Annotated in this window: 48 protein-coding genes, 1 tRNA gene and 1 pseudogene; 29 read left to right on the top strand and 21 right to left on the bottom strand. The window is 62.5% G+C overall.

The genetic code is table 11. The annotated features are described in order from the left end of the window. Positions 1-800: 800 nt before the first annotated feature. The 7 genes from VGH41_RS05060 to recA all read right to left on the bottom strand — a co-directional run bounded on the left by VGH41_RS05060 (position 801) and on the right by recA (position 7,590). The gene (locus VGH41_RS05060; RefSeq protein WP_331596245.1) at positions 801-1,439 is read right to left on the bottom strand and encodes a pilin; all 639 of its coding nucleotides are present in this window, start codon (positions 1,437-1,439) and stop codon (positions 801-803) included. 144 nt (positions 1,440-1,583) lie between these two features. Next, complete coding sequence (locus tag VGH41_RS05055) at positions 1,584-2,300, bottom strand: TerC family protein (protein ID WP_331596244.1); 717 nt, start codon at positions 2,298-2,300, stop codon at positions 1,584-1,586. A gap of 272 nt (positions 2,301-2,572) precedes the next feature. Then, positions 2,573-3,454, bottom strand: coding sequence for a succinate--CoA ligase subunit alpha (sucD, locus tag VGH41_RS05050; protein WP_331596243.1), 882 nt, complete (start codon positions 3,452-3,454; stop codon positions 2,573-2,575). Between the two features lie 162 nt (positions 3,455-3,616). Beyond that, positions 3,617-4,786, bottom strand: a complete 1,170-nt coding sequence (sucC, locus tag VGH41_RS05045) for an ADP-forming succinate--CoA ligase subunit beta (protein WP_090685102.1) — start codon at positions 4,784-4,786, stop codon at positions 3,617-3,619. Then, positions 4,783-5,523, bottom strand: coding sequence for a DUF2889 domain-containing protein (locus VGH41_RS05040; protein ID WP_331596249.1), 741 nt, complete (start codon positions 5,521-5,523; stop codon positions 4,783-4,785). The genes sucC and VGH41_RS05040 overlap by 4 nt, the downstream gene beginning before the upstream one ends. A 170-nt stretch (positions 5,524-5,693) precedes the next feature. Beyond that, positions 5,694-6,506 carry a recombination regulator RecX gene (gene recX / locus VGH41_RS05035; RefSeq protein ID WP_331596242.1) on the bottom strand — a complete coding sequence of 271 codons (813 nt, stop codon included), beginning with the start codon at positions 6,504-6,506 and terminating at the stop codon, positions 5,694-5,696. A 7-nt stretch (positions 6,507-6,513) separates the two neighbouring features. Beyond that, a complete protein-coding gene (recA, locus tag VGH41_RS05030) occupies positions 6,514-7,590 on the bottom strand; it encodes a recombinase RecA (RefSeq protein WP_331596241.1) in 1,077 nt (358 codons plus the stop codon). A 231-nt stretch (positions 7,591-7,821) separates the two neighbouring features. On the opposite strand from recA, the gene VGH41_RS05025 reads away from it, so the two are divergent. From VGH41_RS05025 to VGH41_RS05005, 5 genes are all read left to right on the top strand, one after another. Next, the gene (locus VGH41_RS05025) at positions 7,822-8,595 is read left to right on the top strand and encodes a response regulator transcription factor (RefSeq protein ID WP_331596240.1); all 774 of its coding nucleotides are present in this window, start codon (positions 7,822-7,824) and stop codon (positions 8,593-8,595) included. A 9-nt stretch (positions 8,596-8,604) separates the two neighbouring features. Further along, the gene (locus VGH41_RS05020; RefSeq protein ID WP_331596239.1) at positions 8,605-10,146 is read left to right on the top strand and encodes a sensor histidine kinase; all 1,542 of its coding nucleotides are present in this window, start codon (positions 8,605-8,607) and stop codon (positions 10,144-10,146) included. Between the two features lie 229 nt (positions 10,147-10,375). Next, on the top strand, positions 10,376-12,034 hold the full coding sequence (locus tag VGH41_RS05015; RefSeq protein WP_331596238.1) for an MFS transporter: 1,659 nt from the start codon (positions 10,376-10,378) through the stop codon (positions 12,032-12,034). Positions 12,035-12,154: 120 nt separating this feature from the next. After that, positions 12,155-12,231: transfer RNA gene (locus tag VGH41_RS05010), tRNA-Met, on the top strand. A 98-nt stretch (positions 12,232-12,329) separates the two neighbouring features. Next, a complete protein-coding gene (locus VGH41_RS05005) occupies positions 12,330-13,205 on the top strand; it encodes a hypothetical protein (protein WP_331596237.1) in 876 nt (291 codons plus the stop codon). On the opposite strand, the gene VGH41_RS05000 is transcribed toward VGH41_RS05005, so the two are convergent. Together VGH41_RS05000 and VGH41_RS04995 are read right to left on the bottom strand one after the other, a co-directional pair. Beyond that, the gene (locus VGH41_RS05000; protein ID WP_331596236.1) at positions 13,144-13,791 is read right to left on the bottom strand and encodes a hypothetical protein; all 648 of its coding nucleotides are present in this window, start codon (positions 13,789-13,791) and stop codon (positions 13,144-13,146) included. The genes VGH41_RS05005 and VGH41_RS05000 overlap by 62 nt on opposite strands. Beyond that, positions 13,788-14,966 (bottom strand): HsdM family class I SAM-dependent methyltransferase, encoded by a 1,179-nt coding sequence (locus tag VGH41_RS04995; RefSeq protein WP_331596235.1) that lies wholly within the window; start codon positions 14,964-14,966, stop codon positions 13,788-13,790. Before VGH41_RS04995 ends, VGH41_RS05000 begins: the two co-directional genes overlap by 4 nt. Positions 14,967-15,419: 453 nt before the next feature. On the opposite strand from VGH41_RS04995, the gene VGH41_RS04990 reads away from it, so the two are divergent. From VGH41_RS04990 to VGH41_RS04980, 3 genes are all read left to right on the top strand, one after another. Next, positions 15,420-15,794, top strand: a complete 375-nt coding sequence (locus VGH41_RS04990) for a response regulator (protein ID WP_414696605.1) — start codon at positions 15,420-15,422, stop codon at positions 15,792-15,794. Positions 15,795-15,831: 37 nt separating this feature from the next. After that, positions 15,832-16,215: a response regulator gene (locus VGH41_RS04985; RefSeq protein WP_331596233.1), complete on the top strand. Its 384-nt coding sequence runs from the start codon at positions 15,832-15,834 to the stop codon at positions 16,213-16,215. A 175-nt stretch (positions 16,216-16,390) separates the two neighbouring features. Beyond that, positions 16,391-16,828, top strand: a complete 438-nt coding sequence (locus VGH41_RS04980) for a response regulator (RefSeq protein WP_331596232.1) — start codon at positions 16,391-16,393, stop codon at positions 16,826-16,828. A 78-nt stretch (positions 16,829-16,906) separates the two neighbouring features. Here the strand turns inward: VGH41_RS04980 and VGH41_RS04975 are convergent, their stop codons facing one another. After that, the gene (locus VGH41_RS04975) at positions 16,907-17,584 is read right to left on the bottom strand and encodes a FadR/GntR family transcriptional regulator (protein ID WP_331596248.1); all 678 of its coding nucleotides are present in this window, start codon (positions 17,582-17,584) and stop codon (positions 16,907-16,909) included. Positions 17,585-17,840: 256 nt separating this feature from the next. Between VGH41_RS04975 and dgoD the strand changes: the two genes are divergently transcribed. The 4 genes from dgoD to VGH41_RS04955 all read left to right on the top strand — a co-directional run bounded on the left by dgoD (position 17,841) and on the right by VGH41_RS04955 (position 21,182). Beyond that, positions 17,841-18,989 carry a galactonate dehydratase gene (dgoD, locus tag VGH41_RS04970; protein WP_331596231.1) on the top strand — a complete coding sequence of 383 codons (1,149 nt, stop codon included), beginning with the start codon at positions 17,841-17,843 and terminating at the stop codon, positions 18,987-18,989. Between the two features lie 157 nt (positions 18,990-19,146). Beyond that, the gene (locus VGH41_RS04965) at positions 19,147-20,379 is read left to right on the top strand and encodes an MFS transporter (protein ID WP_331596247.1); all 1,233 of its coding nucleotides are present in this window, start codon (positions 19,147-19,149) and stop codon (positions 20,377-20,379) included. Between the two features lie 233 nt (positions 20,380-20,612). Continuing rightward, complete coding sequence (locus VGH41_RS04960) at positions 20,613-20,915, top strand: hypothetical protein (protein ID WP_331596230.1); 303 nt, start codon at positions 20,613-20,615, stop codon at positions 20,913-20,915. Positions 20,916-20,960: 45 nt separating this feature from the next. Next, positions 20,961-21,182: a YodC family protein gene (locus tag VGH41_RS04955; protein WP_331596246.1), complete on the top strand. Its 222-nt coding sequence runs from the start codon at positions 20,961-20,963 to the stop codon at positions 21,180-21,182. 150 nt (positions 21,183-21,332) lie between these two features. Here VGH41_RS04955 and VGH41_RS04950 read toward each other — a convergent pair whose 3' ends face one another. Continuing rightward, a complete protein-coding gene (locus VGH41_RS04950; RefSeq protein ID WP_331596229.1) occupies positions 21,333-22,262 on the bottom strand; it encodes a CopD family protein in 930 nt (309 codons plus the stop codon). A gap of 511 nt (positions 22,263-22,773) precedes the next feature. On the opposite strand from VGH41_RS04950, the gene VGH41_RS04945 reads away from it, so the two are divergent. From VGH41_RS04945 to VGH41_RS04930, 4 genes are all read left to right on the top strand, one after another. Beyond that, positions 22,774-23,505 (top strand): c-type cytochrome, encoded by a 732-nt coding sequence (locus VGH41_RS04945; protein WP_331596228.1) that lies wholly within the window; start codon positions 22,774-22,776, stop codon positions 23,503-23,505. 20 nt (positions 23,506-23,525) lie between these two features. Continuing rightward, on the top strand, positions 23,526-24,824 hold the full coding sequence (locus VGH41_RS04940; protein WP_331596227.1) for a cytochrome c: 1,299 nt from the start codon (positions 23,526-23,528) through the stop codon (positions 24,822-24,824). Positions 24,825-24,963: 139 nt separating this feature from the next. Then, positions 24,964-25,584, top strand: a complete 621-nt coding sequence (trhA, locus tag VGH41_RS04935; RefSeq protein WP_331596226.1) for a PAQR family membrane homeostasis protein TrhA — start codon at positions 24,964-24,966, stop codon at positions 25,582-25,584. A gap of 180 nt (positions 25,585-25,764) precedes the next feature. Further along, positions 25,765-27,345: a DEAD/DEAH box helicase gene (locus tag VGH41_RS04930; RefSeq protein ID WP_331596225.1), complete on the top strand. Its 1,581-nt coding sequence runs from the start codon at positions 25,765-25,767 to the stop codon at positions 27,343-27,345. A 4-nt stretch (positions 27,346-27,349) separates the two neighbouring features. Here VGH41_RS04930 and VGH41_RS04925 read toward each other — a convergent pair whose 3' ends face one another. The 3 genes from VGH41_RS04925 to VGH41_RS04915 all read right to left on the bottom strand — a co-directional run bounded on the left by VGH41_RS04925 (position 27,350) and on the right by VGH41_RS04915 (position 31,055). Next, positions 27,350-27,880, bottom strand: coding sequence for a hypothetical protein (locus VGH41_RS04925; protein ID WP_331596224.1), 531 nt, complete (start codon positions 27,878-27,880; stop codon positions 27,350-27,352). Positions 27,881-28,038: 158 nt separating this feature from the next. After that, the gene (locus VGH41_RS04920) at positions 28,039-28,866 is read right to left on the bottom strand and encodes a ferritin-like domain-containing protein (protein WP_331596223.1); all 828 of its coding nucleotides are present in this window, start codon (positions 28,864-28,866) and stop codon (positions 28,039-28,041) included. Between the two features lie 551 nt (positions 28,867-29,417). After that, positions 29,418-31,055: a gamma-glutamyltransferase family protein gene (locus VGH41_RS04915; RefSeq protein WP_331596222.1), complete on the bottom strand. Its 1,638-nt coding sequence runs from the start codon at positions 31,053-31,055 to the stop codon at positions 29,418-29,420. A gap of 308 nt (positions 31,056-31,363) precedes the next feature. Between VGH41_RS04915 and VGH41_RS04910 the strand changes: the two genes are divergently transcribed. Together VGH41_RS04910 and VGH41_RS04905 are read left to right on the top strand one after the other, a co-directional pair. Then, positions 31,364-32,143 (top strand): DeoR/GlpR family DNA-binding transcription regulator, encoded by a 780-nt coding sequence (locus VGH41_RS04910; protein WP_331596221.1) that lies wholly within the window; start codon positions 31,364-31,366, stop codon positions 32,141-32,143. 365 nt (positions 32,144-32,508) lie between these two features. After that, complete coding sequence (locus VGH41_RS04905) at positions 32,509-32,706, top strand: hypothetical protein (protein WP_331596220.1); 198 nt, start codon at positions 32,509-32,511, stop codon at positions 32,704-32,706. 119 nt (positions 32,707-32,825) lie between these two features. Here the strand turns inward: VGH41_RS04905 and VGH41_RS04900 are convergent, their stop codons facing one another. Next, positions 32,826-33,200, bottom strand: coding sequence for a hypothetical protein (locus tag VGH41_RS04900; protein ID WP_331596219.1), 375 nt, complete (start codon positions 33,198-33,200; stop codon positions 32,826-32,828). Positions 33,201-33,421: 221 nt separating this feature from the next. Between VGH41_RS04900 and glpD the strand changes: the two genes are divergently transcribed. From glpD to VGH41_RS04880, 4 genes are all read left to right on the top strand, one after another. Next, positions 33,422-34,981, top strand: a complete 1,560-nt coding sequence (gene glpD / locus VGH41_RS04895) for a glycerol-3-phosphate dehydrogenase (protein WP_331596218.1) — start codon at positions 33,422-33,424, stop codon at positions 34,979-34,981. Positions 34,982-35,209: 228 nt separating this feature from the next. After that, positions 35,210-36,709, top strand: a complete 1,500-nt coding sequence (gene glpK, locus VGH41_RS04890) for a glycerol kinase GlpK (RefSeq protein WP_331596217.1) — start codon at positions 35,210-35,212, stop codon at positions 36,707-36,709. 101 nt (positions 36,710-36,810) lie between these two features. After that, complete coding sequence (locus tag VGH41_RS04885; protein WP_331596216.1) at positions 36,811-37,518, top strand: MIP/aquaporin family protein; 708 nt, start codon at positions 36,811-36,813, stop codon at positions 37,516-37,518. A gap of 118 nt (positions 37,519-37,636) precedes the next feature. Further along, entirely contained in the window at positions 37,637-38,323 is a 687-nt protein-coding gene (locus tag VGH41_RS04880; RefSeq protein WP_331596215.1) for an HAD family hydrolase, read from the top strand. Positions 38,324-38,398: 75 nt separating this feature from the next. Here VGH41_RS04880 and ribB read toward each other — a convergent pair whose 3' ends face one another. The 4 genes from ribB to VGH41_RS04860 all read right to left on the bottom strand — a co-directional run bounded on the left by ribB (position 38,399) and on the right by VGH41_RS04860 (position 42,108). After that, positions 38,399-39,118, bottom strand: a complete 720-nt coding sequence (gene ribB / locus VGH41_RS04875; RefSeq protein ID WP_331596214.1) for a 3,4-dihydroxy-2-butanone-4-phosphate synthase — start codon at positions 39,116-39,118, stop codon at positions 38,399-38,401. Between the two features lie 583 nt (positions 39,119-39,701). Continuing rightward, a complete protein-coding gene (locus VGH41_RS04870) occupies positions 39,702-40,385 on the bottom strand; it encodes an XRE family transcriptional regulator (protein ID WP_331596213.1) in 684 nt (227 codons plus the stop codon). Positions 40,386-40,529: 144 nt separating this feature from the next. Next, complete coding sequence (locus tag VGH41_RS04865; RefSeq protein WP_331596212.1) at positions 40,530-41,705, bottom strand: MFS transporter; 1,176 nt, start codon at positions 41,703-41,705, stop codon at positions 40,530-40,532. A 16-nt stretch (positions 41,706-41,721) separates the two neighbouring features. Next, positions 41,722-42,108 (bottom strand): VOC family protein, encoded by a 387-nt coding sequence (locus VGH41_RS04860; RefSeq protein WP_331596211.1) that lies wholly within the window; start codon positions 42,106-42,108, stop codon positions 41,722-41,724. Positions 42,109-42,255: 147 nt separating this feature from the next. Here VGH41_RS04860 and VGH41_RS04855 point away from each other — a divergent pair, with 147 nt between their 5' ends. From VGH41_RS04855 to lnt, 7 genes are all read left to right on the top strand, one after another. Continuing rightward, on the top strand, positions 42,256-43,227 hold the full coding sequence (locus VGH41_RS04855; RefSeq protein WP_331596210.1) for a LysR family transcriptional regulator: 972 nt from the start codon (positions 42,256-42,258) through the stop codon (positions 43,225-43,227). Between the two features lie 142 nt (positions 43,228-43,369). Continuing rightward, on the top strand, positions 43,370-44,743 hold the full coding sequence (gene miaB, locus VGH41_RS04850; protein WP_331596209.1) for a tRNA (N6-isopentenyl adenosine(37)-C2)-methylthiotransferase MiaB: 1,374 nt from the start codon (positions 43,370-43,372) through the stop codon (positions 44,741-44,743). 33 nt (positions 44,744-44,776) lie between these two features. Then, a complete protein-coding gene (locus VGH41_RS04845; protein ID WP_331596208.1) occupies positions 44,777-45,838 on the top strand; it encodes a PhoH family protein in 1,062 nt (353 codons plus the stop codon). 54 nt (positions 45,839-45,892) lie between these two features. Further along, positions 45,893-46,363, top strand: a complete 471-nt coding sequence (gene ybeY, locus VGH41_RS04840) for an rRNA maturation RNase YbeY (protein WP_331596207.1) — start codon at positions 45,893-45,895, stop codon at positions 46,361-46,363. Between the two features lie 6 nt (positions 46,364-46,369). Further along, a complete protein-coding gene (locus VGH41_RS04835; RefSeq protein WP_331596206.1) occupies positions 46,370-47,041 on the top strand; it encodes a gamma-glutamylcyclotransferase in 672 nt (223 codons plus the stop codon). Between the two features lie 190 nt (positions 47,042-47,231). Then, entirely contained in the window at positions 47,232-48,128 is an 897-nt protein-coding gene (locus VGH41_RS04830) for an HlyC/CorC family transporter (RefSeq protein ID WP_331596205.1), read from the top strand. A 34-nt stretch (positions 48,129-48,162) separates the two neighbouring features. Beyond that, a complete protein-coding gene (gene lnt / locus VGH41_RS04825; RefSeq protein WP_331596204.1) occupies positions 48,163-49,854 on the top strand; it encodes an apolipoprotein N-acyltransferase in 1,692 nt (563 codons plus the stop codon). 607 nt (positions 49,855-50,461) lie between these two features. On the opposite strand, the pseudogene VGH41_RS04820 reads toward lnt, so the two are convergent. Beyond that, positions 50,462-50,779 (bottom strand): annotated as a pseudogene (locus VGH41_RS04820) (RHS repeat-associated core domain-containing protein); the annotation flags it as partial. A 151-nt stretch (positions 50,780-50,930) separates the two neighbouring features. After that, on the bottom strand, positions 50,931-51,414 hold a 484-nt coding region (locus VGH41_RS04815), incomplete at its 5' end, for an Imm50 family immunity protein (RefSeq protein ID WP_331596202.1).

The raw sequence follows: 51,414 nt of genomic DNA, 5'->3' as shown, positions 1-51,414 counted from the left end.
CCAACAAAACAAGAGATAGAAATCGCGCAAATGGGGTGGGCATGAGTAACCGGGGGCGTCAGCAACCGGCGCACTATACAAAAAAATCCTCCTGCTGTGCGCCGGACTGCAATAAATATCCCGAAATCAGCGGGTTAGCTGCGGCGATGGTTGAAAGCGCTGGCTTGGCGCGCGACGGTTGTGTGGCGGGTTTGAGAGCCGGGTCTGAGAGCCGCCTCCGCAAGCTGCATCGAGCCGCGTTGGGCAGCCTCAGGTCGAACTTGGGCGCACTGTCGCCGCATTTGGCGGCCCGCGTTTGGGAACGTCATTTATGAGGCGCCATTTGTGAGCTGCACTTGTTTGCCCCCACTTGTGAGCCGCCATTTGTGAGCCGCCATTTGTGAGCTTCCATTTGTGAGCTTCCATTTGTGAGCTTCCATTTGTGAGCTTCCATTTGTGAGCTTCCATTTGTGAGCTTCCATTTGTGAGCCCGCATTTGTGAGACCGCATTTGTGAGACCGCATTTGTGAGCCTCCACTTGTGAGCCTCCACTTGTGAGCCCGCACTTGTGAGCCTCCACTTGTGAGCCTCCATTTGTCAGCCTCCGTTTGTGACCCCCCACTTGCGAGCCTCCCGCTTGTGAACCCCCACTTGCGAGCCTCCACTTGCGAGCCTCCACTTGTGAGCCCGCTTTGTGAGCCCGCATTTGAAATGCCGCGCTGAGCCCTCGCACGCGCCGCCGCTGACCACGCCCGACTGACCGGTCCGCGCAGCACGCCGGGCATGCCGGCGCGCTACCCGGTTACATCAACGGGCTTAGCTCAAGCGCGGCATTCCGGCGGCGCCAGGTTGGACGGCAGCGAAGGCGCCTCAGCCGGCGACGGCCCCGCGCCTGGCGCCGGCAGCGACGAAGCACTCTTGCCGCCAGCAAAGCATTCCCACGTCACCGTGCCGGGTTGTGCAGTGCCTTTGACCAGCGCGACGCGGGCGGTCGGCGCCTCCGCGTTGTCCGGGACGGACGGCACCAGCACCAGCGTATTGGAGCCGGCGGGCGCGACCCGCGTCGTGAAGGCGACGGTGATCTGGCCGGTGTCGTCGTCGACATGCACCGACTGCACATTGCGCGTGCCCGGCGGCGGTGCATAGCCGCCACCCAGGGCGCTGCCGCTTGCGGCATTCTCCGCGACCGCCAGCCGCGCCGATGCCGCCAGCGACAGGCCCTCGCCCACCCGGCTGCGCGCCAGATAGTCCTGATACGCGGGAATTGCGTACGCCGCGATCACGCCGACAATCGCAAGGACGATCATCAACTCGATCAGCGTGAAACCCAGGTTTCGACACGCCCGCGCAATCCTTGCGGGCCAGCGACCGCCCGGAGAGGAGATGGGTGCGTCCGGGAAAGGATCGTCGCGCCGCGAAAGCAGCAAACGGAATGAAGAGGCGGGAACAGTTACGGTCATCAGCAGGCTCCTGAAACAAAAAACGCCTGCTCCGAGAATCGGAACAGGCGTTTTGATCGTAGCCGGCAGTGAGCCGCCTAAACAGTCAGCCAGACGGCCAACGTCAGTGCAGCACGACTCATGGTTTGCAGGCGCCGCGCCGCCTCAATGCGTCCCCTGGCTGGCGGCGCGGCTTGCGTTTCGACGCTTGAGCGCATAGCCGAGAATCACCACGAACAGCGCACCTGCGATGCTCATGCCGTATTCGGCGGCGGGCGAGTCGAGAATCGGCCAACGGTCGCCGGCCGGGTCGTTGATGATCAGGCCGCCTGCAATCCAGCCGAGCAGCGCCGCGCCGAGCGTGATGACGATCGGAAAGCGGTCGAGCATCTTCAGCACCAGCTGGCTACCCCACACAATCAGCGGGATGCTCACGACCAGCCCGAAGATCACCAGCGCCAGCCGGTGCTGCGGATCCGCCGCTTCAGCCGCGCCCGCGATGGCGATCACATTGTCGAGGCTCATCACGGCGTCCGCGACGATGATGGTCTTGATCGCGCTCATCAGCTTGTCGGCCGGTTTGACGTTTTCATGGGCGTCATGCGCAGGCGCCATCAACCGCACGCCGATCCACAGCAGCAGCAAACCACCGGTGAACTTCAGCAACGGCACATCGAGCAGCACCACCGCAAACGCAATCAGCGCCACGCGCAGCAAAATGGCCCCCGCCGTGCCCCAGAGCACACCCTTCACCCGCTGCGACGGCGGCAGATTGCGGCAGGCGAGCGCAATCACCACCGCGTTGTCGCCACCCAGCAGGATGTCGATCACGATGATCTGGATGACGGCGCCCCAGTGGAGCGTGGCGAAGAACTCGAGCATGAAAGGCGACCAGATCGGGGGGAGTGGGCCAGACGCTCTGCGCGGGACCACGGTTACGCGCAGAAGCGCGAACTCTGGCCGGCAGCTGAAGCGCCAACTCCACTCAACAAAGAATACAAAGAATAGAAAGAAGCGAAACCGGCAGGCAATAAAAAAGCGAGGGAGCAATTGCTCGCTCCCTCGCTTTAGGACTACGTTCTTACGAAAGGATTTCGTAAGAGTATCAGAAAAAAGCGGCGCTGGCCGTGACGACCAGGCCGCTGTATTTCGATTTACAGCATCGCCTTCAGAAGACGCGCCATTTCCGACGGGTTCTTCGTGACCTTGATACCGCACGCATCCATGATTTCCAGCTTGGCCTCAGCCGTATCGGCACCGCCGGAGATCAGCGCGCCGGCGTGACCCATGCGCTTGCCGGCCGGAGCCGTGACACCCGCGATGAAGCCAACCACCGGCTTCTTCATGTTGCCCTTGATCCACTCCGCCGCATTGGCTTCGTCCGGACCGCCGATTTCGCCGATCATGATGACGGCGTCCGTATCCGGATCGTCGTTGAACATCTTCATGACGTCGATGTGCTTCAGACCGTTGATCGGGTCGCCGCCGATACCGACTGCCGACGATTGGCCAAGGCCGATCGCCGTCAACTGGCCGACCGCTTCATACGTCAGCGTGCCCGAACGCGACACGACGCCGATGCGGCCCTTGCGATGGATGTGACCCGGCATGATGCCGATCTTCAGTTCGTCCGGCGTGATCGTGCCCGGGCAGTTCGGCCCGAGCAGCAGCGTCTTGCTGTTCTTTGCGCGCATGCGTGCCTTGAGCTCGATCATGTCACGCACGGGAATGCCTTCCGTGATGCAGATTGCGAGATCCAGGTCGGCCTCGACGGCTTCCCAGATTGCGGCAGCAGCGCCTGCGGGCGGAACGTAAATGACCGAAACGGTTGCGCCCGTTTCAGCCTTCGCTTCCTTCACGCTTGCATAGATAGGAATGCCTTCGAAATCTTCGCCGGCTTTCTTCGGGTTCACGCCGGCGACGTAGGCTTCGCGGCCGTTTGCATATTCACGGCAAGCACGCGTGTGGAACTGACCGGTCTTGCCGGTGATGCCCTGCGTGATGACCTTCGTGTCTTTGTTGATCAGAATCGACATGTATTGACCTCTGTTCGTTTGGCATCGTGCGGTTGCGCCGACGGGCGGGATGTTCTTCGCCCGCGTCGCTCGCACGCCGCCATTCGTAATCCTGGTTAATCCCTGGCAAACCGCCTTGGCAAACCCGCCCTGGCGAATTCGCCTGGAAAACGCCCGGCAGGCTTACGCCTTGCCCGCAGCGGCCGCGACGACCTTCTGAGCCGCTTCTTCCATGCTGTCTGCCGCGATGATCGGCAGGCCGGATTCAGCCAGCATCTTCTTGCCCAGGTCTTCGTTCGTGCCCTTCATGCGGACCACGAGCGGCACCTTCAGCGACACGGCCTTCGAAGCCGCGATCACGCCTTCCGCGATCACGTCGCAGCGCATGATGCCGCCGAAAATGTTGACCAGAATGGCCGTCAGATTCGGGTTCTTCAGCATGATCTTGAACGCTTCGGTGACCTTCTCGGTCGTGGCGCCACCGCCCACGTCGAGGAAGTTCGCCGGTTCGCCGCCGAACAGCTTGATGGTGTCCATGGTTGCCATCGCGAGGCCTGCGCCGTTCACGAGACAGCCAATGTTGCCGTCGAGCGAAATGTAGGCCAGATCGAACTTCGACGCTTCGACTTCAGCCGGATCTTCCTCGTCCAGATCGCGGTAAGCCACGATTTCCGGATGACGGAACAGCGCGTTCGAATCGAAGTTGAACTTGGCGTCCAGTGCGATGACCTTGCCGTCGCCCGTCAGGATCAGCGGGTTGATTTCGGCGAGCGAAGCGTCGGTTTCCCAGAAGGCCTTGTACAGACCTTGCAGGATTGCGCGAGCTTGCGGCAGCGAAGCGGCGGGCACGCCGATCTTCGTGGCGAGTTCGTCCGCTTCGGCGTCTTTCAGACCGGTCGACGGGTCGACGGCGATCTTGTGGATCAGCTCAGGCGTCTTTTCGGCGACTTCTTCGACGTCCATACCGCCTTCGCTCGACGCCATCACGACGACTTTCTGCGAAACACGATCGATCACGAGGCCGACATACAGTTCTTTCTTGATGTCAGCGCCTTCTTCGATCAGCAGGCGATTCACCTTCTGGCCTTCCGGACCGGTCTGGTGCGTAACGAGCTGCATGCCGAGGATCTGGTTCGAGAATTCACGAACCTGTTCCAGCGACTTGGCAACCTTCACGCCGCCACCCTTGCCACGGCCACCCGCGTGAATCTGAGCCTTCACGACCCACACCGGGCCGCCAAGCTCTTCAGCGGCCTTGACCGCATCATCCACCGAGAAGACCGGCTTGCCGCGCGGTACCGCGACTCCGAATTTCCGCAGGATTTCCTTACCCTGGTACTCGTGAATCTTCATGCGTGATTCCCTTCAGTCTGAGAGTTGGGTTGAACATCTTGTCCGCTGCCGTCGTTCAAACGGGACGTGCCGCTGCCGTTGCCGGCGGTGTGGCGCGTCGAGTCGCTTGACGCGTCCGCGCGATCCGCGGAACGCGGTGCACGGCCATACCAGCGCGGATAAAACTGCCGCACCGCCTCGCCGTCGAATCGCAGCGCGTGGCAGCGACCCAGCTGGAATGGCGGTTTGTCATTGGCGTTTTCGTTGGAGCCCTGGGCCGAGCCGTCCTTTGTATCCGCCTCGTGCGGCGGCTTGCCGCCGTTCGTGTTCCACACTTCACCGGCGAACGCCTGAATGGCGGCCGTAGGAAGGAAAGCGCACAACTCGGTGAGATGCGTGCAACCTGCCGTGCCTCCCAGCAAACGGGCGGCTTCGCGACGGAAGTTATTGAACAGATTGAGCCCGATGAGGGCCCGATAGGCGGGATTGGTGGCTTCGCATTGACCGGGATAGGGCACCCAGTCGGACGACGCTTGCGCGTCGACAACGTTGAGCTTGCGATCGATCGTGATGCGGAGCCAGAGTTCATGGATCGGCTGACCGTTGGGCCGGACGCCCGACGCAAGCACCACATCGCGTGGTTTTTGGTCGGTAAGACAAGCCTCTATGTCCCACAGGCCGTCTGCGCGCTCAAATGCTTCCGCTCGTATTGCGCGGCGATGGCGCAACTGACGGGACACTGGCGGGGGAAGCGGCATGCGGAAGGAAAAGGCCGAATTGGAAAACTTCTTAATTTTAGCATACTGGTTATTTGGACCGCTCCGATTGTGCATAGCACCAATCCAGTGCGTCTGGGTGCGGCATAACTTCGCGCTTTCTTCGGAGCGGTTTGGCTTCGATCTGGCACGCTTAGGCGGCTTTTTAGCGATTACTCGTCGGCCAGGTCTTCGTCCAGGCCTTTCAGGATTTTGCCGATGGTGGCGCCCGAAAAGCCCCGTGCCGCGAGGAAACGCGCCTGTTTCGCGCGTTCAGCCGGCGTTTGCGGAAGCTGGTCGAATTTCTTGCGCCAGACGGCTAGCGCTCGCGCCAGCTCGGTTTCGCGCAGCTGGGCGCTCGCCTCTTCGATCAGGGTCTGGCCGACTGCATGGCGCTTCAGCTCACCGACGATCCGGTTCGCGCCAAGTCGCGACGCGCGCCGATGGAGCAGGCTTTCAGCGAATCGTGAATCGGACAGCCAGCCTTCTTTTTCGAGCGAATCGAGCAGCGTCTCCAGAGAGTCGGCTTCCTCGACGAAGGGCGCCAGCTTGCGCGAGAGCTCGGCGCGGCTGTATTCGCGACGAGACAGATAGCCGAGCGCGCGGCCTTTTAGCGAACGAACGGGGCGGCGGGATTTGTCAGAACCGTCTTTGGCGGGCACGGCCTCGCCCGGCTGGCGACGAGAGCGGGTGTAGGTGGTTTCTGAAGGGGGATCAGCATCAGCGCCGGCATGGGCTGTAGCTAAACCGCGCCCGGAAGACTCAGTGCGGCCGGCGGCCTGATCGTGCGCGTCGAAAGATTCGAAGGGGTCGAACGGGTCGCTTTGATCGGCGCGATCTGAATGACCCGAATGACCCGAGCGACCGAATTGACCGCGAGGCCGCGTCGGGGAGCGGGTGCGTGACGGCGCACCAGTTGGGTCACCGTCACGCGGGCCGTCCGCATCACGTCCTGCATGGGATACAGGCCGGCCCTTGCGTAGCACGCGACGATTACTCTTCTTCGTCCGCGACTTCGGCGGCTGCGCCGACGGCGACTTCCGCCATGGCGTTCACACCCAGCGATTCGCGAATGCGGTTTTCGATTTCGCGTGCGATTTCAGGATTTTCGCGCAGGAATTCACGCGCATTGTCCTTGCCCTGGCCGATTCGCTCGCCGTTGTAGCTGTACCAGGCACCCGCCTTGTCGACGATCTTCGCCTGCACGCCCAGGTCGATCACTTCACCCTGGCGCGAAATGCCTTCGCCGTACAGGATGTCGAAGATCGCTTCGCGGAACGGCGGCGACACCTTGTTCTTCACGACCTTCACGCGCGTTTCGTTGCCGATCACTTCGTCGTTCTTCTTGATCGAACCGATACGGCGAATATCCAGACGTACCGACGCGTAGAACTTCAGCGCGTTACCACCCGTGGTGGTTTCCGGGTTGCCGAACATCACACCAATCTTCATACGGATCTGGTTGATGAAGATGACGAGGCAGTTGGTACGCTTGATGGTGCCTGTGAGCTTACGCAGCGCCTGCGACATCAGACGTGCTTGCAGACCCGGCAGCGAGTCGCCCATTTCGCCTTCGATTTCAGCCTTCGGCACGAGTGCCGCGACCGAGTCGATCACGATCATGTCGATCGAGCCGGAGCGCACGAGCGCGTCGGCGATTTCGAGCGCCTGCTCACCCGTGTCCGGCTGCGAAACCAGCAGATCGTTCACGTTCACGCCGAGCTTGCCGGCGTATTGAATATCCAGCGCGTGTTCCGCGTCGATAAATGCTGCCGTGCCGCCGAGCTTTTGCATTTCGGCGATGACCTGCAGCGTCAGCGTGGTTTTACCCGACGATTCCGGCCCGTAGATTTCGACCACACGGCCACGCGGCAAACCGCCGACGCCCAATGCGATGTCGAGGCCGAGTGATCCCGTAGAGACCACCTGGATATCTTCGACTACCTCACCTGCGCCGAGCCGCATGACCGACCCTTTGCCGAACTGTTTTTCGATCTGCGCGAGTGCGGCGGCAAGCGCCTTGCTCTTTTCAGCAGTCAGTCCAGCCGAGCCTTTCTTGCTTTCTTCCATGAATCGTCCTTTGCTATGATGAACGGCGTCTGAGGCGTATGTGCAGCCCATTCATCACGGACAGCACGCTAAACGCAGACACTGTATAAAAAAACAGTAGTTTTGGCAAGCACGATTCGCATGTAAACCTGATTTACATGCAACCGCACCGCCTTAAACTACCCACAATATTCCTGGAGACCGCTGCGCGCCGGGCGTTACCACGGTGCCGGCAAGGGCAGGCGGCGCATCATGCGAATTCTCATTGCCGAAGATGACAGCATACTCGCGGACGGTCTGGTCCGATCACTCCGCCAATCGGCATACGCCGTCGACCATGTGAAGAGCGGTGTCGAAGCGGACACCGCGCTGTCGATGCAAACTTTTGATCTCCTGATTCTCGACCTTGGCCTGCCGCGCATGTCCGGGCTCGAGGTGCTGCGCCGTCTGCGGGCACGCAATTCGAACATGCCGGTGCTGATTCTGACCGCCGCGGACAGCGTCGACGAACGCGTCAAGGGACTCGACCTCGGTGCCGACGACTACATGGCCAAGCCCTTCGCCCTCAACGAACTGGAAGCGCGGGTGCGCGCGCTGACCCGGCGCGGCGCGGGCGGCGGCCCGACCGTGGTGCGGCACGGCTCGCTGTCGTTCGATCAGGTGGGACGGATTGCCTATATCAATGAGCAGGTGATCGAGCTGTCGGCGCGCGAGCTGGGCCTGCTCGAAGTGCTGCTGCAGCGCATTGGCCGGCTGGTATCGAAAGAACAACTGGTGGATCACCTGTGCGAATGGGGCGAAGAAGTCAGCAATAACGCGATCGAAGTCTACGTGCATCGGCTGCGCAAGAAGATCGAGCCGAGCGGCGTGCGGATCATCACCGTGCGCGGGCTAGGCTACTGCCTGGAGAAGGCCGCCCCTGCGGCCACTGCGACGACGGCGTCCGCAGCATCTGCTCCCCCAACGGCTCAAGAGCCGCCCTCGCCCACACCCGCCGCGATGCCCGCGAGCCACTACTTCAAATAGAGGTTGTCCATGTCCGCACGCGCAGACCGCGCCCCGGCGCAGGCGGCGGACCTCGACGACGAGGCGCGCGACGCCCGCTACGCGAACCCGTTCGCCCCGCCCGACGAAACCGAAGCCGCCGCCGAAGCCCGCCCGCGCTCGCTGTTCGGCGAAATTCTCGACTGGATGCTGGCGCCTTTGCTGCTGTTGTGGCCAATGAGCATTGCCGTCACTTATCTGGTGGCCAAATCCATCGCCAACGGGCCGTTCGACCGCGCGCTCGAAACCGATGCCTACGTGCTGGCCCGGCAGATCCATCCGGTCAACGGCGTCGCGGAACTCTCGCTGCCCGACGCGACGCGTGATTTTCTGAGCGGCGACAACGTCGACAAGGTGTTTTATCAGGTGCTCGGCACGCGCGGCGAACTGGTGGGCGGCGACCGCGACATGCCGTTGCCGCACGAGGAGGACCGCCCGCCGCCGGGCGTCGTCGAATTTCGTGACGACGTGCTGCGCGGCAACGATATCCGCGTCGCCTATACGACCGTCGAATTTCCGCATGCGCCGGGTGCGCTGCCGGTCCTGGTGCAGGTCGGCGAGACGCTGGACAAGCGTAGCCAGCTTGCCAACGACATCATCAAAGGCGTGATCCTGCCGCAGTTCGTGATCCTGCCGCTCGCGATCGTGCTGGTGTGGTTCGGCCTGTCGCGCGGACTCGCGCCGCTGCACGCGCTGCAGTCGCATATCCGCGCACGGCGGCCGGATGACCTGTCGCCGCTCGAAGCCCGCCGCGCGCCGCCGGAGATCGAACCGCTGGTAACGTCGTTCAACGACCTGCTAACCCGCCTCGAACAGAACATGGAGTTGCAAAAGCGCTTTATCGCCGATGCCGCGCATCAGATGAAAACACCGCTTGCCGGCCTGCGGACTCAGGCGGAGCTGGCGCTGCGGCAGGACGCGTCCGAGGAGGTGCACCGCTCGCTCGAACAGATCGCGACGAGTTCGGAGCACGCGGCGCGGCTGGTCACGCAGCTGCTGGCCCTGGCGCGCGCGGAAAACCGCTTGTCCGGGCAGATTTTTGCGCCGGTCGAAATCACCGAAGTCGCGCGCAGCGCCGTGCGCGACTGGGTGCAGGCGGCGCTTGCCAAGCAGATGGACCTTGGCTACGAAGGACCGGACGAAGCCGTCGAGATAGACGGCAACCCCGTCATGTTGCGCGAAATGCTGTCCAATCTGATTGATAACGCGATCCGCTACACGCCGGCCGGCGGCCGCATCACCGTACGGGTCAAGCCGGACGTGGCCACGCATCAGGTGCATCTGGAAGTGGAAGACACCGGCATGGGCATTCCGGTTGCGGAACGGGCGCGGGTGGTCGAGCGCTTCTACCGGATCCTCGGCCGCGAAGGGGACGGGAGTGGCCTCGGGCTTGCCATCGTCCGTGAGATCGCCACCATGCACGGCGGCACGCTCGCGATTGACGACAACGTGTATCAAACCGCGCCGCGGCTAGCCGGGACACTGGTGCGCGTCAGCTTGCGCACGCGCGAAGCTGCCCGGGAATTACCCTAACCGGCGCACGACACGCGCGACCTCAAAATGGGTGATGACACCTTATTTGAGTAATTTACCCACTCGATACGCGCAATTAGCCATCAATAGTAGCAATCCGGCTTCCTACCCTGCTCCCTCGATTCTGCCGTCCAACGTCAGTAGGCCGTAAGTTTCCACTCCAATAATCCGAAGCACGGGACGCCTTTCCGGCGAACCGCACGCACGTTCAAAATATTGGAGACGACATATGGCAACCGTTGGCGGGCAAATCTCGCACGTGCCGATGACGCACGAAGAGAAGCGGGTAATCTTCGCTTCGTCGCTAGGCACGGTTTTCGAGTGGTACGACTTCTATCTGGCCGGCTCACTTGCAATCTTCATCAGCAAGAGCTTCTTCTCCGGCGTCAATCCCACTGCTGCTTTCATCTTCACGCTGCTCAGCTTCGCCGCCGGCTTCGCGGTGCGGCCGTTCGGCGCGATCGTGTTCGGGCGTCTCGGCGACCTCGTCGGACGCAAGTACACCTTTCTCATCACCATTGTGATCATGGGTTTGTCGACGTTTCTGGTCGGCTTGCTGCCCGGTTACGCGGCCATGGGCATGGCCTCGCCGGTGATCTTCATCCTCATGCGGTTGTTGCAGGGACTGGCGCTGGGCGGCGAGTACGGCGGCGCAGCCACCTATGTCGCGGAACACGCGCCTGCGGGCCGCCGCGGCTTCTATACCGCGTGGATCCAGACGACGGCTACGCTCGGCCTGTTCCTGTCGCTGCTCGTGATTCTCGGCGTGCGGACCTTCATTGGCGAAGACGCGTTTGGCGTCTGGGGCTGGCGCGTGCCGTTCCTTGCGTCGATCATCCTGCTGGGCGTCTCGGTGTGGATCCGGCTGCAACTGCACGAATCGCCGGTGTTCGCGCGCATCAAGGCTGAGGGCAAGACGTCCAAGGCGCCGCTGACCGAAGCGTTCGGCCAATGGAAGAATCTGAAGATCGTGATTCTTGCGCTGATCGGCCTGACGGCCGGCCAGGCCGTGGTGTGGTACACGGGCCAGTTCTACACGCTGTTTTTCCTGACCCAGACGTTGAAGGTGTCAGGTTCGACGGCCAACATCCTGATTGCGCTGGCCTTGCTGATCGGCACGCCGTTCTTCCTGTTCTTCGGCTCGCTGTCGGACCGGATTGGCCGCAAGCCGATCATCATGGCGGGTCTGCTGATCGCGGCGCTGACCTATTTCCCGCTGTTCAAGGCGCTGACCCACTTCACCAACCCGGCGCTCGAAGCCGCGACGCAAAAGTCGCCGATTGTCGTGATCGCCAATCCGGACGAATGCTCGTTCCAGTTCAATCCGGTCGGTACGTCGAAGTTCACCAGTTCATGCGATATCGCCAAGAGCGCGCTATCGAAGGCCGGCCTGAACTACGACAACGTGGCGGCGCCGGCGGGCACGCTAGCGCAGATCAAGGTGGGCGACACCGTCGTCAACACCTTTGACGGCAAGGCCGCAGACGCCAAGGCGCAGGGCAAGGCCTTCGACGAGACGCTTGGTTCGACGCTGAAAGCAGCGGGTTATCCGCCGAAAGCCGATCCTTCGCAGATCAACTGGCCGATGAGCGTGGTGATCCTGACGATTCTCGTGATCTACGTGACGATGGTGTACGGGCCGATTGCGGCGATGCTGGTGGAGATGTTCCCGACACGGATCCGCTATACGTCGATGTCGCTGCCGTATCACATCGGCAATGGCTGGTTCGGCGGCTTCCTGCCGGCCACGGCGTTCGCGATCGTGGCGGCGAAGGGCAATATCTATTCGGGGCTCTGGTATCCGATTGTGATCGCGCTCATCACGTTCGTGATCGGCATGCTGTTCGTCAAGGAAACCAAAGACTCGGATATCTACGCGCAGGACTGACGCGGCGCGTCCCGGGGGACGGGCGGCCGGGGTCGTGTCCGGCCGGCCTGATAACTTCGAAAAAGTATGGCGGCGGGGGTTGACAGCCCCCACCGCTGTCCGCATAATCTCGCTTCTTTCGGCGAATTAGCTCAGTTGGTTAGAGCGACGGAATCATAATCCGCAGGTCCGGGGTTCGAGTCCCTGATTCGCCACCATATTTGAAACGGCTCACAGCAATGTGGGCCGTTTTTTTTGTCTGGCGCACTGTCAACCAGGTATCCACGCCGCCAGAGATAAAGCCGGGGGCGCGCGAATGGAGCTGGCGGAAGCAGTCAATCACAAACAAGACCCGCTTCAATCGGTTCAGCATCCTGATGCTCGGGCTTATCTGCTTCAGCAGCTCACGCCATTGGTCGGACAGGAAGTCCACAACCTTAGAATTCCTGTCGAGATCGCCGCGCACATCGAGCCGTCGCAGATCGGTACGATCGTCGGGACGCTCACGGATGCATTATTGCCTTCCATCGCAGAAAGGGTTCAGGTCGGTCTCTCCAAAGGTCCCGGTGTCCAAGGCGACCGCGAAGGCTATCCTGACTTCATCCACACTTCGGGTTACCGGCTGGAGCTCAAGGGTCTCTTCAAAGACAACCCCAATGTGAAGCTGAAGAAGCCGCCCACCCGGCGCGAACCGTCGGCGAGGCTAACCCGGCAAGTCACCGTAAATAATGTGGATCGTGAGCGCGACGCCCTGTTGCTGCTCGTGTATCAGCTTCAGCCAACCCGGGACGACGAAACGATGCTTTCGCCGGTTATCGTCGCTGTCGGCATTTTTCCTGTACATGAATGCATCCAGGCACGGGATGAGCGCCTGACCTCTCGCGGAGGACGCTGGTTTGGCGACTACCAGACACCGGTTGTGCTGAGCAAGGCAGGAAAGCGCAAGCTGGCGAGCGGACAGCCAGTCGACATCGCCGCCTACGGTCTCAAGGGAAGCGAAGGCAAGGACTTCAACGAAGATACCAACTTCGGAAAACTCAACCGGATCCCCTACAAGCCGCTCCAGGATTTCCTCAAGAGCCACGGCGCTGCGACCGCCAAGGCTCCGCGGTCGAAGCCGAAAAAAGCCGCTATTCGGAGTAGCGGCGAATCACAGACGCTAGATCTATTTGCGCCTGAAGATGGGCGCTAACCGCCTCAGTGACCTTTTTGTTTAGCGATCGTCTGTCGGCCACGAAGCTTTGCGATACTGCGAGGCGCATCAAGAGCCCTTCGTCGAAGCGTGGGTGATGACCGCCGGTTGTCGCCTGCTCAAAGATTTCCTGCACCGGGTCGGAGAGCAGCCACGGCACGATGAACGCAATGCTTTCGCTGTCGCTGCGCGGCGTGAGGACATAAAACTCGGTGGAGCAGTAAATGTCCTGCACGCCGATAAGCGCCTTGACGCCATGGGGGATGTAAGCAACCTGACGAAGATAAGGGCGAAGCCGGGAGATGATTACCGCCCCCTCCGGCACGTACTTCTTATGACTCACGCGTTGTTTTTCATCGCCGGTCCCGGCGCCGCGAAGAGACAGAAGGCCTCGCTCCGCATGACCGGTATCGAGGACCAGGTTTCCTGCACCGATCTGAGTGACACCGAGCCGCGTCACTTCCACCAGGTCCGTAAGCGGCGTGCCGCCAGTCAGCGACTCAGCTCGGGACTGCGACAGCCAGATCTCCGGAGACAGGCAGTACTCGCTCCCCAGCTCATGCGCTTTCACACGAATCTTGTTCACAGCACCCACTCCCGCTTAAAGTCTTGTGCGATTTCATCGAGGTCGTGGTCGATGCTCCCGTCCGCAAGCACGATCTCTCCGCTCGAGGTCTTTCCCGCCTTATCGGAACGGTAAAAATTCACCATGTGGTCGTTGCCGGCTTCCATGCCGGTTCGCTTCCTCGCGAACACGATCGAAGCCTTCTGGGATGTATAAGGGCGGAAGGTATATCCATGAAGGCTGACGACACCCACCACTTCGAATTTCCTGATCATCCATTCTCGCAAGCCGGCGAATTTTGACGCAGAGACCTTGTTATCGGGCAGCACGATTGCCATTCGCCCACCAGGCTTCAATAGCTGGTAGCAGCGCTCGATAAATAGAACATCGCGTTCCACGCGAGTCTTGCTGAGGTTGGCGACCTCGTAGTTCGATACATACTCAGATGTACTAACGTCCCCCGCAAAAGGAGGATTGGTGGCGATCACGTCGAATCCTGCCTTGGCCAGCCTGTCGTCGGCTAAAGCATGCTCGATGCTCGCGGCCTGTCCGTCGAACAGCGTTCCGCCGGCGACCCGCAGCGAATCCACCGTATGAATCTTCAGGCTATCGCCGCAACCGAGGAACGACATGAGCGACGCAATCTTCGAGGCCCTTGGCGAGATCTCGAAACCGTAGAGCCGTCGCGCCCTCGAATCTCCGATGTAGTCGTAGGCTGCTTTCAGGAACGCTCCGCTGCCGCACGCCGGATCGCAAACCGTATCGGTCTTGCCTGGACGCAGAACATCGATACAAAGCTCAATCACATGGCGTGGCGTGAAGAACTGCCCCTTGTCGGATTTGTAGTGGCGCGAGGTCATTTCCTCGAAGGCGGCATCTAACGCTTCAAACTTGATGTCATTCAGCTTCACCGGATCTAGAACACGCAAACATTCGTTGACGAGGTCCGGCGGCGCGGAAAAGGACGGGACACCTTCGACGAAGCGCATCACCTCTGCCGAGTTCTCCGTCAACAAGATATGGGCGCGCTCAAAAGTCAACGGGGCGGTTGCCCGGGAGCGCTCATGAAAAGCCTTCGCAACCAATAGCCGAATTGTCTCGTAAAATTCGTCGGCCCCCGTCCTCGCGAGCAACAACTCCTGGACTCGACGAATCTGCGATGTCAGCGAGACCCCTACGAAATGCCGTTTAGCCATACTGTTCCTTCTGTTCCTTCGAGGAAGTTTGGCGCAATTATCGTCAATCAATTGACGTGGGTCAACGTCGATTGACCCACGTCAACACCGCAAACAAAGGCGTGATTCAGCGCTCGCCGGCCGGCCGCCACTGCACTTCTGAACCCGGACTTTAAGTGACCCGGACAGTTGGGGCCGGTTGCGGATGGCGAGCCCGTCGGGCCATTGTGCAAAGTTGACCGGTAGCCGAACCAATCGTTTGAACAGTTGTCGCTGGCCCACCCCAAAGCTCGCATGACCGTTGAGCCTTGATTGACGGCCTTGCAGACCTTCTGCAGCCTGACTTTGCATGCCGTCGGGCGCCGCGTGGCACACCGATTGCTGGCCTGTAACGACTAACGTCTTACAGGCAGTCGACAATTGTCCGGTCTTCCCTCCACTTGCCAAACCTGGAGTGCTCGCAAGGTTCGCGTGTTGAACGCGATACCGCGGGTTCTGGTGGTCGACGACAACCTCAGTGCCGCTGAAGCGCTCGCCACCTATTTATCGTTCGAAGGCGTCGAAACCCGCACTGCCGGCGGCTGCACCGAAGCGCTGCGCTGCGTGCGGGATTGGGTGCCGGATGTGGTCGTGCTCGATATCATGATGCCCGAGCGCGACGGCTTCGAAACCGCGCAGGCACTGCGCAGCTACCTGCCCACGCCGAATCTGGGCATCGTCGCCTTCACGTCACTCGACGACGACCACGTCCGCGAGACCGGCAGCGCCCGGCACAACTTCGACGCCTATTGCCGCAAGGGTACGGCGCCGGTCGCGTTGCTGGCGCTGATGAAAAAGCTCTGGCGCTGACTCGGCACGCTCAACACGACACTGCACTTTCCATCACATGGCGCACGTACAACATATCCTCCTCGTGGACGATCAGGCCGACGCAATCGATGCCCTCGCCATGTTGCTCGAAATGGACGGTCATCAGGTGCGCACCGCCTATAGCGGCGCGGACGCGTTGGCGGCGGTCGAGACATTTATCCCCGATCTCGCGCTGATCGACGTCAGCATGCCCGGCATGAGCGGGATCGATCTCGCGCAACGGCTGCGTAAAAATGCGGCTCTGGCCCACACCAGACTGGTCGCTCTTACCGGTTTCGCGCAAGACGCGGACCGTCAGGCAGCCGCGGACGCGGGGTTCGATGCTCATGTAACCAAGCCGGTTTCGGCGGAGCAGCTCGCAGACATCATTGCGGGCAGCGCTCAGCGCGACGCCTCCTAGCCTCCGCCCCTCAAAGATGGCGGAGGCCCTGCCGGGCAAGTCCGGACATGCGGTTCAATGAGTCGACATTGCAACAGGTTTGCAATCAAGCGTCGCGCAAGCACGCCCGCGACAGCGTTTTCGCGTGGCACGGTCGTTGCGAAATGTAAGTGAAGAGTTTCTTACGTTTCGCACTATGTCCACCATCCTGCTGGTCGATGACGAACTGGATTCGCTCTGGCTGTTCCAGCTGGCCCTGGAAGGGCGTGGCTACCACGTCATCCTCGCGGAAGACGGCAAATCGGCCCTGGAAAAGGCGAGCCGCTGCCTGCCCGATCTGATCGTGACGGATTGGAACATGCCGGGGACGGATGGCGTCGAGCTATGCGAACACCTGAAGTTTTACCCGGCGCTCGCGCAGATTCCGGTGGTGATGTCGTCGGGTCAGACGCCGCCGCAGGAAAAATCGACGCTTTGGAACGTCTTTCTTGCCAAGCCCGTGCAACTCGAGACACTCGAATCGACCATCGATTCATTGCTGGCGAAGCGGCTTTCGGGCTCGCGACACTCCAGCCATCCGCCCGTGCCGGCGCCCTCCCGATGGGCGCCTACGCCAGCGAAACTGTGCGACTAGCCGGGCGGCCATTGCAGTTGCCGTTGACCCTGTTGCTGAGCCGTCCGGCGCACGCGACACCGGATGAGCTCCGCGCTCCTACCCTTCGATGCGCCGCCGCGTCACTCCAAGTAGCGCAGCCATGGCCTGCTGCGCGCCGGCGGCATCGCGCTCGCGAATCGCTTCGAACACGGCCGTATGTTCGGCCAACGACGCGTTGAACACGTCCGCCCGTTTTGCATTCAGCCGCAACTGCGCCTCGAGCGTCCGCTCGATCAATGTGCCCAGCGGGATCAGCAATTCGTTGCTGCACGCCGTCAGCACGCTCAGATGGAAGCGCAGATCGGCCCTCACCCACTCATCCACATTGCGCGCGGCCACCATTGCGGCATGCGCCGCGTCGAGTTCGGCAAACGTAGCCCCGATGTACGAGGACGCCGCCAGCGCGGCCGCGTACGGCTCGATCATCTCGCGCATTTCCTGCAGCTTGAGGGCGAAGGTCATAGGCTCGGCCACCCGCGAGTACCAGTCGAGCACATCCGCATCGAGCAGATTCCACGCGTTTCGCGGACGCACACGCGTGCCCACGCGCGGCCGCGACTCGATCAGCCCTTTTGACGTCAACGTACGCAGCGCCTCGCGCAACACCGTGCGGCTGACGCCGAAGGTCTCCATCAACTCGGCTTCGCGCGGCAGGATGGTTTCGGGCGCGTAGTCGCCGCGCAGGATGGCGGTTGCCAATAGATGAGCGACGCGCCCATGCAGATCGTGCTGAATAAAGATTCTCCTCACCGTCTTGCGGCGCTAATTATTGTCGGAACGTCCGCGATTATCCGGGATCCCAGCGTCAACACTCACTCGCGCCAGACTCCCGGCAACGGCAGTGCGCCCACCAAATAGTACTATTAATAGTATTTAAAGGCGATTTTGTTGTAGCATGTTGCTCCTCGAATCCTGCTCACAGCCGCAGTCCGGCTGACCCGCACAACCCGGTACACCTCAGACACACCTCAGGCACAAGGAGACACGCGCCATGAAAATCACCAAGCTCGAAACCTTCATCGTTCCGCCGCGCTGGTGCTTCCTCAAGATCGAAACGGACGAAGGCATCGTCGGTTGGGGCGAGCCGGTCGTCGAAGGCCGCGCGCACACTGTCGCCGCCGCCGTCGAAGAACTGTCCGACTACCTGATCGGCAAAGACCCGCTGCTGATCGAGGACCACTGGCAGGTGATGTACCGCGCCGGCTTCTATCGCGGCGGTCCGATCACCATGAGCGCGATCGCCGGCGTCGATCAGGCGCTGTGGGACATCAAGGGCAAGCATCATGGCGTGCCGGTGCATGCGCTGCTGGGCGGCCAGGTGCGCGACAGGATCAAGGTCTACTCGTGGATTGGCGGCGACCGCCCGAGCGATGTCGCCAACAACGCGCGCGCCGTGGTCGAACGCGGCTTCAAGGCAGTGAAGATGAACGGCTCGGAAGAGCTGCAGATCATCGACACCTTCGACAAGGTGCAAGGCGTCATCAACAACGTGGCCGCCGTGCGCGAGGCCGTGGGCCCGAACATCGGCATTGGCGTGGACTTCCATGGCCGCGTGCATAAGCCGATGGCGAAGGTGCTCGCCAAGGAACTCGATCCGTACAAGCTGCTCTTCATCGAAGAGCCGGTGCTGTCGGAAAACGCCGAAGCCTTGCGCGATATCGTCAATCAGACCAACACGCCAATCGCGCTGGGCGAGCGCCTGTATTCGCGCTGGGACTTCAAGCACATCCTGTCGGGCGGCTACGTGGACATCATCCAGCCGGACGCCTCGCATGCAGGCGGCATCACCGAATGCCGCAAGATCGCGTCGATGGCCGAAGCCTACGACGTGGCGCTCGCGCTGCACTGCCCGCTCGGACCGATTGCCCTTGCCACCTGTCTGCAGATCGACGCGGTCAGCTACAACGCGTTCATCCAGGAGCAGAGCCTGGGCATTCACTACAACCAGGGCAACGATCTGCTCGACTACATCAAGAATCCCGAAGTGTTCAAATACGAAGACGGCTTCGTGTCGATTCCGCAAGGTCCGGGCCTCGGTATCGAAGTGAACGAAGAGAAGGTGCGCGAAATGGCGAAGGTCGGCCATCGCTGGCGCAACCCGGTGTGGCGCCACACGGACGGCAGCGTCGCCGAGTGGTAAGCGCATGATCGAACGCCGCCTGCGGGCGGCGTTTTCGTATCCGGCGCATGGGTGCAGGCAGTCGCAGCAGCAATAACAAGACAAGAAGGAGCATTGAGTGGAGACAGGCACGCTTCAGGGCGTACGCGCCACCGGCAAGCGTCACCGTTTGCTGGTGATGCTGTTCATCACAGTCGTCATTACCTATCTGGATCGCAGCAATCTGTCGATCGCGGCCACCGCGATCGCAACGGATCTGCAACTCGATCCGGCGCACATGGGTCTGGTGTTCTCCGCGTTCGGCTGGTCGTATGCACTGCTGCAGATTCCCGGCGGCATGCTCGTGGACCGCGCACGGCCGCGGCTGATGATGGCGCTGATCATCGGACTATGGTCGCTTGCCACTATCGTGCAGGGCTTTGCCGGCGCCTTCGCCGTGCTGCTGTCGCTACGGGTGCTGCTCGGCGTTCTGGAAGCGCCGGCCTATCCGACGCTCAACCGCATCGTCACCGCCTGGTTTCCGGACAGCGAACGGGCGCGCGCGATCGCCATCTACACCTCGGGCCAATACGTGGGTCTCGCGTTTCTGACGCCCGCGCTCGTGCTCACCCAGGCGCGCTTCGGATGGCAAGGGGTGTTCGTGCTGACGGGCGGCATCGGCATCGTGTGGGCCTGCATCTGGTATGCGCTGTATCGCGAGCCGTCGGAAGCGCCTGGCATCAACCAGGCAGAACTGGAGGCGATCCGCAGCGGCGGCGGCCTCGTGGAACTCAGCAGCGGCCGCGCGCAACGCGCCCGTTACAGCGCTGCGGACTGGCGTGCAGTGCTGGGCAACCGCAAGCTGTGGGGCGTGTACATCGGCCAGATTGCGGTGACCTCCACGCTGTGGTTCTTCCTGACGTGGTTTCCGACCTACCTCGTCAAGTATCGCCACATGGATTTCCTGAAGGTCGGGTTCATGGCCGCCGTGCCGTTCCTCGCGGCGTTCGTCGGCATTCTCGCCTCCGGTCTGCTGTCCGATGCAATGATCCGGCGCGGCGTGTCGGCCACGGTCGCGCGCAAGGTGCCGATCGTCACCGGCCTGTTGCTGTCCACGGCCATCGTCGGTGCGAATTTCGTCGACAGTCCTGCGATGGTGATCCTGTTCATGGCCATCGCGTTCTTCGGCAGCGGCTTTTCGTCGATCACCTGGGTGCTGGTTTCATCGATGGCGAAGAAGGAACTGCTCGGCCTCACCGGCGGCATGTTCAACCTGATGGGCAACCTGTCGTCGATCTGCGTGCCGATCGTGATCGGCCTGGTCGTCAAAGGCGATAACTTCGCGCCGGCGCTCGTATTCATGAGCGCGGTGGGCGTGGTTGGCGCATTGTCGTATCTGTTTCTGGTCGGCCGGATCGAACGGATCCGCTGAGCGCGTCGCATTTTTGAAGCGGCGTTACGGCCCGTGACGCTAGCGACGTTTCGGTTACGTAACATCCCGGACCGAATCGGCTCGAAAACGCCGTCTCCGGCCGTTTGACCGCCCCCGGCGGATCTCCGGAAAGCCTTGTTCGGCAAGGCTTTCCGGCCTGTCTACCAGCCCGCCTTTGCCGCTTGGCCCGCTCCTTGCTCTACAGCAATGAAACGACAAGGCGTGAGGCAATCATGGGCGAATTCCTTCCTGACTATCTGATCCGCGAACAGGCGTGTGTGGGCGCGCTCGTGGTGTTCGGCGTACTGCGCCTGATCGGCGCGGCAATGGCGTTCCAGCGCGGCTGGCGCATCTCGACGGTGGAGAAATGTTTCCTCGCCGCCGCCGTGCTCTATTGCACCCCGCAGCTGTTCGATCTGCTGACCGCGCTCTATGGCTCGCACGCCGCGGCGGCGGAACTCGAAGGCAAGGTGAGCGGCTGCGCCATCGCCTTGTTCTGCGCGCCGATTGTCGGTCACAAGCTCGGCTTCGAATAACGCTCGCTGATTGGACTGGCTACACGAATGAAACAGATCGACCGGATGAAGGCCATGTTGATGGCAAGCAAAACGACCTACCGCGATGGCGACGTGCTGACGCTCAAATCCGGAGGCCGCCCCATGACGGTGACGTGGGCTGGGCCGGTGGTGTTTGCCCCCGGGACCTGGTTGATCTGCCAGTGGTTCGACAAGGACGGTGAACTGCGCCAGGAGATGTTCCCCGAAAACATGCTGGAACGAGTGCCCAGAGCACTCGCCGCTTAACGGGCAGTAACGGGGCAACCGGCTCCCGCCGGGCAACCGTGTGTGTTCGCGCCGCACAGGACATCCGTGCGGCGCCTTTTTGCGTCTGCTCGGGGCTGCTGGCGTCGTGCCGGGACAGGCCGCGCGCCGGCGCGTCAGCCCGAAGAACGCTTAGCCCGGCAGCGCAAAGGCCGGCATGCTGTGCGACAACGCGGCGGCCGCGACGAAGACGCCGAGCATCGCCAGCGCTTCGAGGTACAGCAGATTGGTGAACGTATAGGCGTCCATGGTGGATGCCGTGCGACGCAAGCGCGGCAGCGCGGAGAAACGGTTGAGGCCGCCGATCACCAGCGCCATGGCGACCAGCGCAAGCTTCAGGATCAGCACATGACCCCAGGTGCTCACTTCGATGGCCTCGAAGGTGCCGCCGGTTCCCCGTACCGCGTCGATGATGCCCGTCACGAGCACCACCGCCACCGCGACCAGCGATACGTTGGACACCTGCATCGCAGTGCGAATCAGCATGCCGCGCGCCGTCGACGTGCCCAGCGCCGGCAGCACAGCGAGACCCGCCGCTACGACGAGGCCGCCCCACACGGTGGTGGCCAGCACATGCAAGGTATGCACGCCGATCGCCGCCGAGGCCATGCCGGCGTCGGCGGCATGGCCGAGCGACGCCTTGCCGCCGGCAATCGCAATCACCGCCAGCCACAAGAGCGCATTGCGTACCGTGCCGGCATGGCTGGACATCGCCGTCAGCAGCAGCACCAGGGCGCCGATGAAGGCCACCGCCCATGCATATCCCACATGGATTTGTCCGAGCGCCGTCGGGATCACGGCGAAGGCCTGCGGCAGCGCCACGCCGCTCATCGACGCGGCCTGATACAGCAGCCAGCCCAAATCCGCCAGCACCAGCACGACCGTGGCGGTCAACATGGAGCGTTGCGCGCGCAACCATGCAGGACGCGCCGGCGACACCTTGGCCTGGGCGTCTTTGGCGAGCCACGCGCCGAGCAGCGCCGAACCGACTGCGAACGCAAACGCGACATTCATGAGCGCGGCCATTGCGACCTGCCCGATCCACAATCCGTCGAGTCTCATTTGACGATGCACGCCGCGTAAGTGCCCTGGACGCCACCTGCGCTCTGGCCGGACGCACGGTGGGCGGCGGGCACGGCAGCCCGTTGCGTCGAGATTGAATCAGGCTGGTCGACACGTGGAGCGGAAGGGCAAAAATCGTTTAGCTTCATGAAAGGCGGAGTGGATTGATTGTGTGTTGAAAGAGACAGCGAGAAGGACCCGCGAGCGGCTCAGCGAGACACCGGCGCCCCGGGAGTGTACGCTTCGATGGTTTGCTCGCGTATGGGTTCAACGGAGTTGTCCATTCACGGCCAGGGGCGCTCGATGAAAGCAGGATGTCATTGATTGCAAAGACATGTTGGGCAGAGTCATTACACACTATGCCAAACTGTCCCATCGGCGTTTACGAGAGGAATCAGGGCGGCTGCGGCAAATAGTCACTTACAATTACAGATGTTAGAATGCTGCGTCGCCGCAGCGCCAGCTGCCCTCAAGCCGAGCCGTTCGAAGTTCGGTCGGGTCCCCGATTTTGATGGAGTTACGCGTGTCTTCAAGACGCATTTTCCGCCCGCTGCTAGCCCTTCTGCTAATCGGAGCTGCTGGCGTGTATAGCGCTGCGAAAGCGCAGACTCAACCTCAGGCGCCCGACACCATGGAAGCTCGCGTGCAGGGCTGTACGGCCTGCCACGGCACGCACGGCCAGGGGACGGACAACGACTACTTCCCCCGTCTCGCGGGCAAGCCAGCCGACTACCTGTACAACCAGCTCAAGAATTTCCGCGAAGGGCGCCGCAAGTACCCGCCCATGAACTACCTCGTCACGTATCTCTCGGACGACTACCTTCATCAGATCGCGACGTACTTCTCCCAGCAGCGCCCGCCCTATCCGCCTCCCGCCAGGCCCACGGTCTCTAATGAGACGCTTGCCCGCGGCCAGCAGATCGTGCTGAACGGCGACGCCTCGAAGCAGGTCCCGGCATGCGCGGCCTGTCACGGCAAGGCGTTGACCGGCATGGAACCGGCTATCCCGGGTCTCGTCGGCCTGCATTCCGACTACATCAGCGCGCAGCTCGGCGCGTGGCGGTCGGGCTCGCGACATGCCATCGCCCCTGACTGCATGCACACGATCGCCACCCGCCTGACCGATGATGACGTGAACGCTGTCGCTGCCTGGTTGTCGACGCAGCCGGCTCCGCAAAACCCCGTGCCGGCTCCGGCCCGCTCGATGAAGACTCCGCTTGCCTGCGGCAGCGAACCGCAATAGGCACCGGGAGAGACACTCACATGAAACGCAAGTCATTGTTCGCCCTGTCGGCAGTCGTCGTGGTTGCGGCCGCTGCCCTTGTTCCCGTCCTGTGGTCGGGCGGCGACAACCTGCACAACGGCAGCGCCATGGCGGCCACGCCCGCCGATCAGGCTGATCTGATCAAGAAAGGCGAATACCTCGCGCGCGCCGGCGACTGTATCGCGTGTCACACGGTGCGCGGCGGCAAGGAATTCGCCGGCGGCCTGCCCATGGCCACGCCGTTCGGCACGATGTTCACGCCGAACATCACGCCTGACGACCAGTACGGTATCGGCAAGTGGACCCAGGACGACTTCTACCGCGCCATGCACACGGGCCGTTCGAAGGACGGCAGCCTGCTGTATCCGGGCTTCCCGTTCACCAGCTACACGAAGGTCACGCGCGCCGATGCGGACGCGATCTACGCGTACCTGCGTTCGGTCACGCCGGTCAACGTGCCGAGCCGGCCGCACGAGCTGAAATTCCCGTTCAACAATCGCAATCTGCTGATCGGCTGGCGCACGCTGTTCTTCCGTGAGGGCGAATACAAACCGGATCCGACCAAGTCGGTAGAATGGAACCGTGGTGCGTATCTGATCGAAGGCCTCGGCCACTGTGGCATGTGCCATACGTCGATCAACGCCATGGGCGGCCCGGTCAACTCGGCAGCCTTTGCGGGCGGCCTGATTCCGTTGCAGAACTGGTACGCCCCTTCGCTCACCTCGAACAAGGAAGCCGGTCTGGGCGACTGGGACATCAAGGACATCTCGAACCTGCTGAAGAACGGTGTGTCGCAACGGGGCGCCGTGTTCGGCCCGATGGCCGAAGTGGTCCACAACAGCATGCAGTACATGTCGGATGACGACATTCAGGCCATGGCCACATACCTGAAGACCATTCCGCAAAAGAGCGAAGCGCCGGAAAACCTGCAGCTGGAGACGTCGGAGCAGTTCGGCGGCGAACTGCTGAAGCAAGGTCAGAAGATTTACACTGACAACTGTGCGAAGTGCCACGAAGCGAACGGTCTCGGTCAACCGCCGAACTTCCCGCCGCTCGCGAACAACCAGTCGATCCAGATGCCGTCGGCTGTGAACCCGATTCGCATGGTATTGAACGGCGGGTACCCGCCGAGCACCTTCGGCAATCCGAAGCCGTACGGCATGCCGCCGTTCGCGCAGTCGCTGTCGAACCAGGAAGTCGCCGCGGTCGTCACGTATATCCGTATGTCCTGGGGCAACCACGGTACGGCGGTGTCGCCGCAACAAGTAGCCGATCTGCGTTCCGCGCCGCTCGACTAGGCAGCGCAAGAGACAAGGAGGGCGCGGCCTGCGGGAAACCGCAGGCCGCGCCCTTCGTTTTTTTTGGACCGCTTTTGAACCGTTACGGGGCGCTCGCATGCCACAATGGCGTGTTGGGAGTCAGGCTGGAGAAGAAGTCGTGCATGTTGGTGAGCGTTTTAACAGCATTACCCACCTCGTCGGCGCGCTGCTGTCGGTGGCGGGGCTGGCCGCGCTCGTCACGATGGGCGCGCTGGACGGCGACGCGTACAAGGTCGTCAGCTTCAGTGTTTATGGCGCAATGCTGATCGTGCTGTATGCTATCTCCACGCTTTATCACAGCGTGCGTAATCCGCGCGTGAAAGCAGTCCTGCAGAAATGCGACCATTCGGCGATCTACCTGCTGATCGCCGGCAGCTACACACCGTTCACGCTGGTGACCTTGCGCGGACCGTGGGGCTGGTCGTTATTCGGGGTAAGCTGGGGGCTTGCCGTCCTCGGCATCGTGCAGGAATTGACGCTCGGGCGACGCACCCGCAGCGTTTCGATGGTGCTGTATGTCTTGATGGGATGGCTTGCGCTCGTAGCCGTCCGCCCTCTGGTCGCTGCTTTACCGGCCGCGGGGACCGCCTGGCTCGTGGCCGGCGGAATCATCTACAGCGTCGGCATCTACTTCTTCATCAACGACGAGCGCATCCGGCACGGACATGGTATCTGGCACCTGTTCGTACTGGCGGGCAGTCTGTGTCAATTCGTCAGTGTTGTGCGCTATGTCGCATGACACCACGACGGCGAGTGCAACTTAAGGCCAGTCAACGTGTCTTGATAGCGCGTTGAAGCATTCGGCACACGCTGGCGTGTGCCGCCGATTTCCCTGCGACCGGATCCGGGGCTTGACCTCGAAGCGCGCCTGCTGGCTGCGCGTTTGCCGTTTCGCGATACTGCTTTGCAAAGAGTTTTTATGTCTTTTGATTCCCTCGGCTTGTCCGAACCGCTGGTCCGTGCTGTTCACGAACTGGGCTACACCTCCCCTACTCCTATCCAGTTGCAGGCCATTCCCGCCGTGCTCAACGGCGGCGACCTGCTCGCCGGCGCGCAGACCGGCACCGGCAAGACCGCCGGCTTCACGCTGCCCATCCTGCAACGCCTGAACACCATGCCGCCGGTTGCGACGGCCTCGGGCAAGCGCGCGGTGCGTGCGCTGATCCTGACGCCGACCCGCGAGCTCGCGGCCCAGGTCGAGGAAAGCGTACGGGCGTATGGCAAGTACCTGAAGCTCAAGTCGACGGTGATGTTCGGTGGCGTCGGCATCAATCCGCAAATCGATGCGTTGAGACGCGGTGTCGATATCGTCGTGGCAACGCCTGGGCGTCTGCTCGATCACATGCAGCAGAAGACCATCGACTTGTCGCATCTCGAGATCCTCGTGCTCGACGAAGCCGACCGGATGCTCGACATGGGCTTCATCCACGACATCAAGCGTGTGCTGGCCAAGCTGCCGCCCAAGCGCCAGAACCTGCTGTTCTCCGCGACCTTCTCCGACGAAATCAAGGCACTCGCCGACAACCTGCTCGACGCGCCGGCGCTGATCGAAGTGGCACGCCGCAATACCACGGCGGAGCTGGTGGCGCAGAAGATCCACCCGGTGGACCGCGACAAGAAGCGCGAGCTGCTCACGCATCTGATCAAGGAACACAACTGGTTCCAGGTGCTGGTGTTCACGCGTACCAAGCACGGCGCGAACCGCCTTGCCGAGCAATTGACCAAGGACGGCATCAGCGCGCTGGCCATCCACGGCAACAAGAGCCAGTCGGCGCGTACCCGCGCGCTGGCCGAGTTCAAGAGCAATACGCTGCAGGTGCTGGTCGCCACCGACATCGCTGCGCGCGGTATCGACATCGACCAGCTGCCGCACGTGGTCAACTACGATCTGCCCAATGTCCCGGAAGACTATGTGCACCGAATCGGCCGGACGGGTCGCGCGGGCGCGAGCGGCGAAGCCGTGTCGCTGGTGTGCGTCGACGAGCTGCAGTTGCTGAAGGACATCGAGAAGCTGATCAAGCGCGCGGTGCCGCAGGAAGTGATCGCCGGTTTCGAGCCGGATCCGAACGCCAAGCCGGAGCCGATCCTGCGTCGCGGCCAGGGTGGCGGCGGTGGCGGCGGCGGTCGTCAACCACGTCAAGGTCAAGGCGCAGGAGCGCCGAAGCGGGATGGTGCATCGGCCAAGCCGGCACCCCGTTCGGGCCAGCGTCCGGCGAACGGTCAGCAACCGAGGGCCCAGGCCAAGCCGCAAGGCGCCAAGCCCGCCGGTGCGCCTTCGCAACCGCCGCAAGTGCGCAAGGACAATCCGCGTCATGAGACCACGCGTCACCATGACAAGCCGCGGGCGGCAAGCCACGACGGCAACGGTGCATCGCATGCGCCGCGCAAGCCGCAAGGCGGTGGCGGCAATCCGGGCGCGTTGCTCAGCGGCGCCAAGCCGCGTGGCGATGCACCGCGTAGTTCGCAGCCACCGCGTAACGGCGGCCAGCGCGGCCGTTAAGTTTTCATACCTTGGTGCGCCGGGCCGCTGCAGCGGCCTGCTTCAGGTGCTCGATCTGCCGTTCCCACCGTTCGAGCACCGCTTCCCCTCCCTCCGTCAGTTCAAACTTGATGCCGCCGGTCAGGCGCGCATAAGGCACGCGCTGCGTTTCGCCTGTGTCGATCGAACCCATGAAGCAGGCCAGCCCGCTGTCGTCACCGGGCACGCTCGCTAACGGTTCGAAGTGCAACTGCACCTGATAGAACGTGTCCTCGCAAACAAACGTCAGCGCCGCACGACCGCTGCCGGCGAGCACGCCTGCCGCTCGCGATTTCGGCCATAGCGCGAGACCCAGTGTGCGTGAGTCGGGCGCATACAGCTCGCCCACACCCAGTAACGACGTACGCACGTGGCCGCTGGCGTCGAGCGTCAGCAGTGAAGCGGTGAAGCCGTTCTTGCTGGCTAGCGCCGAGCCATCGAATAACGCACGCGGCGCGGCCGGCCATTCATCGAACACCTCGTGTTCGAGGGGACGCACGGATGCAGAATCGGTCATCGCGTGACTCCTTATCAAATTGTCGTGCATCGAACTACGCGGTCCTCAGAACGCAAATGGCCCGCCAGAGCGGGCCATTCGTGCGTGAAACCGCCGCCACGTCAGAAAGCCCGAAGGCCGCCGCGCAGCTCACGGCCAACTGTAATCAGCTGCCCGTCTCAGCGGAAAAACACGTGCTGCGTAATTTTCGCGAGCGGGTAATGCACGCCTGGCTGGATACGTGCCGGCAGGTCGAGCGGCTTGAGCAGCATCTTCACGCACATGTCGGCGGACAGGTTGTGGCGCACGAGTGCATTGATGCGAGCCGCGCGCTCCCGGTTATAAGCCGAATCATGCACACGCTCCGGATAGCGAATTGCGAACACATGGCGCAGTGCGATCTCGGAGTCTTCGTTCTTGATCTCCAGCACGCGGCGCATGAGCGCGCCAAGCACAGCAAGCCGACCGTTGCCTTCGATCTTGTTGTACTTCTTGAAGTATTTGAAAAAGTGCTTGTAGTGACGCACTTCGTCGGTGCGAATGTTGTCCGTGATCTCTCTGAGCACCGGCTCATCCGAACACTCGCCTATTGCGCGATACAACGTGGCCGTACCGGTTTCCACCACACAGCGTGCAACCATTTCAAGCGCGCGCGTCTTCTCGAAGTCTTCGACCGAACAGGTTTTCGAGTACTCCTCGAAGAAGCTGGCAAAGGCCGTATCCCAGTCGAATTCCGGCCATACATGAGCGATGTATGTCTTCAGGGCCCGGCCGTGCTGCATCTCTTCCGGTTCCCATTCGTTGTTGAGCCACGCCGACACTTCAGGGTCGCCGTTGAAAAAGGTGCTGAGATTGCTGGTGTAGAGATCCGTACCGCTTTCGATAAATGAAGCGGCGCACAGCAGAAGCAGCAGATCTTCGTTTGCCACGGCCCGCTGCCGGTCAATCCGGCTGAGGTCGATGTCCTCAATCCGCCAGGGCATCACATGGTTACGCTCAGTGTGCATTGTTTTCTTGCTCCGAAAGCTGCATCGACTGCTGCGAGCAAGCCTGAATCCATCCGCGAGAAGTCGCGTTCTGTTCGGCTGCCTCCATGTCGATACAGCGCCTTGAATTAGAGTTAACCCCGTCTGTCTTGCATCTTAGCTGGTGTTCCGTAACTCTGCAGACAACTCAGCACAGACCATGCCCATGTGCTGCAGTTCCATAGGCAAGCTAGTCGAAATGTTCCGGAAAAAAACACGTGAATTGCTGCGCGAGGCAAGCCCGCAATGAGCAACCGGCCGTAACACGAAGGGCTTGAGGCTCAAGGGGTAAGCAACGGCAAGGCACAGCGGGACTATTCAGGTGAGCGGCCCATGCGCTGCAGCGCGGCATGGCGGGCGTGCGTCAGCGCGGGCGGGACAAGTATGGAGGGGATTCTTATGATGCTTGCCTGATGGCTGCATCTCGCCTGCCAACCCTGGACGATGCGCAGGTCGTCAGGACAACGTCATTTCACTCGCGCTGCAGCGCAAGCCGTGCTTCGCTGCAGCGCGAGCGTTCAGCTCGTCAACGCCTAGAAGCCGGCGGCGAGACCATCACGGCGACTGTCGCTGGCTGCGACATAACCGCGCTCCGGTTCGTTGCGATCGAGCTTCCAGATGTACTGGCCAGAGCCGAAGTCCATATACGGATCGTCCACCGACTTGATCGTATGGCCGAGTCCTTCGAGTGCCCGCGCGGTGTTCGAATCGAGCGTCGCTTCAATGTCGATCGTGAAGTCGCGGTTCACCTTCCAGCGCGGTGCGTCACACGCGGCCTGCGGTTGCTGGCCGTAATCGAGCATCCGCACGATGGACTGCAGATGACCCTGCGGCTGCATGTCGCCACCCATCACGCCAAAGCTCATCACCGCTTCCTGTTTGCCGTCGACCTGCTGCGTGAGGAACGCCGGGATGATCGTATGAAACGGCCGCTTGCCGCCTTCGACGACATTCGGCGACTTCGGGTCCATCGAAAAACCACAGCCGCGGTTCTGCATCGCAATGCCCGCATCCGGCACGACGATACCGGAGCCGAAGCCCATGTAGTTCGACTGGATGAAGCTGACCATCATGCCGCGTTCGTCGGCCACCGACATATAGATCGTGCCGCCCGCCTTCGGCATGCCGAAGTCGAACTGCGTCGCGCGCTTCGGATCGATCAGCCTGGCCCGCGAGCTCAGGTATGCGTCGTCGAGCATCTGTTCAGGGGTGACGTCCATCGAACGCGGGTCTGCCACGTAGCGGTAGACGTCGGCGAAGGCGAGCTTCATTGCTTCGATCTGCAGATGTTGCGACTCGACGTTGTCGAGCGCGAGCGAACCCACGTCGAATTTTTCGAGGATGCCGAGCGCGATCAGCGCGGCAATGCCCTGGCCGTTCGGCGGAATCTCATGCACGGTGTAGCCGCGATAATCCTTGCCGATCGGCTCGACCCAATCGGCGCGATAGTTGCGCAAGTCATCGGTCGTCATCGCGCCGCCGGTCTCGCGTGCGTAGGCGGCGATCCGTTCTGCGATTTCACCTTCGTAGTAGGCGCGCGGGCCCAGTTCGGCGAGCTTGCGCAAGGTCTTCGCATGACCCGGGAAGCGCATCAGCTCGCTGACTTCCGGCGCGCGGCCGCGCGGCATGAAGGTCTGGGCGAAGCCTTCGAAGTCTTTCAGTTCGGGCACCGCGGCCGACCACTTGTGCGCAACGATGCTGGCTACCGCATGACCGCGCTCGGCAATTTCGATGGCCGGTTCCATCAGGTCGGCAAACGGCAACGAACCGAACTTCTGATGCAGCGCCTCCCAGCCCGCAATCACACCGGGCACCGTCACCGTGTCCCAGCCGCGCCTCGGCTGCTTTGCGAGACCGTGCTCTTCACCATACTTACGCTTGAAGTAGTCGACACTCCAGGCCGCCGGCGCCACGCCCGACGCGTTCAGACCATGCAGCTTCGCACCGTCCCACACCAGCGCAAAGGCGTCGCCGCCCAGCCCGCACGAGACCGGCTCGACCACGGTGATGGCCGCCGCTGCCGCGATGGCCGCATCGACGGCATTGCCGCCTTTCCACAACATGCGCAGGCCGGCTTGCGCCGCGAGCGGATGCGAAGTCGAAACAATGTTGCGCGCGAACACGGGCAAGCGGGGCGTCGGATAGGGGTTCTGCCAATTGAAGCGGGTCATGTCGGAACACTCTCAGGAAGCGCGGCCCGGCGAGCTGGACGCACCGGAACCATCAGGAAACCATCACAGCAAAGACTCCGGATTGCAGCGCGATCCGGCTGAAAACGCAAATTCATTTGTGACATGAATCAATGCAGCAAGGGGCTGAATGGCTCGTCGCAGACCCAGCCCACCACCTGCGAGCTACCGGACAACCCCGCCGATGGTCTTACAATACGCCCAATGCACAATCACTCGCTCTAGCCACCGCTCGCTTCTGGCGCTGGGCGCCTCGACCGGCGCTAACGCAAATACACGACCCGAGACACATGACCCGAGACCCACGCCTGACCCTCAACGCACGTCAACAGGAATTGCTCGAGTGGGTGCAACGCGACGGCTTCGTCACCGTGGACGACCTCGCCGCACATTTCGACGTCACGCCGCAAACCATCCGCCGCGACGTCAACTGGCTGGCCGACATGAATCTGCTGCGCCGCTATCACGGCGGCGCGAGCTTGCCGACCAGTTCCGAGAACGTCTCGTACACCGCGCGGCAGCGCATGTTCCACGACGAGAAGCGGCGTATCGCGGCGCTGGTGGCCACGCATATCCCCGATCAGGCCTCCCTTTTCATCAACCTCGGCACCACCACGGAAGAAGTCGCGCGCGCATTGAACCGGCATCGCGGGCTGCGCGTGATCACCAACAACCTGAACGTCGCCAGCATGATGAGCGGCTATCCGGATTGCGAGGTGCTGGTGACGGGCGGCATTGTGCGGCCGTGGGACAAGGGGATCGTCGGCGAACTGGCGATCGACTTCATTCGCCAGTTCAAGGTCGATTTCGCGATCATCGGCACCTCGAGTATCGAAACCGACGGCACGCTGCGCGATTTCGACACGCGCGAAGTGCGGGTCGCCGAGGCGATCATCGAACATGCGCGCACGGTGTTTCTGGCGGCGGACCATTCCAAATTCGGCCGTCCGGCGCTGGTTCGTCAGGGTCATCTGAACCAGATCCACGCCCTTTTCACCGACGCCGCCCCGCCCGCCGACATGACCGACACGCTGGCTACCGCCGGCACCCAGGTGTACGTCGCGGGATAGCCGGGCGGCCTGACCGGACACATGGTCACCGCCAACCGCTGGCGGATTCAGCCGACTCCGGATTGTTAAATCCAGCCTGCGCCCGATGCTGCGGCGCACGCAAAACCTCACGTGAAATCAAGAATTTGACGGCTGATCCGGACCGCCTCTCGCGGGTCCGATTGTCAAATGGAAAATTTTCGGGGGACGATTTGGCGTTCAGTGTGCGGTTGACTACACTCCAGTTCCCCGACGCCATTTTCGCTGCGCGCCGGGCGTGACAGTTGTGCCTCCCGCCTGATCCTGTAGCGGATCACACTGCGCCCGGCGTCCGCTGGCCAGTTGCCTGAATGGCAGTCCGCGCTACGCTTGACATGGAGAGAACGATGCTGAGTCCGCATGAATTCGCCACGTTGTTGCTTGTTAAGGACGCTCCCAATCAGGTCGAGATGGAACGCGACGAACTGGACGCGCTGCTGGAACGACAGCTCGTCCAGCTCGAAAAGCTCGCCTCGGGTCTGAAGCAATGGCGTCTCACGGAGATCGGCGACTCAGCAATTCGGGCTATCAAGCGGTTCTCGTAGCACGCGGCGTTGCACGGCGCGTGATTTCACAGCAATCAAGGCTGCAGGCCGCGCCGGCAAGGCGCGGCGCGCTCGCGCGCAGGTTCGCCCGTTAGCCGGGTGCTTCCGGCCGTGCCCGCTCAACCGGCGCGCAAGGTCGGATCCACGGCCGCGCGCCAACTGATCGCCTTGACCCGCTGGTCGAGAAAGAACGCCGCCCACTGGCTGCGTGCCTGCGGGTCGGTGCTCGTGCCGAACTTCGTGTAGTTCTGCGCAATCGCCCCCTGGAACGCGCAGTAGTCGTCCTTCGACAGCTTGCCGCGGCGGTTCGCGACGTACGCATCGAAAAACGTCGTGTACACCGATTCCGCGTCGTTGCCGTAATCCACCGGCGTCGCGCTGCAGATCTGCTGCAGGGCCGCGAACGACGGCGCGCCGGTACTGCCGTTCAGGCTCGGCGTCCCCACACATCCCGCCAGTAGCGCTGCCGCGCCCATCGCCCAAAATCCACGCATGTCTGATCTCCTGATGGCTGTTGCCGTGAGTATCGTCGGTGGCTGCGGATTTCGCCACCCGGGTGCCTCGGGAACGCCAGTCATATGACCCCAGTAAGCCTCCATTTCACCGTTAGGGTCACCTGACTCGAACTTTACTTTTTCGAATTTGTTCATTAGAGTTCGCAAACGAACACTATCGGTGCGATAGATTTTATTTACGGAATGCGGAGACACAGCAGGTGACGCAAGGCTCCAGATACGATTTGCTGGTGGTGGGCGGCGGGATCAACGGCGCCGGCATCGCGCGGGACGCCGCGGGGCGCGGCCTGTCCGTGTTGCTTTGCGAACAGGACGACCTGGCCGCGCATACGTCGTCGGCCAGCACCAAGCTCATTCACGGCGGCCTGCGCTACCTCGAGTACCGTGAATTCGGGCTGGTGCGCAAGGCGCTGCAAGAACGCGAAACGTTGCTGCGCGCCGCGCCGCACATCATGTGGCCGCTGCGCTTCGTGATGCCGCACATGCCGAACCTGCGGCCCGCGTGGATGATCCGCGCGGGTTTGTTCCTTTACGATCACCTGGCGCGCCGGGAATTGCTGCCCGGCTCCCGTGGCATCGATATGCGGCGTCATCCGGCTGGCCAGCCGCTGATCGAATCCATCAAGCGCGGCTTCGTCTATTCGGACGGCTGGGTCAACGACGCACGCCTCGTCGTGCTCAACGCGCTCGACGCCGAGGAACGCGGCGCCACCATCCTCACCCGCACGAAGCTGATCAGCGCGGTGCGCGCCGGCGGCGAATGGCGCGCGCAATTGCGGCGCGCGGACGGCACGCAACTCGACGTGCGCGCCGGCGCGATTGCCAACGCCGCGGGTCCGTGGGTGGGCGAGCTGCTGCACGGCGCGCTGGGACGCGAAGCGAACCACAGCGTGCGTCTCGTCAAAGGCAGCCATATCGTTACGCGGCGCCTGTTCGAACACGATCACGCGTACATCTTCCAGAATCCGGACAAACGCATCATCTTCGCGATTCCATACGAACACGAGTACACGCTGATCGGCACCACGGACATCGAATATCACGGCGACCCTGCGCAAGTGGCGATCAACGGTGACGAAACGCAGTATCTGTGCGACTCGATCAACCGCTATTTCAAGCAGCACATTTCCCCGCAAGACGTGCGCTGGACCTACTCGGGCGTGCGTCCGTTGCTCGAGGAAGAAGGCGCGGACAATCCGTCGGCGGTCACGCGCGACTACAAGCTCGAACTCGATGCACCCCCCGGCGAGGCACCGCTCCTGTCGGTGTTCGGCGGCAAGATCACCACCTTTCGCAAGCTCGCGGAAGAAGCGGTCGACGAACTCGGGCGCGCGTTGCGGCGCCCCGCGGCGACCTGGACGGCAGGAGCACCGCTGCCGGGCGGCGACATCGCGCAAGCCAATTTCGAACGCTTCGTCACGCAGTTCCAGCAGCAGTACGCATGGCTGCCCGCCGCTCTCGCGCGCCGCTACGGCCGTGCCTACGGAACCCGCGCGCAGCAGATGATCGGCGAAGCGCGCTCGCTCGATGAACTCGGCCGCGTGTTTGCACCAGGTCTCTACGAGGCGGAACTGCGCTACCTGCGCGACGTCGAATGGGCGCGCTGCGCGCAAGACGTGTTGTGGCGTCGTTCGAAACTCGGGCTGCATGTCGAGCCGGGCACGCTGGAAAGTGTCACGCAGGCGCTCGACGACTGGTTCGCACGCTCGCCCGTCGAGCGCGCGTCCGCCAGGCGCGGCACGGTCAAACAGCACGCCTGATCGCGCTGCGCCCCACCTCGGGAAGCACGCGCGCGGCCGGCATCATGGGTTTGAGTTGTGAGCAGAAGGTGTGGGCACGAAGCAGAGGTCCACATGAACACCGCTTTCCGGCACGTACGTTCGTGAGCGGAATGCGCACCGTACGGCAGTTGCAGCAACCTAAAACAACAAGCCGTTCCCGTCGCCGGAATGCACGCCGGCGATTCATAAAACATGGAGATGAGACACATGCAGGATCAGTACATCCTTGCGCTTGACCAGGGCACGACGAGCTCACGCGCAATGCTTTTCGACCAGAAGGGCAACGTCGTTTCGACCGCCCAGAAGGAGTTCCAGCAAATCTATCCGCGTCCGGGCTGGGTCGAACACGACCCGCAGGAAATCTGGTCGACGCAGGCCGGCGTGGCCGCCGAAGCGGTCACGCGCGCCGGTTTGAACGGCTCGTCGATCGCCGCAATCGGCATCACGAACCAGCGCGAGACCACGATCGTCTGGGACCGCGAAACCGGTCATCCCATCTACAACGCGATCGTCTGGCAAGACCGCCGCACCGCCGACTTCTGCGATCAGTTGAAAGCGCAGGGACTGGAAGAGAAAGTCCGCGCGAAGACCGGCCTGCCAATCGACTCGTATTTTTCGGCGACGAAGATCCGCTGGATTCTCGACAACGTCGAAGGCGCACGCGAAAAAGCGAAGCAAGGGCGTCTCGCGTTCGGCACCGTCGACAGCTGGCTCGCGTGGAACTTCACCCAGCATGGCTTGCACATCACCGACGTCACCAACGCGTCGCGCACCATGCTCTTCAACATCCACACGCTGCAATGGGACGACGAGCTGCTCGACGCGCTCGGCATTCCGCGCAGCATGTTGCCGGAAGTGCGGCCGTCCTCGGAGGTGTACGGCCCGACCAAAACCACCGTATTCGCTTCGAAGATTCCGCTCGCCGGCATGGCAGGCGACCAGCACGCGGCGCTGTTCGGCCAGATGTGCACGCGCTCGGGCATGGTGAAGAACACTTACGGCACGGGTTGCTTCCTCGTGATGAACACCGGCGACAAGCCGATCGAATCGAAGAACAACCTCGTCACGACGATTGCCTGGCAGATCGGCGATCAGATCAACTACGCGCTGGAAGGCAGCATCTTCATCGCGGGCGCCGTGGTGCAATGGCTGCGCGATGGGCTCGGTATCATCAAGACGGCGGCGGAGATCGAAGCGCTGGCGCGCACCGTGCCGCACGGCGACGGCGTGTACCTCGTGCCGGCTTTCGCGGGTCTCGGCGCACCGCACTGGAATGCCCGCGCCCGCGGCACGTTGTTCGGCGTGACGCGCGGCACGACTTCGGCGCATATCGCACGCGCCGCGCTCGATTCGATCGCCTATCAGTCGCTCGATGTGCTGAAGGCCATGGAAGCGGACTCCGGCATTCGCATCGACGAACTGCGCGTCGACGGCGGCGCTTGCGCCAACAATCTGCTGATGCAGTTCCAGGCGGACATTCTCGGCGTGGATGCGGTTCGTCCGAAAATCAGCGAAACCACCGCGCTCGGCGCGGCGTATCTCGCCGGCCTCGCAGTGGGTTACTGGCAAGACGTGAACGAACTGCAGAGCCAATGGGCGCTCGACCGCCGCTTCACGCCGGATATGGAGCCCGACGAGGTCAAGGACAATCTCGCCGGCTGGCAGCGCGCGATCCGCGCCGCCAAAGCCTGGGCCGATACGCCCTGAGAGGCGCGCTGCGGTTGGGATCCATTGATCCATTGAAACGATGAAGCACGTAAGCCGCGTTCGCGCGGCTTCACGGACAAAAATAATCCGGAGAACAAAACATGTCACCTTACATAGCCGAATTCCTCGGCACAGCAATGCTGGTTCTACTCGGCGACGGTGCCGTCGCCAACGTGTTATTGGCGCGCACCAAAGGCAAGGGCGCCGACCTTATCGTCATCGTGATGGGCTGGGGGATGGCGGTCTTCATCGCCGTTTTCATGACGGCCTCGTTCAGCGGCGCGCATCTGAATCCGGTGGTGACGATCAGCCTCGCGCTCGCCGGCAAGTTCGCGTGGAGCAAGGTGGCCAGCTATGTGGCCGCGCAGATGCTCGGCGGCATGGCGGGCGCGGGCATCGTGTGGATGGCGTATCGCCAGCACTTCGCGAAAGAAACCGACGCCGACGTGAAGCTCGGCGTGTTCTGCACCGCGCCGGCCATTCGCAGCGCACCGCACAACTTCCTGACCGAAATGATCTGCACCTTCGTGCTGATTCTGGGCGTGCTGTATCTGGCATCGCCGCAAGTCGGCCTCGGCGCACTGGATGCGCTGCCGGTCGGCCTGCTGGTGCTCGGCATCGGCATTTCGCTGGGCGGTCCCACGGGCTACGCCATGAGCCCCGCGCGCGACCTGTCGCCGCGTCTGATGCACGCCCTGCTGCCGATTCCCGGCAAGCGCGACAGCGACTGGCGCTACGCGTGGGTGCCGGTGCTGGGCCCGCTCGCCGGCGGCGCAGTGGCTGCGTGGACCTACATGCGTCTGCACTGAACCGCCCTTGCCGCGCAGGCGCCTGGCGGTGCACGCGGCAACAAAGCACGTATGATGTGGCTTTCATCCTTGCGCGCGGGCTGTCCGGCCCGCGCGCTTTTCGTCTTCTGTTTGCCGCATGATCGACCATCTCATCTGTGACTGCGACGGGGTTCTCGTCGACAGCGAAGTGCTTGCCGACCACGTTCTCCTCGAAACGCTATCCGCTACGTTCCCCGAGCTCGACTTCGAAAGCGCCGTGAAGACGGCCTTCGGCCAGCAGACCTCGCGCTTTCTCGAAGGCATCGAGGCGTCGTTCGATATCACACTCCCCGCGAATTTTCTCGAGACCGTCGAGCACAACGTCGAAGCCGCGCTCGCGTCGAAGCTCACGCCGATTGGCGGCGTGCGCGAGGCGCTGCAGCGGGTGTCGCTGCCGGTCGCGGTGGTATCGAATAGCGGCATGAAGCGTGTGCGGGCGTCGGTGCGCCGGGCGGGGCTGACGGAGATCTTCGGAGAACGCGTCTTTAGCGCCGAACAGGTGGCGAGGCCGAAGCCCTACCCCGACGTGTATCTGTTCGCCGCGCAGCAACTGGGCGTGGAGCCCGCGAAATGCCTGGTGGTGGAAGACAGCGTGGCCGGCCTGAATGCGGCGCGGGCGGCCGGCATGAAGACGATCGCCTTCGTTGGCGCGAGCCACATTCCGGACGGCTACGCGGACGCGCTACGCAAGATGGGCATCACGCGCATCATGGAACATATGGATGAACTGCCCGCGCGCGTCGAAGCTGGCGTGCGCGGGGAATTCGGCGACGTGCAGTCGTAAGTGGCGACGCCGTGATTCTGTGATCGCGCAGGGCGCGCGAACCTCACGCAGGCATTCGGCGCGCCCTGCTCTTCATCAGACTTCGTCAGTGCAGCACTCGCGTGCCGCGGCCAGCGCCTGACGAAATTCCGCCAGTTCCGCGATCGTCAGGATGGGCAGGTTGTGTTGCGCTGCGAAGCGCTCCACGTCCGCGCCGCGCGTCATCGTACCGTCCGGGTTCATCAGTTCGCACAGCACGCCTGCGGGCTTGAGGCCGGCGAGAATCGCCAGATCCACGGTACCTTCGGTGTGGCCGCGGCGCGCCAGCACGCCGCCGGGCATGGCCCGCAACGGGAACACGTGGCCGGGGCGGACGATATCCGCCGGCTTGGCCGTATCCGCAATCGCGGCGCGGATCGTCGTCACGCGGTCGGCGGCGGAGACGCCTGTCGACACGCCGTGACGCGCTTCGATCGAAACCGTGAACGCCGTGCCGTTGCGGCTTTCGTTGTTGACGGACATGGGCGGCAGTTCGAGCGCGCGGATCTTGTCGTCGGGCAAGCACAGGCAGACGATGCCGCTGCATTCGCGGATCAGCAGCGCCATCGTCTCGTTGGTGAGACGTTCGGCGGAGACGATCAGATCGGCTTCGTTCTCGCGGTCGTGATCATCCTGCAGGACGACGGCGCGGCCCTCGCGCATGGCTTGCAAGGCAGCGGCGATGCGTGGCGGAACCGCTTCGGTGGCGAGCTGGGGGAGATCGGCGAACGCATTGTCCGCGATCGTCGTGGGAGCAGCAAAGGTAGCAAAGGACATGTGAAACGCTCATCGCAAAAGTTGGGCGAAAAACGTTTCAGGGCATTGCAAACAGGCAGCACTCGCCCCGCCGGACGTTCCATGGGAACGCCCACGCGCTGCTCGGAACGCCGGGCAGCGCAACGGGGACGCACATGACTATCTGCACATCTTCTTCCATCCGGACTATGACCGTCGGCTCTGGCATCCCACCAGATCTGCTGACCCCGTGTCGACCAGAGTTCGCGCTTTAGCGCGTTACTCTGGTCCCATGCAACTGGTTGCGGTCGACCAGAGTTCGCGCTTTAGCGCGTTACTCTGGTCCCATGCAACCGGTTGCGGTCGACCAGAGTTCGCGCTTTAGCGCGTTACTCTGGTCCCATGCAACTGGTTGCGCAGTTGACTACACGGGCGCTCGCGGGCTCGCCAGCAGCGTTGTTGCGCTGCCGGCATACCGCCGGTGGGGAATTCCGCCCCGCCCTGAAGACGCACTGATTGCCGGAATTTCCGGCGGGTGAAGCATACAACAGCCGCGCTCAGTCTGCAGCGCAGACGCCACGGATCAGAAACCAGCCTCTACGCGAGGCCCACTCTTCACGACTCTTCAAACCGGCGCCGTGTGTCGCCCGGCGTCCTGCGGCACCTCCCAACGCGGCGGCGTCTCCGCATTCAGCGTGACGCGAAACGCGCGCGCTTCGGTGTCGCCGGGGTTGCGCAGGGTGTGCGGCTGATCGGCGTCGAAAACGATCGCGTCGCCCGTGGCGAGCAACTGGCGTTGATCGTGGACGCTGACTTCCAGCGTGCCCTCGCTCACCACCAGATTGATCGTCGTGCCCGGCGCACGCCGCACCCCCGGCTCGGTATGCAGCGGTGCGATGCGCAACTCGTGAAACTCGGCGCTCGCCGGTTCGGTGTCAGGGTACAGCGGACGCGCCGAATAACGGCCGTTCGAACTGACGATGCGCTTCGCCCTGTCAGCCGGCAAATGCTCGAGACCGTTGGTGGCATGGCGCCGCAAAAACGCTGCAACCGACACCTTCAGCGCCGCCGCGACCTTGCACAGCACCTTGATGGACGGCACGCTGCGCGCCGACTCGATCTGCGCCAGCATGGCGCGCGACACGCCCGATGCCCGGGCCAGTGCATCAAGCGACAGTTGCCGCTCGGCGCGCAGGCGCGCGAGATTCACGCCGACCAGATGTTCCAACGCATCGAAGGGTTCCGCGGCGCGCGCTCCTTCGTGAGAATCAGCCGCGGGATCGCGAACCAGCGCAAGGGGGGAATGCATAGTGGCCTCCAGTAGCGCCGCCGGACGGCGGGCAAAGGTTAGTGAAGGCAAGATAGCACCGCGATTCCCTACGCCCAACGAAGTTATCTTCACACTGTTATCAGCATTGCGGAGGACGATTCCAGCAAAGCTTGTGCGCATTTTTCATATGGCCACGCTGCCGCTCGCGCGTTTGCTCACCGGCGCATCCATGCGCGCCGCGATCCACGTGAGCAGCAACGCGGCAATCGACACGCCCGCGGCGACCCAGGGCAGCGCGTCCAGCCCATACCCGTGGCTGATCGCGAGGCCGCCCAGCCACGCCCCGCCGGCATTGCCCAGATTGAACGCGCCGATATTGAGCGTCGACGCCAGATTGGGCGCGGCCGCCGCCTTCTCGACCACGCGCATCTGCAACGGCGGCACCGTCGCGAACGCGAAAATACCCCACACGAAGATCGTCACCGCGGCCGCGACTTGCGAATGGCTGGTGCGCGTGAAGAGCGCCATCACCACGGCGAGTGCCAGCAGAATCCCCATCAGCGACGGCATCAGGGCCCGGTCGGCCAGCTTGCCGCCAACCGTGTTGCCAACCGTCAGGCCCGCGCCGAACAGCACCAGAATCAGCGTCACGCCGCGCGGCGTGAAACCGCTGACCTGCTCGAGGATCGGCGCAATGTAGGTGAACACCACGAACACGCCGCCAAAACCGACGATGGTCATCGCCAGCGCCATCCACACCTGCACGTCTTTCAGCACGCGCACTTCGTGCCCGAGGCCCGCCGGGCCGGTGTCGTGCCGGTTCGGCACCAGTGCGGTCACGCCCGCGAGCGAGAGCACGCCCAGCCCGCTGACCACCCAGAAGGCCGCACGCCAGCCGAGCTCCTGACCGATGAAGGTGCCGAACGGCACGCCCAGCACGTTGGCCAGCGTCAAACCGGTGAACATCAGCGCAATCGCACTGGCGCGCTTTTCCTGCGGCACGAGCGAGGCCGCGACCACGGCGCCGATGCCGAAGAACGAACCATGCGCGAACGACGTGACCACGCGCGCGATCATCAGCAGCGAGTAGTCCGACGCCACCGCGCACAGCACATTGCCCACAATGAACACGCCCATCAGCCACTGCAGCGCGAGCTTGCGCGGCATCTTGCTGGTGATGACGGCCAGCAGCGGCGCGCCGACGGCCACGCCCAGCGCGTAGCCGCTCACCAGCAGACCGGCCGACGGAATCGACACCGCCAGGTCGTTCGCGACCTGCGGCAGCAAGCCCATGATGACGAACTCGGTGGTGCCGATGGCAAACGCGCTAATAGCTAGCGCGAGGAGTGGAACAGGCATCGCAATTCTCCAGATATCAAGGGTGGGCGTGCTGCAGGGCCGTCACGAATTCGACGACGACGCCCGGCGCAAGCGCGACAAACAGTTGCAATTCACCGGCGAGCGGTACTTCGGCGGTCTGATACCCGATCTGGGCCTGCTGGAGCCGACCCAGCAGAGCCCGCCATTCATCCGCCGTTTCGATCCGGAAGGCGATGTGATCGATGCGCGGCGCCGCCCGGCCCGCGCCGGCCGGCACGGTGGCGTCGACCAGATGGATCACCGGCCGCCCGGACGCATACAACCAGTAGCCGCGGATGCCGAACGGCGGCCGCGCGCCTTCCGCGAGACCCACCACCTCCACGAAGAAGTGGCGCGCGGCGTCGAGATCGGCGGTGACAATCGTTGCGTGATCGAGGTGCATGACCCATCCTCACAGACGAAGAAAGAATCTAGGCGAACCGTCTCTCGAACCGGCTCGCAGGTTTCGAGGTACGTATTTTCCCTGACGCAAATAACTTTGATAATTGGCCTACCATTTGAATCATTTTCAAATTATTTCGAAATATAGATGGATAATCTCGGTGACATCCGCCTGTTCGTCGAAGCTGCCCAGCAAGGCAGTCTGTCGGCGGCGGGACGCAAGCTGGGCCTCACGCCGGCGGCTGCCAGCGCCCGCCTGAGCAAGCTCGAAACCGGGCTGAAGGCGCGGCTTTTCGAGCGCACCACGCGTCAGTTGCGGCTCACGGACGAAGGGCGCCTGTACCTGAACTGCTGCCGCCAGGCGCTGCAGGCGCTCGACGACGCCGAGGCCATCCTGCAAGCGGGGCAGAACGTGGTGCGCGGCAAGGTGCGCGTATCGGCCACGTCGGACTTCGGGCGCAATCTGCTGATGCACTGGCTCGACGAATTCAACCTGCTTTACCCCGAGGTCACGTTCGCGCTGACCTTGTCGGACTCGCTGTCGAACCTCGTGCAGGAAGACATCGACCTCGCCATCCGCTTCGGCGTGCCGCGCGACAGTTCGTTGATCGCGCGGCCGCTGGCGCCGAACCGGCGGGTGCTGTGCGCATCGCCGGAGTACATCGCGCGGCGCGGGGAGCCGACAGATCCGCTGGATCTGGCGCGCTTCGAATGCATCGTGCTCGGCACCGCATCCGGCCCCGTCAACGAATGGCGCTTCACGCGCGGCGACGAGGTCCAGCACTACACGGTGCCGCTCGACACGGCCCGCGAAACCAACGACGGCGCGGTCGCCCGCGAGTGGGCGCTGCGCGGCTACGGGATCGTGGTGAAGTCGATGTGGGACGTCGAGGCAGACCTGCGCTCGGACGGTCTGAAAGTGCTGCTGCCCGACTGGCGCTATCCGGACGCGCCGCTGCACGCGCTCTACCACCGCAACCGTTTCATGGCACCGCGCGTGCGCGTGCTGCTGGATTTCCTCGCCGGGCGCTTCGCCCAGGTGTCCGACGAGCTGGAAGGCTTGCTCGGCCTGCCGCAGCCCGGCGCCGGAAAAAAATCCGCCAGCGGTGAAGGGCTATAATATCGAGCTACGCTGTCAACGTGTCCCCTGGGCTGTCAAGGGTTGCCGCACTCCCGCGCCGCGCCTTGCCCCGCGCACGTTTTCGCCTCTCTTCACCTTTAATTGACGCCCCCAGGTTAATCACTGCGACCGGCGAAATTCGATGACCAAGAAAGTTTATGTAAAGACCTTTGGCTGCCAGATGAACGAGTACGACTCCGACAAGATGGTCGACGTGCTCGGTGCGGCTGAAGGGCTCGTCAAGACCGACACTCCGGAAGACGCGGACGTCATTCTCTTCAATACCTGCTCGGTGCGCGAAAAAGCGCAGGAAAAAGTCTTCTCCGACCTCGGCCGCGTGCGCGAGCTGAAAGAAGCGAATCCGAATCTGATCATTGGCGTGGGCGGTTGCGTGGCGAGCCAGGAAGGCGCGTCGATCGTCGCCCGTGCGCCGTACGTCGACCTCGTGTTTGGTCCGCAAACGCTGCACCGCCTGCCGCAGATGATCGACCAGCGCCGCGCAAGCGGTCGCGCGCAGGTCGACATCTCGTTTCCGGAAATCGAAAAGTTCGACCATCTGCCACCGGCGCGCGTCGACGGCCCGAGCGCGTTCGTCTCCATCATGGAAGGCTGCAGCAAGTACTGCAGCTACTGCGTCGTGCCGTACACGCGTGGGGAAGAAGTGTCGCGTCCGCTGGATGACGTGCTGACCGAAATTGCCGGCCTCGCCGACCAGGGCGTGCGCGAAGTCACCCTGCTCGGCCAGAACGTGAATGCGTATCGGGGCGCCCTGACGCACGGCTCGGCGGAAATCGCCGACTTTGCGACGCTGATCGAATACGTCGCGGATCTGCCCGGCATCGAACGCATCCGGTATACCACGTCGCATCCGAAGGAATTCACCCAGCGTCTGATCGACACGTACGCCAAGGTGCCGAAACTCGTCAGCCACTTGCATCTGCCGGTACAGCACGGCTCCGACCGCATCCTGATGGCAATGAAACGCGGCTATACGGTGCTCGAATACAAGTCGGTGATCCGTAAGCTGCGCGCGATCCGTCCGGACCTGTCACTGTCGACCGACATGATTGTCGGCTTCCCCGGCGAGACCGACGAAGACTTCGACAAGATGATGACGCTGATCCACGAGATGAGCTACGACACCAGCTTTTCCTTCATCTACAGCCCGCGTCCCGGCACGCCGGCAGCGAACCTGCACGACGACACGCCCCGTGAAGTGAAGCTCAGGCGCCTGCAGCATCTGCAGGCCACCATCGAAGAAAACGTCGGGCGCATCAGCCAGGCGATGGTCGGCAAGGTCGAGCGCATTCTGGTCGAGCGGCCGGCGCGCAAAGACCCGAACGAACTGGCCGGGCGCACCGAAAACAACCGCGTGGTCAATTTTCCGGCGCCGCTGGCGTCGCACGCGCGACTGATCGGACAAATGGTGGACGTGAAAATCGTCCAGGCGTACCCACATTCGTTACGTGGCGAACTCGTGCTGCTGCACGACGACGTTTCGGCCACGACCCATTAAGCGCACGACTACCGACAGGATCGATCCACCGCCTTGAAGACCACTCAGCAGCATCTGGAATTCACCGCACCGCGCGAAGACAACGCGCGGCTCGCCAACCTCTGCGGCCCGCTCGACGAAAACCTGCGGCAGATCGAGCAGGCGCTCGACGTCACGCTGCAACGCCGCGGCCACCGCATCTCGATCCGCGGGCGCGGCGCGAAACTGGCGCTGACTGCGCTCGAGAACTTCTACAACAGCGCGCGTGATCCGCTGTCCGTCGACGACATCCAGCTCGCGCTGGTCGAAGCGCGTCATCCGGCGCGCAGCCGCGCCAACGGCGCCGACAATCCGGACGCGCGTTTTCGCCATGATCCGGATCATCCGTTCGACGAGCCGGCCGACAGCGGCGACGAAGACCTCGAAGAACTCGGTCCGAAGCTATACACGCGGCGCGCCGATCTGCGCGGCCGCACACCGGCGCAGCGTGACTATCTGAAGCAGATCGTTTCGCACGACGTGACGTTCGGCATCGGGCCGGCGGGTACCGGCAAGACGTATCTGGCGGTCGCGTGCGCGGTGGATGCGCTGGAGCGCGATCAGGTCAAACGTATCGTGCTCACGCGGCCGGCGGTGGAAGCGGGCGAGCGACTCGGCTTCCTGCCCGGTGACCTCGCGCAGAAGGTCGATCCGTATCTGCGTCCGCTGTACGACGCGCTGTACGACCTGCTCGGTTTCGACAAGACGGCGAAGATGTTCGAACGCCAGATGATCGAAATCGCGCCGCTCGCGTACATGCGCGGCCGCACGCTGAATCATGCGTTCATCATCCTCGACGAAGCGCAAAACACCACGCCTGAGCAGATGAAGATGTTCCTCACGCGGATCGGCTTCGGCTCGAAGGCGGTGGTGACGGGCGACACGACTCAGGTCGACTTGCCGCGCGGTCACAAGAGCGGGCTGATCGAAGCGCAGCAGGTGCTCTCTGATGTGCGCGGCATTGCGCTGACCCGATTCACCAGCGCGGACGTGGTGCGACATCCGCTGGTGGCGCGCATCGTCGAGGCTTACGATGCGCATTCGCAGAGAAACGTCAACCCGGCCGATGCGCGTTGATGCGGCCTGCTGCCGCATGAGCCCGATCACACTGTCACGACACCAAGTAGCCGCATGAGCCGCGCCCCGAAACTGAAGCTGAACCTGCAATTTCCCGCCGCCAAAGCCTGGCCCGCGCACAAGGCGATTTTGCCGCGTGCCACGGTCGCCAGCTGGGTCAAGGCGGCGCTCTTCGCGGACGCGGAACTGACGGTGCGTTTCGTCGACGCCGAAGAAGGCCGCACGCTGAACCGCACCTATCGCGGCAAGGATTACTCCACCAACGTGCTGACCTTCGCTTACGCCGAATCGGAAGACGATCCGGTGACGGGCGATCTGATCCTGTGCTGTCCGGTGGTCGAAAAAGAAGCCCTCGAACAAGGCAAGCCGCTCGCCGCGCACTACGCGCATCTTCTGGTGCACGGCACGTTGCACGCGCAAGGCTACGACCACGAGGTCGAGCAAGAAGCCCAGGAAATGGAAGCCATCGAGACCGGCATCATGGCCGCGCTCGGCTTCCCTGACCCTTATCGATCACCCACCTGATTGACCGTGAGCGCCGGCAACTCCGAACCCGACAACCGCCCGCCCTGCCCGGGCTACCCGCCGACGCTCGGCGAGTCGCGGCTGCTGACGGAGGAGGAGCTGGGCGCGTCGCTGAAATGCACACTGCGCGACTGGGACCGCCACAGCGACTTGTGGCTGTTCGGCTATGGTTCGCTGATCTGGAATCCGGGGCTGCCGACAGTCGAAGCGACGCGCTCCAGGGTGCATGGTTATCACCGCGGGCTGTATCTATGGTCGAGGGTGAATCGCGGCACGCCGGAGCAGCCGGGGCTGGTGCTGGCGCTGGACCGGGGCGGTTCCTGCACCGGCATTGCCTTCAGGCTCGCCGCCGACGGCGCAATGCCGCATCTCGAAGCCCTGTGGCGCCGCGAAATGGCGATGGGGTCGTACCGTCCCGCATGGCTGCCGTGCAATCTCTCGGACGGCCGGCGCGTCGCTGCGCTCGCCTTCGTGATGCGGCGCGATGTGGCGAGCTACACCGGCAAGCTGACCGATCAGGTCGTGCAAACCGTGTTCGGTTGCGCGAGCGGCCGGTATGGCACGACGCTCGACTACGTGAGCCGCACCGTCGCCGCACTACGCGAAAGCGGCATGCCGGACCGCGCGCTGGAAGCGTTGCTGGTGCGCTGCCGCGAGGCGGGCAGCGACGGCGGCTGAGCGGCGCGCAGCCGAATTTTGCGCCGACAGTACGTCGCGCGCCTTTATCCGTTACGATTGACCCAAGCCCCGCTCATGCGGCGCGACCGCTTTACCGTCCCGCGAGGCCGGCGGGACACGGTCCTGCCATGTGCGTGGTGTATCCTTAATGCTCTGCAACAGCGCGCCCAGTCTTGCCGGGCGCACCACCATGAACGACACGTATCCCAGTCGACACCGAACTAGCGACAAACCACAGGAAAAACGCTCCCTGCTTGAGCGTCTGACCGACTTCATCTCGCCCGAGCCCGAATCACGCGGCGAACTCCTGGAAATCCTGCAGGACGCGCATGAGCGCAACCTGATCGACGCGGATTCGCTGTCGATGATCGAAGGCGTCTTCCAGGTCTCCGAACTCTGCGCGCGCGACATCATGATCCCGCGTGCCCAGATGGACGCGATCAACATCGCGGAAACTCCTGCGGAATTCATTCCCTTTGTGCTGGAAAAGGCGCATTCGCGCTATCCGGTTTATGAAGGCAATCGCGACAACATCATTGGCGTGCTGCTCGCGAAGGACCTGCTGCGTTACTACGCAGAAGAGGAATTCGACGTACGCGGCATGCTGCGCCCCGCCGTGTTCATTCCGGAGTCGAAGCGCCTGAACGTGCTGCTGCACGACTTCCGGGTGAATCACAATCACATTGCGATCGTCGTGGATGAATACGGCGGCGTGGCAGGGCTGATCACGATCGAAGACGTGCTGGAACAGATCGTCGGCGACATCGAAGACGAATACGATTTCGACGAGGAAAGCGGCAACATCATCGCATCGCCGGACGGCCGTTATCGCGTGCGGGCGCTGACCGAAATCGAACAGTTCAACGAAGCGTTCGGCACGCACTACCCGGATGAGGAAGTCGACACCATCGGCGGGCTCGTCACGCATCACTTCGGACGTGTGCCGCATCGCGGCGAGAAGGTGCGGATCGACGACCTGATCTTCGAGATTTTGCGTGGCGACGCGCGCCAGATCCACATGCTGCTGGTACGCCGCGACCCGCTCGCGGGCCAGCGCGAGCGCGACGCGCAGCACGTGCAGACCTGATCTCTCTTTTCCCTTCACAGCCGACCACGCAATAATGGCCGACCCGATCACTTCCCGTCTGCGCCGCGGCGTGACGTCCGCCGTCGCGCAAACGCCGGGCCGAACGTTGCCGCGATGGCACTACCTCGTCGCACTGCTCGCCGGTGCGGCGAATACCCTCTCGTTTGCGCCGACGCCGCACGGCGGCTGGCTCGAGCTGGCGATCTTCGCATTTTTCTTTGCGTGGCTCACACGCACCACCGGCTGGAAAAGCGCCGCACTGACGGGCGGCGCGTTCGGCTTCGGCAACTTCGTCACGGGTGTGTGGTGGCTGTACGTCAGCATGCACTACTACGGCGATATGGCGGCGCCGCTGGCGGGCGCGGCACTGGTGCTGTTTTCGCTGTATCTCGCGCTGTATCCGGCCCTGGCTGCCGGCGTATGGTCGTTCTGTGCGGGCCATGCGCAAAGTGCGCGCAACGGCGCGCTCGACGACCCGCCGTTTGCCCCGACGTGGCATGGCGCGTTTGCGTTCGCGAGTGCGTGGGCGGTGAGTGAATGGCTGCGCGGCTATGTGTTCACAGGGTTTCCGTGGCTCAGCAGCGGATACGCGCAGGTTGACGGGCCGCTGGCCGGCTTTGCGCCGGTGGCGGGTGTGTACGGCGTGGGCTGGATGTTAGCGCTGGTGGCCGCGCTCATCGTGCAGGCGCTGGTTCGCGCGCGCGAACGCGCGGCCACCGGTAACGGCGGCAAAGGCGACTCGCGTGTCTCGCGCGTGGTCGCGCCGGCGCTGGTCGCGGTTGCGCTGACGGTTGTGGGCATGCTGCTGCCGTTCGTCTCCTGGACCGAGCCGGCCAATGCAGAGCTCACCGTGCGTCTGCTGCAAGGCAACGTGAAGCAGGACACGAAATTCGAAAAGGCGGGCGTGATGGCCGCAATCTACGAATACCAGCAGATGATCACTGCAAGACCGGCAGATCTGATCGTCACGCCGGAGACGGCGATTCCGGTGCTGATTCAGCAATTGCCGCCGTCGTTTGCGACGGCGGTACGCAACTTTTCGGATACGACCGGCTCATCCATTCTGTTCGGCGCGATTGGCGGCACGATCACGCCCGAGGGCCGCGTGGTCGACTATACGAACAGCCTGTACGGGATCACGCCGAATTCGCGCGATATCTACCGCTACGACAAGCATCATCTGGTGCCGTTCGGCGAGTTCGTGCCGTGGGGTTTTCGCTGGTTCGTCAACCTGATGAATATCCCGCTCGGCGATTTCGCGCGCGGTGCGCCGGTGCAGAAACCGTTCCTCGTGCATAACCAGCCGATTGCGGTTGATATCTGCTACGAGGATATTTTCGGCGAGGAGATTGCGCGGAGCATTCGTGAGAGCGATACGCCGGCGGGCGTGCTGGTCAACACGACGAATCTGGCGTGGTTCGGCGACACGATCGCGCTCGATCAGCATCTGCAGATTGCGCGGATGCGGTCGCTGGAAACCGGGCGGCCGATGCTGCGGGCCACCAACACGGGAACGACCGCTGCGATTGATGCACATGGCAATGTGATTGCGCGGCTAAAGCCTTATACGGTGGGTTCGATTGATGTCACGATTCAGGGTACTTCCGGGAATACGCCGTATGTGACGAGTGGGAATAATACGGTGCTGGCTGTATCGCTGTTTTTGCTGGCTTTCGGGTTTGCGTTTGGGCCGGGGGTGCGGCGCAGGAATGGTGGGGGTCGGTGAAGGGGTGCTTTTGATAGAGAGTGCCATTTTTTTCTGGATGCAGAGGAATAGGCTTTGCCATGCTCTTGAGCACCAGTGGCTCGTGATTGCGTCGCTTTAAATGCAGAAGGGCCGCGAATGCGGCCCTTCTGTCATGCAACTTCAGATTGCACTGGCAACGCTCAACCTAATTTACGCCGTCACTTGCATAAACATATATGTCAACGGTCGCACCGACGTCGCCAACTGCCTTGAGAAACGATGGCGTGAGCGAAATCGGGTAAATAGCTGTGTCGGGCAACCAGAAGAGGCCTATGCGGAACTCGACCGCGTCCACCCCGGGAAACCTGACCAGCCGCCTCACTTCAGCCTCGTAGCTTCGCAAGAAACTGAGCGTCGCATCAATCTGCGGTTCAAGGAGATGTTCGTCAATTGGCGACACCGCGATTTGTAGGGACGAGGACTCTCTGATGGGGCGGTATGCATTCCCAGTCGGCCCGCGTCGAAATATGTCTGCTATACCGGACCACGGAGAGGACACCAAGAATCCGTCTACATCGAAGTCCGCACCAGATCCACAAAAAATGCAACCAGGCATAAAGTTCATCACCTCACAAATATTGAGCCTTCACCCGCATTGCCCGGTCTCTAAAAGATATATCTTGTAGTACTCCAACGCAGTGTCTTTCGGGACCTGCCCGGTCCGTGGGTCTTTAAGCTCTTTGATCAACGAACCGCCATCTTGCCGGTGGAGCCAATTCCAATAAGTATTCGACAAGCCATACTTCTGGTCCCATGGTCCAAGCCCAAACGGATCATTGAACTGCACCGGATTCCCACCCACATAAGCATACGCATTCGTCTGCCCACTCGCATAGCCTATCGGGTCTTCGCTGATGAACCTGCCAGTCGCCGGACTGTAATACCGGTTCCGATAGTAATACAACCGGTACTGCGGGACACGCAACTGTTCGCACTTGGGTGGTCGCGTCGTACCTGCATCGATTCAATACAGTTCCGCACAATTGACGGCCGTAAATGCGTATTGTCGAACTGCAGCCGCCGCCCAGCTTGCGATAACCCCGTGCCTACTGCCCTCAGCTATCGACACGGGTGTATGGCCGAATACCCAACACCGTCACCTCCGCACAAGTTACTTGTACGTCAAGGCCAATGTTGGGTTCAAGATCAAAGACAAGCAGACCATCCGCTTGTCTAGACAAGGTCATATTCATCACCCAACTGTCCTGAAGCATGGCATTCACGTCTATGTTGGCCACCTTGACATCCTGCAAGCGGAGCATAACCAGGTAGTCCGTACCTGAGGCGTCGAGCGGTCCAAATCGATTGTGCAAAATCTCGAGTTCAAGATCGACAATCTCTCGCCCGTGTCGATCAGATGATGCGCTGCTTGGGGCCTCTCGACATCGCTTCCCTCGCTGCATGCAAATGGAACTTACAAACGCATCGTGAAAAGAGGGATAGTCTCCGAAAACCTTGACAAGCAGCTCCTTGTTTTTCGCCAAATCCCATCCGTCACCGCCGTCCGTGTATTCCATTTTTGCTCCCCTGCATCGTCCT

Source organism: Paraburkholderia sp., assembly GCF_036488795.1.
GTDB lineage: Bacteria > Pseudomonadota > Gammaproteobacteria > Burkholderiales > Burkholderiaceae > Paraburkholderia.
The sequence above is the reverse complement of the archived record's forward strand: the minus strand, read 5'-3'. Positions and strand labels throughout refer to the sequence as shown.

Excerpts from the sequence above, each read along its gene's own strand:
- VGH41_RS04910 (WP_331596221.1), top strand. The coding sequence starts at position 31,364 with ATGACCCGAGACCCACGCCTGACCCTCAACGCACGTCAACAGGAATTG.
- VGH41_RS04940 (WP_331596227.1), top strand. The coding sequence starts at position 23,526 with ATGAAACGCAAGTCATTGTTCGCCCTGTCGGCAGTCGTCGTGGTTGCG.
- glpK (WP_331596217.1), top strand. The coding sequence starts at position 35,210 with ATGCAGGATCAGTACATCCTTGCGCTTGACCAGGGCACGACGAGCTCA.
- VGH41_RS04920 (WP_331596223.1), bottom strand. The coding sequence starts at position 28,866 with ATGCACACTGAGCGTAACCATGTGATGCCCTGGCGGATTGAGGACATC.
- VGH41_RS04880 (WP_331596215.1), top strand. The coding sequence starts at position 37,637 with ATGATCGACCATCTCATCTGTGACTGCGACGGGGTTCTCGTCGACAGC.
- VGH41_RS05020 (WP_331596239.1), top strand. The coding sequence starts at position 8,605 with ATGTCCGCACGCGCAGACCGCGCCCCGGCGCAGGCGGCGGACCTCGAC.
- VGH41_RS04930 (WP_331596225.1), top strand. The coding sequence starts at position 25,765 with ATGTCTTTTGATTCCCTCGGCTTGTCCGAACCGCTGGTCCGTGCTGTT.
- VGH41_RS04915 (WP_331596222.1), bottom strand. The coding sequence starts at position 31,055 with ATGACCCGCTTCAATTGGCAGAACCCCTATCCGACGCCCCGCTTGCCC.
- lnt (WP_331596204.1), top strand. The coding sequence starts at position 48,163 with ATGGCCGACCCGATCACTTCCCGTCTGCGCCGCGGCGTGACGTCCGCC.
- ribB (WP_331596214.1), bottom strand. The coding sequence starts at position 39,118 with ATGTCCTTTGCTACCTTTGCTGCTCCCACGACGATCGCGGACAATGCG.
- sucD (WP_331596243.1), bottom strand. The coding sequence starts at position 3,454 with ATGTCGATTCTGATCAACAAAGACACGAAGGTCATCACGCAGGGCATC.
- VGH41_RS04985 (WP_331596233.1), top strand. The coding sequence starts at position 15,832 with ATGGCGCACGTACAACATATCCTCCTCGTGGACGATCAGGCCGACGCA.
- VGH41_RS05015 (WP_331596238.1), top strand. The coding sequence starts at position 10,376 with ATGGCAACCGTTGGCGGGCAAATCTCGCACGTGCCGATGACGCACGAA.
- VGH41_RS04865 (WP_331596212.1), bottom strand. The coding sequence starts at position 41,705 with ATGCCTGTTCCACTCCTCGCGCTAGCTATTAGCGCGTTTGCCATCGGC.
- VGH41_RS04960 (WP_331596230.1), top strand. The coding sequence starts at position 20,613 with ATGGGCGAATTCCTTCCTGACTATCTGATCCGCGAACAGGCGTGTGTG.
- VGH41_RS04900 (WP_331596219.1), bottom strand. The coding sequence starts at position 33,200 with ATGCGTGGATTTTGGGCGATGGGCGCGGCAGCGCTACTGGCGGGATGT.
- VGH41_RS04995 (WP_331596235.1), bottom strand. The coding sequence starts at position 14,966 with ATGGCTAAACGGCATTTCGTAGGGGTCTCGCTGACATCGCAGATTCGT.
- VGH41_RS04955 (WP_331596246.1), top strand. The coding sequence starts at position 20,961 with ATGAAGGCCATGTTGATGGCAAGCAAAACGACCTACCGCGATGGCGAC.
- VGH41_RS04980 (WP_331596232.1), top strand. The coding sequence starts at position 16,391 with ATGTCCACCATCCTGCTGGTCGATGACGAACTGGATTCGCTCTGGCTG.
- VGH41_RS04965 (WP_331596247.1), top strand. The coding sequence starts at position 19,147 with ATGCTGTTCATCACAGTCGTCATTACCTATCTGGATCGCAGCAATCTG.
- recA (WP_331596241.1), bottom strand. The coding sequence starts at position 7,590 with ATGGAAGAAAGCAAGAAAGGCTCGGCTGGACTGACTGCTGAAAAGAGC.
- sucC (WP_090685102.1), bottom strand. The coding sequence starts at position 4,786 with ATGAAGATTCACGAGTACCAGGGTAAGGAAATCCTGCGGAAATTCGGA.
- VGH41_RS04925 (WP_331596224.1), bottom strand. The coding sequence starts at position 27,880 with ATGACCGATTCTGCATCCGTGCGTCCCCTCGAACACGAGGTGTTCGAT.
- VGH41_RS05060 (WP_331596245.1), bottom strand. The coding sequence starts at position 1,439 with ATGACCGTAACTGTTCCCGCCTCTTCATTCCGTTTGCTGCTTTCGCGG.
- VGH41_RS04860 (WP_331596211.1), bottom strand. The coding sequence starts at position 42,108 with ATGCACCTCGATCACGCAACGATTGTCACCGCCGATCTCGACGCCGCG.
- VGH41_RS05005 (WP_331596237.1), top strand. The coding sequence starts at position 12,330 with ATGGAGCTGGCGGAAGCAGTCAATCACAAACAAGACCCGCTTCAATCG.
- VGH41_RS05040 (WP_331596249.1), bottom strand. The coding sequence starts at position 5,523 with ATGCCGCTTCCCCCGCCAGTGTCCCGTCAGTTGCGCCATCGCCGCGCA.
- dgoD (WP_331596231.1), top strand. The coding sequence starts at position 17,841 with ATGAAAATCACCAAGCTCGAAACCTTCATCGTTCCGCCGCGCTGGTGC.
- VGH41_RS05055 (WP_331596244.1), bottom strand. The coding sequence starts at position 2,300 with ATGCTCGAGTTCTTCGCCACGCTCCACTGGGGCGCCGTCATCCAGATC.
- miaB (WP_331596209.1), top strand. The coding sequence starts at position 43,370 with ATGACCAAGAAAGTTTATGTAAAGACCTTTGGCTGCCAGATGAACGAG.
- VGH41_RS05025 (WP_331596240.1), top strand. The coding sequence starts at position 7,822 with ATGCGAATTCTCATTGCCGAAGATGACAGCATACTCGCGGACGGTCTG.
- VGH41_RS04945 (WP_331596228.1), top strand. The coding sequence starts at position 22,774 with ATGGAGTTACGCGTGTCTTCAAGACGCATTTTCCGCCCGCTGCTAGCC.
- VGH41_RS04830 (WP_331596205.1), top strand. The coding sequence starts at position 47,232 with ATGAACGACACGTATCCCAGTCGACACCGAACTAGCGACAAACCACAG.
- VGH41_RS04855 (WP_331596210.1), top strand. The coding sequence starts at position 42,256 with ATGGATAATCTCGGTGACATCCGCCTGTTCGTCGAAGCTGCCCAGCAA.
- VGH41_RS04905 (WP_331596220.1), top strand. The coding sequence starts at position 32,509 with ATGCTGAGTCCGCATGAATTCGCCACGTTGTTGCTTGTTAAGGACGCT.
- VGH41_RS04885 (WP_331596216.1), top strand. The coding sequence starts at position 36,811 with ATGTCACCTTACATAGCCGAATTCCTCGGCACAGCAATGCTGGTTCTA.
- VGH41_RS04950 (WP_331596229.1), bottom strand. The coding sequence starts at position 22,262 with ATGAGACTCGACGGATTGTGGATCGGGCAGGTCGCAATGGCCGCGCTC.
- VGH41_RS04870 (WP_331596213.1), bottom strand. The coding sequence starts at position 40,385 with ATGCATTCCCCCCTTGCGCTGGTTCGCGATCCCGCGGCTGATTCTCAC.
- ybeY (WP_331596207.1), top strand. The coding sequence starts at position 45,893 with ATGAGCCGCGCCCCGAAACTGAAGCTGAACCTGCAATTTCCCGCCGCC.